This window comes from Streptomyces phaeochromogenes (assembly GCF_001418655.1).
GTDB classification, from domain to species: domain Bacteria; phylum Actinomycetota; class Actinomycetes; order Streptomycetales; family Streptomycetaceae; genus Streptomyces; species Streptomyces phaeochromogenes.
In genome coordinates this window covers 1-47,893 of the sequence record NZ_LIQZ01000025.1, presented here as the reverse complement: position 1 = coordinate 47,893, position 47,893 = coordinate 1, and the positions used below count along the sequence as shown (strand labels likewise).

At 69.2% G+C, this 47,893-nt stretch carries 42 protein-coding genes and 1 pseudogene; 10 read left to right on the top strand and 33 right to left on the bottom strand.

What is annotated here, in order from left to right; translation table 11 throughout:
• The first annotated feature begins 244 nt into the window (after positions 1–244).
• A complete protein-coding gene (gene fahA / locus AOK17_RS04290; protein WP_055610928.1) occupies positions 245–1,528 on the top strand; it encodes a fumarylacetoacetase in 1,284 nt (427 codons plus the stop codon).
• Positions 1,529–1,957: 429 nt separating this feature from the next.
• Here fahA and recQ read toward each other — a convergent pair whose 3' ends face one another.
• The 15 genes from recQ to AOK17_RS04215 form a co-directional block, all read right to left on the bottom strand.
• Complete coding sequence (gene recQ, locus AOK17_RS04285; RefSeq protein ID WP_055610933.1) at positions 1,958–4,054, bottom strand: DNA helicase RecQ; 2,097 nt, start codon at positions 4,052–4,054, stop codon at positions 1,958–1,960.
• A 201-nt stretch (positions 4,055–4,255) separates the two neighbouring features.
• Positions 4,256–5,905 (bottom strand): NADH-quinone oxidoreductase subunit NuoN, encoded by a 1,650-nt coding sequence (nuoN, locus tag AOK17_RS04280; protein ID WP_055610927.1) that lies wholly within the window; start codon positions 5,903–5,905, stop codon positions 4,256–4,258.
• On the bottom strand, positions 5,902–7,473 hold the full coding sequence (locus tag AOK17_RS04275) for an NADH-quinone oxidoreductase subunit M (RefSeq protein WP_055610926.1): 1,572 nt from the start codon (positions 7,471–7,473) through the stop codon (positions 5,902–5,904). The genes nuoN and AOK17_RS04275 overlap by 4 nt, the downstream gene beginning before the upstream one ends.
• A 5-nt stretch (positions 7,474–7,478) precedes the next feature.
• The gene (gene nuoL, locus AOK17_RS04270; RefSeq protein WP_055610925.1) at positions 7,479–9,374 is read right to left on the bottom strand and encodes an NADH-quinone oxidoreductase subunit L; all 1,896 of its coding nucleotides are present in this window, start codon (positions 9,372–9,374) and stop codon (positions 7,479–7,481) included.
• A gap of 14 nt (positions 9,375–9,388) precedes the next feature.
• A complete protein-coding gene (gene nuoK / locus AOK17_RS04265; RefSeq protein WP_003974374.1) occupies positions 9,389–9,688 on the bottom strand; it encodes an NADH-quinone oxidoreductase subunit NuoK in 300 nt (99 codons plus the stop codon).
• On the bottom strand, positions 9,685–10,527 hold the full coding sequence (locus AOK17_RS04260; RefSeq protein ID WP_055610924.1) for an NADH-quinone oxidoreductase subunit J: 843 nt from the start codon (positions 10,525–10,527) through the stop codon (positions 9,685–9,687). Before AOK17_RS04260 ends, nuoK begins: the two co-directional genes overlap by 4 nt.
• A complete protein-coding gene (gene nuoI / locus AOK17_RS04255; protein WP_055610923.1) occupies positions 10,524–11,126 on the bottom strand; it encodes an NADH-quinone oxidoreductase subunit NuoI in 603 nt (200 codons plus the stop codon). Before nuoI ends, AOK17_RS04260 begins: the two co-directional genes overlap by 4 nt.
• On the bottom strand, positions 11,119–12,507 hold the full coding sequence (gene nuoH, locus AOK17_RS04250) for an NADH-quinone oxidoreductase subunit NuoH (RefSeq protein WP_055610922.1): 1,389 nt from the start codon (positions 12,505–12,507) through the stop codon (positions 11,119–11,121). The genes nuoI and nuoH overlap by 8 nt, the downstream gene beginning before the upstream one ends.
• Entirely contained in the window at positions 12,504–15,008 is a 2,505-nt protein-coding gene (locus AOK17_RS04245; RefSeq protein WP_055610921.1) for an NADH-quinone oxidoreductase subunit G, read from the bottom strand. The genes nuoH and AOK17_RS04245 overlap by 4 nt, the downstream gene beginning before the upstream one ends.
• Positions 15,005–16,387 carry an NADH-quinone oxidoreductase subunit NuoF gene (gene nuoF, locus AOK17_RS04240; protein WP_055610920.1) on the bottom strand — a complete coding sequence of 461 codons (1,383 nt, stop codon included), beginning with the start codon at positions 16,385–16,387 and terminating at the stop codon, positions 15,005–15,007. Before nuoF ends, AOK17_RS04245 begins: the two co-directional genes overlap by 4 nt.
• Positions 16,387–17,211, bottom strand: coding sequence for an NADH-quinone oxidoreductase subunit NuoE (nuoE, locus tag AOK17_RS04235; RefSeq protein ID WP_055610932.1), 825 nt, complete (start codon positions 17,209–17,211; stop codon positions 16,387–16,389). Before nuoE ends, nuoF begins: the two co-directional genes overlap by 1 nt.
• A 29-nt stretch (positions 17,212–17,240) precedes the next feature.
• Positions 17,241–18,572: an NADH-quinone oxidoreductase subunit D gene (locus tag AOK17_RS04230; RefSeq protein WP_055610919.1), complete on the bottom strand. Its 1,332-nt coding sequence runs from the start codon at positions 18,570–18,572 to the stop codon at positions 17,241–17,243.
• A complete protein-coding gene (locus tag AOK17_RS04225) occupies positions 18,569–19,309 on the bottom strand; it encodes an NADH-quinone oxidoreductase subunit C (protein WP_055610918.1) in 741 nt (246 codons plus the stop codon). Before AOK17_RS04225 ends, AOK17_RS04230 begins: the two co-directional genes overlap by 4 nt.
• Positions 19,306–19,860, bottom strand: a complete 555-nt coding sequence (locus tag AOK17_RS04220; RefSeq protein ID WP_018528252.1) for a NuoB/complex I 20 kDa subunit family protein — start codon at positions 19,858–19,860, stop codon at positions 19,306–19,308. Before AOK17_RS04220 ends, AOK17_RS04225 begins: the two co-directional genes overlap by 4 nt.
• A gap of 66 nt (positions 19,861–19,926) precedes the next feature.
• Positions 19,927–20,286, bottom strand: a complete 360-nt coding sequence (locus AOK17_RS04215) for an NADH-quinone oxidoreductase subunit A (RefSeq protein WP_033319564.1) — start codon at positions 20,284–20,286, stop codon at positions 19,927–19,929.
• Positions 20,287–21,063: 777 nt separating this feature from the next.
• Here AOK17_RS04215 and AOK17_RS04210 point away from each other — a divergent pair.
• Positions 21,064–21,894 carry a C40 family peptidase gene (locus AOK17_RS04210; RefSeq protein WP_063997158.1) on the top strand — a complete coding sequence of 277 codons (831 nt, stop codon included), beginning with the start codon at positions 21,064–21,066 and terminating at the stop codon, positions 21,892–21,894.
• 122 nt (positions 21,895–22,016) lie between these two features.
• Here AOK17_RS04210 and AOK17_RS04205 read toward each other — a convergent pair whose 3' ends face one another.
• Complete coding sequence (locus AOK17_RS04205; protein WP_055610916.1) at positions 22,017–23,321, bottom strand: geranylgeranyl reductase family protein; 1,305 nt, start codon at positions 23,319–23,321, stop codon at positions 22,017–22,019.
• A 129-nt stretch (positions 23,322–23,450) separates the two neighbouring features.
• Between AOK17_RS04205 and AOK17_RS04200 the strand changes: the two genes are divergently transcribed.
• Together AOK17_RS04200 and AOK17_RS04195 are read left to right on the top strand one after the other, a co-directional pair.
• Positions 23,451–23,957: a GNAT family N-acetyltransferase gene (locus AOK17_RS04200; RefSeq protein ID WP_055610915.1), complete on the top strand. Its 507-nt coding sequence runs from the start codon at positions 23,451–23,453 to the stop codon at positions 23,955–23,957.
• Between the two features lie 146 nt (positions 23,958–24,103).
• Positions 24,104–24,442, top strand: a complete 339-nt coding sequence (locus tag AOK17_RS04195) for a PASTA domain-containing protein (RefSeq protein WP_079052786.1) — start codon at positions 24,104–24,106, stop codon at positions 24,440–24,442.
• Between the two features lie 99 nt (positions 24,443–24,541).
• Here AOK17_RS04195 and AOK17_RS04190 read toward each other — a convergent pair whose 3' ends face one another.
• From AOK17_RS04190 to AOK17_RS04175, 4 genes are all read right to left on the bottom strand, one after another.
• Complete coding sequence (locus AOK17_RS04190) at positions 24,542–25,240, bottom strand: demethylmenaquinone methyltransferase (protein WP_055610913.1); 699 nt, start codon at positions 25,238–25,240, stop codon at positions 24,542–24,544.
• A gap of 112 nt (positions 25,241–25,352) precedes the next feature.
• Entirely contained in the window at positions 25,353–26,750 is a 1,398-nt protein-coding gene (locus tag AOK17_RS04185; protein ID WP_055610912.1) for an acyltransferase family protein, read from the bottom strand.
• Positions 26,750–29,137: a bifunctional polysaccharide deacetylase/glycosyltransferase family 2 protein gene (locus AOK17_RS04180; protein ID WP_055610911.1), complete on the bottom strand. Its 2,388-nt coding sequence runs from the start codon at positions 29,135–29,137 to the stop codon at positions 26,750–26,752. Before AOK17_RS04180 ends, AOK17_RS04185 begins: the two co-directional genes overlap by 1 nt.
• A gap of 19 nt (positions 29,138–29,156) precedes the next feature.
• Positions 29,157–29,627, bottom strand: a complete 471-nt coding sequence (locus tag AOK17_RS04175; RefSeq protein ID WP_079052785.1) for a hypothetical protein — start codon at positions 29,625–29,627, stop codon at positions 29,157–29,159.
• Between the two features lie 176 nt (positions 29,628–29,803).
• Between AOK17_RS04175 and AOK17_RS04170 the strand changes: the two genes are divergently transcribed.
• A complete protein-coding gene (locus AOK17_RS04170) occupies positions 29,804–30,859 on the top strand; it encodes a chitinase (protein ID WP_055610909.1) in 1,056 nt (351 codons plus the stop codon).
• Positions 30,860–31,023: 164 nt separating this feature from the next.
• Here AOK17_RS04170 and AOK17_RS04165 read toward each other — a convergent pair whose 3' ends face one another.
• The 4 genes from AOK17_RS04165 to AOK17_RS04150 form a co-directional block, all read right to left on the bottom strand.
• Positions 31,024–31,473, bottom strand: coding sequence for an imidazolonepropionase-like domain-containing protein (locus AOK17_RS04165; RefSeq protein ID WP_055610908.1), 450 nt, complete (start codon positions 31,471–31,473; stop codon positions 31,024–31,026).
• A gap of 29 nt (positions 31,474–31,502) precedes the next feature.
• The gene (gene mqnC, locus AOK17_RS04160) at positions 31,503–32,702 is read right to left on the bottom strand and encodes a cyclic dehypoxanthinyl futalosine synthase (RefSeq protein WP_055610907.1); all 1,200 of its coding nucleotides are present in this window, start codon (positions 32,700–32,702) and stop codon (positions 31,503–31,505) included.
• A gap of 95 nt (positions 32,703–32,797) precedes the next feature.
• Entirely contained in the window at positions 32,798–33,526 is a 729-nt protein-coding gene (locus AOK17_RS04155; RefSeq protein WP_055610906.1) for a prepilin peptidase, read from the bottom strand.
• A gap of 69 nt (positions 33,527–33,595) precedes the next feature.
• Positions 33,596–36,613, bottom strand: a complete 3,018-nt coding sequence (locus AOK17_RS04150) for a bacterial transcriptional activator domain-containing protein (protein ID WP_055610905.1) — start codon at positions 36,611–36,613, stop codon at positions 33,596–33,598.
• Between the two features lie 320 nt (positions 36,614–36,933).
• Between AOK17_RS04150 and AOK17_RS04145 the strand changes: the two genes are divergently transcribed.
• The 4 genes from AOK17_RS04145 to AOK17_RS04130 all read left to right on the top strand — a co-directional run bounded on the left by AOK17_RS04145 (position 36,934) and on the right by AOK17_RS04130 (position 40,204).
• Positions 36,934–37,584: a hypothetical protein gene (locus tag AOK17_RS04145; RefSeq protein ID WP_055610904.1), complete on the top strand. Its 651-nt coding sequence runs from the start codon at positions 36,934–36,936 to the stop codon at positions 37,582–37,584.
• The gene (locus AOK17_RS04140) at positions 37,581–38,633 is read left to right on the top strand and encodes a hypothetical protein (RefSeq protein ID WP_055610931.1); all 1,053 of its coding nucleotides are present in this window, start codon (positions 37,581–37,583) and stop codon (positions 38,631–38,633) included. The genes AOK17_RS04145 and AOK17_RS04140 overlap by 4 nt, the downstream gene beginning before the upstream one ends.
• Before the next feature lie 92 nt (positions 38,634–38,725).
• Complete coding sequence (locus AOK17_RS04135) at positions 38,726–39,745, top strand: DUF8094 domain-containing protein (RefSeq protein WP_055610903.1); 1,020 nt, start codon at positions 38,726–38,728, stop codon at positions 39,743–39,745.
• A 123-nt stretch (positions 39,746–39,868) separates the two neighbouring features.
• Positions 39,869–40,204, top strand: coding sequence for a hypothetical protein (locus AOK17_RS04130; protein WP_055610902.1), 336 nt, complete (start codon positions 39,869–39,871; stop codon positions 40,202–40,204).
• A 70-nt stretch (positions 40,205–40,274) separates the two neighbouring features.
• Here AOK17_RS04130 and AOK17_RS04125 read toward each other — a convergent pair whose 3' ends face one another.
• From AOK17_RS04125 to AOK17_RS04085, 9 genes are all read right to left on the bottom strand, one after another.
• Positions 40,275–40,742, bottom strand: a complete 468-nt coding sequence (locus AOK17_RS04125; RefSeq protein WP_388359795.1) for a pilus assembly protein TadG-related protein — start codon at positions 40,740–40,742, stop codon at positions 40,275–40,277.
• Positions 40,739–41,227 (bottom strand): TadE/TadG family type IV pilus assembly protein, encoded by a 489-nt coding sequence (locus tag AOK17_RS04120; RefSeq protein ID WP_245697003.1) that lies wholly within the window; start codon positions 41,225–41,227, stop codon positions 40,739–40,741. The genes AOK17_RS04125 and AOK17_RS04120 overlap by 4 nt, the downstream gene beginning before the upstream one ends.
• Positions 41,227–41,607, bottom strand: a complete 381-nt coding sequence (locus tag AOK17_RS04115; RefSeq protein WP_245697004.1) for a TadE family protein — start codon at positions 41,605–41,607, stop codon at positions 41,227–41,229. The genes AOK17_RS04120 and AOK17_RS04115 overlap by 1 nt, the downstream gene beginning before the upstream one ends.
• A 131-nt stretch (positions 41,608–41,738) precedes the next feature.
• Positions 41,739–41,990, bottom strand: coding sequence for a hypothetical protein (locus AOK17_RS04110; RefSeq protein WP_055610899.1), 252 nt, complete (start codon positions 41,988–41,990; stop codon positions 41,739–41,741).
• A 105-nt stretch (positions 41,991–42,095) separates the two neighbouring features.
• Positions 42,096–43,025, bottom strand: a complete 930-nt coding sequence (locus AOK17_RS04105) for a type II secretion system F family protein (protein ID WP_055610898.1) — start codon at positions 43,023–43,025, stop codon at positions 42,096–42,098.
• Positions 43,022–43,975: a type II secretion system F family protein gene (locus AOK17_RS04100; protein ID WP_055610929.1), complete on the bottom strand. Its 954-nt coding sequence runs from the start codon at positions 43,973–43,975 to the stop codon at positions 43,022–43,024. The genes AOK17_RS04105 and AOK17_RS04100 overlap by 4 nt, the downstream gene beginning before the upstream one ends.
• 31 nt (positions 43,976–44,006) lie before the next feature.
• Positions 44,007–45,320 carry a TadA family conjugal transfer-associated ATPase gene (locus tag AOK17_RS04095; RefSeq protein ID WP_055610897.1) on the bottom strand — a complete coding sequence of 438 codons (1,314 nt, stop codon included), beginning with the start codon at positions 45,318–45,320 and terminating at the stop codon, positions 44,007–44,009.
• The gene (locus AOK17_RS04090; RefSeq protein WP_055610896.1) at positions 45,317–46,171 is read right to left on the bottom strand and encodes a hypothetical protein; all 855 of its coding nucleotides are present in this window, start codon (positions 46,169–46,171) and stop codon (positions 45,317–45,319) included. Before AOK17_RS04090 ends, AOK17_RS04095 begins: the two co-directional genes overlap by 4 nt.
• 23 nt (positions 46,172–46,194) lie before the next feature.
• Complete coding sequence (locus AOK17_RS04085) at positions 46,195–46,914, bottom strand: hypothetical protein (RefSeq protein WP_055610895.1); 720 nt, start codon at positions 46,912–46,914, stop codon at positions 46,195–46,197.
• Between the two features lie 484 nt (positions 46,915–47,398).
• On the opposite strand from AOK17_RS04085, the pseudogene AOK17_RS04080 reads away from it, so the two are divergent.
• Positions 47,399–47,893: pseudogene (locus AOK17_RS04080) on the top strand (hypothetical protein); the annotation flags it as partial.

Sequence of the window (47,893 nt, the reverse complement as noted above, 5' to 3'; positions counted from 1 at the left end):
CGGAACATCCCGGTCCGCGCCGAACGGCACGCCTGTGAAACGTCTGGCCACGGGTCCCCCCACGTGTCCCCCTCTACCGGACCCGGACCCACCCCGTCCGCGTCCCCCGAAAGGACGCTAAGCCGGAATCAACTACTCCGACCCCGCCCTTAATCGGACATTGCGAACTCTTTAGACACTGCCCAAGAGCGGCAACTCCCCCGTAACGTGTGCTGCACCCACACGGAAAGCGAGGCAGCACCCGATGCCCCCCTTCGATGTCACCGAGGGCGATCCCTTCGGCCCGCACAATCTTCCGTACGGCGTGTTCTCCCTTGGCGGGCCCGACAGCGGATCCAACAGCGCCTCCGACGGCGGCTCCGGCAGCGGCTCCGGCAGCGGCTCCGGCCGGCGGAGCGTGGGCGTTCGGCTGGGCGACCATGTGCTGGACGCGGGGGCCGCAGCCGTGGAACTCGGCTCCCCGTACGCCGCGCTGCTCGCCCGTCCCTCGCTGAACCCACTGCTCGCGGCCGGCCGCACGGCGTGGTCCGACGTGCGGCGCGCGATCACTGCGTGGGTGACGGTGCCGGCCCACCGCGAGACGATCGCACCCCTGCTGCACCCGCTCTCCGAGGTGACGCTCCACCTCCCCTTCGAGGTCGCCGACTACGTCGACTTCTACGCCTCCGAGAACCACGCCCGTAACGTCGGCCAGATCTTCCGCCCCGACGCCGAGGACTCCCTCACCCCCAACTGGAAGCATCTGCCGATCGGTTACCACGGCAGGTCGGGCACCGTCGTGGTCTCCGGGACCGAGGTCGTACGCCCCTCGGGCCAGCGCAAGTCCCCGGCCGACCCGGCGCCGGTCTTCGGGCCGTCCGTCAAGCTGGACATCGAGGCGGAGGTCGGCTTCGTGGTCGGCACGCCCTCCGCGATGGGCACGGCCGTCCCGCTGAGCGACTTCCGCGACCACGTCTTCGGGCTCTGCCTCCTCAACGACTGGTCCGCCCGCGACCTTCAGGCCTGGGAGTACGTCCCCCTCGGCCCGTTCCTCGGCAAGTCCTTCGCCACCTCGGTGTCGGCCTGGATCACACCGCTCGACGCCCTGGACGACGCCCGGGTCGCGCCCCCGACACGTACGCATCCGCTGCTGCCGTATCTGGACGACACCGACGACGCCTCGGAGGACCCCGGCGGCTATGACCTGCGCATCTCCGTCGCCGTCAACGGCCATGTCGTCTCCGAGCCTCCCTTCTCGACGATGTACTGGACGGCCGCCCAGCAGCTGGCCCACATGACGGTGAACGGCGCGTCGCTGCGCACGGGCGATCTGTACGGGTCGGGCACCGTGAGCGGAGCCTCGGACGACCAGCGGGGCTCGCTCCTGGAGCTGACCTGGAACGGGCGCGACACCCTCGAACTGCCGGACGGCAAGCGGACGTTCCTGGAGGACGGCGACGTCGTAACCCTGACCGCATGGGCACCGGGACCGGACGGAACCCGGGTGGGCCTGGGCGAGGTGACGGGACGGATCACGCCGGGCGCGTAGCCGCCACCCACCGACCGGCCACCCGTCGACCGGCCGCCCGCCGTCACCGGTCCGTCGCACGTCCACCCGCCGCCCAGGCTGCCGTCGGCCGTCCGCCGCCTGGGCAGCTGGTTGCCTGGGCAGCTGGTTGCCGGGACGGCCAGTGACCTGGGTGGCTAGTGGCCTGGGCGGCTGACCGACTGGCTGGATGGTTGGCTGCGTGGGGGCCGGACGGCGAGGGCAGCCCGCAGCCGCCCCGGCCGCCCTCGCCACGACCACGACGGACGCGGACGGGCAGGCGGACACGGACGTCAGGGCGTACGCCTCACGCACGCTCTGACGTGTGCGGCCAGGCCCTGGGCGGTGCAGAAGCGCACATCGCACCGCCCGGCAGGCCGAACCGGACCGAGCCCGGCCGAAACCGAACCCGGCCGGTAGCCGGCCCTGGACCTACATCCAGTCCTCGGGCTCCGGCTCCGGCCCCTCGTCCATGTCGGGCCAGTAGAACCCGGGGTCCCCGTCGCTCCGAGGCGCCGGAACCGCCCCCTCGCCCCTTCCCGAACCCCCCGCTCGCCCAGAGCCAGAGCCCGAACCGGAACCGGAGCCCGAACCAGAGCCGGAGCCCGAGCCGGAGTCAGAGCCGGAGTCAGAGCCGGAAGGCCGCTCCAGGGAAGCAAGCACCCCGATCACACCCTCCCCGTACGTCACAAGCTTCTTCTCGCCGATCCCGCTGATCCCGCCCAGCTCCGAGACGGAGCCGGGCCACACCGTGGCGATCTCCCGCAGCGTGGCGTCGTGGAAGATGACGTACGCCGGGACGCCCTGCTCCTTGGCCTGACCGGCACGCCAGGCGCGCAGGGCCTCGAAGGCGGGGAGCAGCGCCGGAGAAAGCTCGGCCGCCGCGGCTGCCGCCTTGGCCTTGCGCTCGCTCCGGCCGGAGCCGGACGAGGAGGACGAGGAACGGGAAGCCACCGGCTTCGGCGGCTCCTTGCGCAGCGGCACCTCCCGCTCGCGCCGCAGCACGGTCCCGCTCGCCTCGGTCAGCACCAGCGTGCCGTACTCACCCTCGACCGCGAGGAGCCCCTGGGCCAGCAACTGCCGGACGACACCGCGCCATTCGCCCTCGGCCAGCTCCTCACCGATGCCGAACACGGACAGCTGGTCGTGGTCGAACTGGATGACCTTGGCGCTCCTGCGCCCGAGCAGGATGTCGACGATCTGGATCGCCCCGAACTTCTGCCCCCGCTCACGCTGCAGCCGCACCACGGTGGACAGCACCTTCTGGGCCGCGACCGTGCCGTCCCAGGTCTCGGGCGGGAGCAGGCATGTGTCGCAGTTCCCGCAGGCCGGGGCCCCCGGGTCCTGGCCGAAGTAGGCGAGCAGCTGACCGCGCCGGCACTGGGCCGTCTCGCACAGCGCGAGCATCGCGTCGAGATGGGAGGCCGCCCGGCGCCGGAACGCCTCGTCGCCCTCGCTCGACTGGATCATCTTGCGCTGTTGTATGACGTCGTTCAGGCCGTAGGCCATCCATGCCGTGGACGGCAGTCCGTCGCGGCCGGCGCGGCCCGTCTCCTGGTAGTAGCCCTCGACCGACTTCGGCAGGTCGAGGTGGGCGACGAACCGGACGTCCGGCTTGTCGATGCCCATGCCGAAGGCGATGGTCGCGCACACCACCAGGCCGTCCTCGCGCAGGAACCGCGACTGGTGGGCGGCGCGCGTTCCGGAGTCCAGACCCGCGTGGTACGGCACCGCCGCGACGCCGTTGCGGGCGAGGAACTCGGCCGTCTTCTCGACCGAGTTGCGCGACAGGCAGTACACGATGCCCGCGTCGCCCGCGTGCTCCTCCTTCAGGAAGGACAGGAGCTGCTTCTTCGGGTCGGCCTTCGGCACGATCCGGTACTGGATGTTGGGCCGGTCGAAGCTCGCCACGAAGTGACGGGCGTCCGGCATGCCCAGGCGCTGGGTGATCTCCTTGTGCGTGGCGTGCGTGGCCGTCGCGGTCAGCGCGATCCGCGGTACGTCGGGCCAGCGCTCGCCGAGCAGGGAGAGCGACAGATAGTCGGGGCGGAAGTCGTGGCCCCACTGCGATACGCAGTGCGCCTCGTCGATCGCGAAGACGGAGATCTTGCCGCGCTTGAGGAGGTCGAGCGTGGACTCCAGACGCAGCCGCTCCGGCGCGAGGTAGATCACGTCGAGCTCGCCCGCGAGGAACTCGGCCTCGACGGTGCGCCGCTCGGAGAAGTCCTGCGTGGAGTTCATGAACCCGGCGCGCACGCCGAGCGCCCGCAGCGCGTCCACCTGGTCCTGCATCAGTGCGATGAGGGGTGAGACCACCACGCCCGTGCCCGGTCTGACCAGGGCCGGAATCTGGTAGCAGAGCGACTTTCCGCCGCCCGTGGGCATGAGGACGACCGCGTCCCCTCCGCTCACCACATGCTCGATGACGGCTTCCTGCTCGCCTCGGAAGGCCTCGTAACCGAAGACCCGGTGGAGCGTGCCGAGCGCTTCGCTCTCCGCCACCTCTGTCATCACACCCGTCCCGCCCATCGTCCCGTCCCCCGTACGTCGTGCCTCGACCACTGCCTCCACGATAGGGGTCCGCACCGACAGCCTCAGAGTTATCCACAGGCTGCGCCGAAGGTTCTGCCGAATACGTCCGTCATGCGTCCGTCATACGTCGGTCGCCCCGCACCCGAAAACACTTCGGGCCCCGGCTCCCAAAGGAACCGGGGCCCGAAGAACACCAGGTCAGCGAACGAAGACGCCCGCCTGGCCAGCCAGGTCGAGGAAGTACTGCGGCGCCACACCCAGTACCAGCGTGACCGCCACACCCACCCCGATCGCCGTCATCGTGAGCGGCGACGGCACGGCGACCGTCGGTCCCTCCGGACGCGGCTCGCTGAAGAACATCAGCACGATCACGCGGATGTAGAAGAACGCCGCGATGGCCGACGAGATCACACCGACCACGACCAGCGCGCCCGCGCCGCCCTCCGCCGCCGCCTTGAACACGGCGAACTTCCCGGCGAAGCCGGAGGTCAGCGGGATGCCCGCGAAGGCCAGCAGGAAGACCGCGAACACGGCCGCCACCAGCGGTGACCTGCGTCCGAGACCGGCCCACTTGGACAGGTGCGTGGCCTCGCCGCCCGCGTCCCGCACGAGAGTGACCACCGCGAACGCGCCGATCGTCACGAACGAGTACGCGCCCAGGTAGAAGAGCACCGACGAGACGCCGTCCGGCGTGGTCGCGATGACACCCGCGAGGATGAATCCCGCGTGCGCGATCGACGAGTACGCGAGGAGCCGCTTGATGTCGGTCTGGGTGATCGCGACGATCGCGCCGCCCAGCATGGTGACGACCGCGACGCCCATCATCACCGGCCGCCAGTCCCAGCGCAGGCCCGGCAGCACGACGTACAGCAGCCGCAGCAGCGCGCCGAAGGCGGCCACCTTGGTCGCGGCGGCCATGAAGCCGGTGACCGGGGTCGGCGCGCCCTGGTAGACGTCCGGGGTCCACATGTGGAACGGCACGGCGCCGACCTTGAAGAGCAGGCCCATGACGACCATCGCGGCGCCGATGAGCAGCAGCGCGTCGTTGCCCATGGTGTCGGCGAGTGCCGGGTTCACCGTCCCGATGGTGCCGTCGACGACCTGCGCGATCGTCGCGTACGACACCGAACCGGCGTAGCCGTACAGCAGGGCGATGCCGAAGAGGGTGAACGCGGAGGCGAAGGCGCCGAGCAGGAAGTACTTGACCGCGGCCTCCTGCGACATGATCCGCTTGCGGCGGGCCACGGCACAGAGCAGGTAGAGCGGCAGCGAGAAGACTTCCAGGGCGATGAACAGCGTCAGCAGGTCGTTCGCCGACGGGAAGACGAGCATGCCGCCGATCGCGAAGAGCAGCAGCGGGAACACCTCGGTGGTGGTGAACCCGGCCTTGACCGCGGCCTGTTCGCTGTCGCTGCCCGGCACGGACGCGGCCTGCGCGGCGAAGGAGTCGACGCGGTTTCCGTGCGCCACCGGGTCGAGACGCCGCTCGGCGAACGTGAACACGCCGAGCACACCGGCCAGCAGGATCGTGCCCTGCAGGAACAGCGCGGGCCCGTCGACCGCGATGGCGCCCATCGCGGCGATACCGGCCTTCGTGGTGCCGTATCCGCCCGCCGCGAGTCCCACGACCGCGGCGAAGGCCGCGGCGAGGGCGACGACGGACACGAACAACTGGACGTAGTAGCGGGACTTCCGGGGCACGAATGCCTCGACCAGGATCCCGATGATCGCCGCACCGATGACGATCAGGGTGGGCGACAGTTGCCCGTATTCGATCTTCGGCGCGTCGATCTTGTCGATCGGGTCGGCCGCCATTGTCCACAGGCTGTGGACGGCTGTAGCGCTCACGGGGCCGCCTCCACCTCGGGCTGGGGGTCCTTCTTCTGTACGTCGGACATGGTCTGCTTGACCGCCGGGTTGACGATGTCGGTGATCGGCTTCGGGTAGACGCCGAGGAAGATCAGCAGGGCGATCAGCGGGGTGACCACCACGAGTTCCCGCACCCGGAGGTCGGGCATCGCGGAGACCTCGGGCTTCACCGGGCCGGTCATCGTCCGCTGATAGAGCACGAGCGTGTAGAGCGCGGCGAGGACGATGCCGAAGGTGGCGATGATCCCGATGGCCGGGTAGCGCGTGAACGTGCCGACCAGGACCAGGAACTCACTCACGAACGGCGCGAGCCCCGGCAGGGACAGCGTCGCGAGACTGCCGATCAGGAAGGTGCCGGCGAGCACCGGCGCGACTTTCTGCACCCCTCCGTAGTCGGCGATCAGACGCGAGCCGCGCCGCGAGATCAGGAAGCCGGCCACCAGCATCAGTGCGGCGGTCGAGATCCCGTGGTTGACCATGTAGAGCGTCGCGCCCGACTGGCCCTGGCTCGTCATGGCGAAGATGCCCATGATGATGAACCCGAAGTGGGAGATCGACGCGTACGCCACCAGCCGCTTGATGTCGCGCTGGCCGACCGCGAGCAGCGCCCCGTAGATGATGCTGATCAGGGCGAGTACGAGGATGACCGGCGTCGCCCACTTCGAGGCCTCCGGGAAGAGCTGGAGGCAGAAGCGGAGCATCGCGAAGGTGCCGACCTTGTCGACCACCGCCGTGATCAGGACGGCGACCGGGGCGGTGGCCTCCCCCATCGCGTTGGGCAGCCAGGTGTGCAGCGGCCACAGGGGCGCCTTCACCGCGAAGGCGAAGAAGAAGCCCAGGAACAGCCATCGCTCGGTGTTGGTCGCCATGTCCAGCGTGCCGTTGGCCCGGGCCTCGGCGATCGCCTGGAGCGAGAAGTTTCCCGCCACTACGTAGAGACCGATCACGGCGGCCAGCATGATCAGGCCGCCGACCAGGTTGTAGAGGAGGAACTTCACCGCGGCGTACGAACGCTGGGCCGCCGCGTGCTCGTCCGAGCCCGCGTGGGCACGGTCTCCGAAGCCGCCGATGAGGAAGTACATCGGGATAAGCATGGCTTCGAAGAAGATGTAGAAGAGGAAGACGTCGGTGGCCTCGAAGGAGATGATCACCATCGCCTCGACGGCGAGGATCAGGGCGAAGAAACCCTGGGTCGGCCGCCAGCGGCTGCTGTTGGTCTCCAGCGGGTCGGCGTCGTGCCAGCCCGCGAGGATCACGAACGGGATCAGCAGCGCGGTCAGCGCGAGGAGCGCCACCCCGATGCCGTCCACGCCCAGTTCGTACCGCACCCCGAAGTCCGCGATCCAGGCGTGCGATTCGGTGAGCTGGTACCGGTCGCCGTCCGGGTCGAAGCGGATCAGGACGACCAGGGCGAGTACCAGGGTGGCGAGCGAGACGGTCAGCGCCAGCCACTTGGCGGCGGTGCGGCGCGCGGCCGGCACGGCGGCCGTGGCGATGGCCCCGATCGCCGGGAGCACCGCCGTCGCTGTCAGCAGAGGAAAGGACATCGGTATCAGACCGCCCTCATCAACAGGGTCGCGGCGATGAGGATCGCAGCACCGCCGAACATGGAGACCGCGTACGACCGCGCATAGCCGTTCTGCAGCTTGCGGAGCCGTCCGGAGAGGCCGCCCATCGAGGCCGCCGTGCCGTTGACGACCCCGTCGACCAGGGTGTGGTCGACGTACACGAGGGAGCGCGTGAGGTGCTCTCCGCCGCGTACGAGGACGACGTGGTTGAAGTCGTCCTGGAGGAGGTCGCGCCGGGCGGCCCGGGTGAGCACGGAGCCGCGCGGGGCGACCACCGGGACGGGACGGCGCCCGTACTGGACGTAGGCGAGAGCGACGCCGATGACGAGCACGACCATGGTGGCGAGCGTGACCGTCGTCGCGCTGACCGGCGGGTGGCCGTGCGCGTGCTCGGTGACGGGCTCCAGCCAGTGCACGAAGCGGTCGCCGATGCTGAAGAACCCGCCCGCGAAGACCGATCCGAAGGCCAGCACGATCATCGGGATCGTCATGGACCTGGGGGACTCGTGCGGGTGCGGCTCGTGGCCGTTCTCGTCGGGCTGCCAGCGCTTCTCTCCGAAGAAGGTCATCAGCATCACGCGCGTCATGTAGTACGCGGTGATGGCCGCGCCGAGCAGGGCCACGCTGCCGAGGATCCAGCCCTCGGTGCCGCCCTTGGCGAAGGCCGCCTCGATGATCTTGTCCTTGGAGAAGAAGCCGGACAGGCCCGGGAAGCCGATGATGGCCAGGTAACCGAGACCGAACGTCACGAAGGTGACCGGCATGTACTTCCTGAGGCCGCCGTACTTCCTCATGTCGACCTCGTCGTTCATGCCGTGCATGACCGAACCGGCGCCGAGGAAGAGCCCGGCCTTGAAGAAGCCGTGCGTCACCAGGTGCATGATCGCGAAGACGTAGCCGATGGGGCCGAGGCCCGCCGCGAGGATCATGTAGCCGATCTGCGACATCGTCGAACCGGCGAGCGCCTTCTTGATGTCGTCCTTGGCGCAACCGACGATCGCACCGAAGAGGAGCGTGACCGCTCCGACCACGGTGGTCACGAGCTGGGCATCCGGCGCCGCGTTGAAGATGTCGGCGGAGCGGACGATCAGGTACACGCCCGCGGTCACCATGGTCGCGGCGTGGATGAGGGCCGAGACCGGGGTCGGGCCCTCCATCGCGTCCCCGAGCCAGGACTGCAGCGGCACCTGGGCGGACTTGCCGCAGGCGGCGAGCAGCAGCATCAGGGCGATGGCGGTCAGCTTGCCCTCGCCGGTCTCACCGGTGGCCTCCAGGACCGGCCCGAAGGCGAAGGTCCCGAAGGTGGTGAACATCAGCATGATCGCGATCGACAGGCCCATGTCGCCGACGCGGTTGACCAGGAAGGCCTTCTTCGCGGCGGTGGCGGCGCTGGGCTTGTGCTGCCAGAAGCCGATCAGGAGGTACGAGGCGAGGCCGACGCCCTCCCAGCCGACGTACAGCAGCAGGTAGTTGTCCGCGAGGACGAGCAGCAGCATCGCCGCGAGGAACAGGTTCAGATAGCCGAAGAAGCGGCGGCGCCGCTCGTCGTGCTCCATGTACCCGATCGAGTACAGGTGGATCAGCGAGCCGACGCCCGTGATCAGCAGCACGAACGTCATCGACAACTGGTCGAGCTGGAAGGCCACGTCAGCCTGGAAGCCCTCTACGGGGATCCAGCTGAACAGGTGCTGGGCCATGGCCCGGTGTTCGGCGTCCTTCCCCAGCATGTCGGCGAAGAGGATCGCGCCGATCACGAAGGAGACGGACGCGAGAGCCGTACCGATCAGGTGGCCGACGGCGTCCAGTCGCCGGCCGCCGCACAGCAGTACGGCCGCTCCGAGCAGAGGCGCCGCCACAAGCAGCGCAATCAGGTTCTCCACGATTCAGCGACCCCTTACAGCTTCATCAGGCTGGCGTCGTCGACCGAGGCCGAGTGGCGGGAACGGAACAGCGACACGATGATCGCGAGCCCGACCACGACCTCCGCGGCGGCGACGACCATCGTGAAGAAGGCGATGATCTGGCCGTCGAGATTGCCGTGCATCCGGGAGAAGGCGACGAACGCGAGGTTGCAGGCGTTGAGCATCAGCTCGATGCACATGAACACCACGATCGCGTTACGCCTGATCAGGACGCCGGTGGCGCCGATCGTGAACAACAGGGCGGCGAGGTAGAGGTAGTTGACGGGGTTCACTTCGCGGCCTCCTCTTCCCGCTCTTCGCGGCCGAGCCGCTCCTCGGAGCGCTGCTCCAGCGCCTTGAGGTCCTTGATCGCCTCGTTCGACACGTCACGGATCTGGCCGCGGTCACGCAGTGTCTTGATGACCGTGAGCTCGGACGGGGTGCCGTCCGGCAGGAGGCCGGCGATGTCCACCGCGTTGTGCCGGGCGTAGACGCCGGGGGCGGGCAGGGGCGGGAGTTGCTTGTTCGCCCGCACGCGCTCCTCGGCCAGTTCGCGCTGGGTCTTGGCCCGTTCGGTGCGCTCGCGGTGGGTGAGCACCATGGCGCCGACGGCGGCCGTGATGAGCAGGGCGCCGGTGATCTCGAAGGCGAAGACGTACTTCGTGAAGATCAGGGCCGCCAGACCCTCCACGTTGCCACCGGAGTTGGCCTGGGCCAGGCCGTTGAACTCCGACAGCGACGCGTTGCCGATGCCCGCGCAGAGCAGGATCCCGAAGCCGAGGCCGCACAGGAGGGCCAGCCAGCGCTGGCCCTTGATGGTCTCCTTCAGGGAGTCGGCCGCGGTGACACCGACGAGCATGACCACGAAGAGGAACAGCATCATGATCGCGCCGGTGTAGACGACGACCTGGACGATGCCCAGGAAGTAGGCGCCGTTGGCGAGGTAGAACACCGCCAGGATGATCATGGTCCCGGCGAGGCAGAGCGCGCTGTGCACGGCCTTCTTCATGAAGACGGTGCACAGGGCGCCGATCACGGCGACGGTGCCGAGGATCCAGAACTGGAAGGCCTCGCCGGTGGACGTCGAGTAGGCCGCGAGGGAGGTGGAGTGGGCGGCGAGTTGCGCGCTCATGCGTCCGCCCCCTCTTCCTCGGGCTTCTCTCCCTTGGAGACGGCCACCTGGGGCACCGTGCCGGGGGCGGCCTCCGTGACCAGGCCCCGGTAGTAGTCGCCCTCGTCCATGCCCGGGAAGATCGAGTGCGGTGACTCGACCATGCCCTCCTCAAGACCGGCGAGCAGCTGCTCCTTGGTGTAGATGAGGTTGGCGCGGCTGCTGTCGGCCAGCTCGAACTCGTTGGTCATCGTCAGCGCGCGCGTGGGGCACGCCTCGATGCACAGGCCGCACAGGATGCAGCGGGCGTAGTTGATCTGGTAGACGCGGCCGTACCGCTCGCCCGGGGAGTAGCGCTCCTCCTCGGTGTTCTCCGCGCCCTCCACATAGATGGCGTCCGCGGGACAGGCCCAGGCACACAGCTCGCAGCCGATGCACTTCTCCAGGCCGTCCGGATGGCGGTTGAGCTGGTGCCGGCCGTGGAACCGCGGGGCGGTGGTCTTCTGCTGTTCCGGATACTGCTCGGTCAGCCGCTTCTTGAACATGGCCTTGAAGGTCACGCCGAAGCCTGCGACGGGATTCTGGAAACCGGGTTTGGTCTCCTTCTGCTCATCAGCCATCGGACGCCTCCTTTCCGTCACGAGGTCCATCGGTTCCGTCACTGTCAGTATTCACGCCACCACTGACAATCAACTCCCGCTCCCGGCGCGGGCGTCGCCGGGGCACCGGCGGCAGCTCCTGTCCGGGCAGCGGCGGTACGGGGAATCCGCCCGCCATCGGGTCGAAGGCAACGGGTTCTTCCGGCGTCTCCTGGGCGTCCTTCCGGTCGCGGTACATGTCGGCGATGAAGGACAGCAACAGCAGGACAAGGACCGCGCCCGCCACGTACAGGGCGATGTCGGCGAAGTCGTAGTTCTCGTTCCGCAGGGTCCGTACGGTCGCGACGCACATCAGCCAGACCACGGAGACCGGAATGAGGACCTTCCAGCCGAGCTTCATCAGCTGGTCGTAGCGGACGCGGGGCAGCGTGCCGCGCAGCCAGATGAAGAAGAACAGCAGCAGCTGCACCTTGATGACGAACCAGAGCATCGGCCACCAGCCGTGGTTCGCGCCCTCCCAGAAGGTGCTGACCGGCCAGGGAGCCCGCCAGCCGCCCAGGAAGAGCGTCACGGAGACCGCCGAGACGGTCACCATGTTCACGTACTCGGCGAGCATGAACAGCGCGAACTTGATGGACGAGTACTCGGTGTTGAAGCCGCCGACCAGGTCGCCCTCGGACTCCGGCATGTCGAAGGGGGCGCGGTTGGTCTCGCCGACCATCGTCACGATGTAGATCAGGAACGACACCGGCAGCAGGATGATGTACCAGCGGTCCTGCTGCTGGGCGACGATCTCCGAGGTCGACATCGAGCCGGAGTACAGGAACACCGACGCGAACGCGGCGCCCATGGCGATCTCGTACGAGATCATCTGCGCGCAGGAGCGCAGGCCGCCGAGGAGCGGATACGTCGACCCGGAGGACCAGCCCGCGAGCACGATCCCGTAGATGCCCACCGAGGCGACCGCGAGGATGTAGAGCATCGCGATCGGGAGGTCGGTGAGCTGCATCGTGGTGCGCTGGCCGAAGATCGAGATCTGGTTGTCGGCCGGCCCGAAGGGGATCACGGCGATCGCCATGAAGGCCGGGATCGCGGCCACGATGGGCGCCAGGATGTAGACGACCTTGTCGGCGCGCTTGACGATCAGGTCTTCCTTGAGCATCAGCTTGATGCCGTCGGCGAGCGACTGGAGCATGCCCCAGGGGCCGTGCCGGTTGGGGCCGATGCGCAGCTGCATCCAGGCGACGACCTTGCGCTCCCACACGATGGAGAACAGCACGGTGATCATCAGGAAGGCGAAGCAGAAGACCGCCTTGATGACGACGAGCCACCAGGGGTCGCGGCCGAACATGGAGAGGTCCTCCGCGGCCAGGTACACGGGCGCGGCGAGGTTTCCGGTCATGCCTCCACCTCCTTGGGGGTCTCGGCGGCGAGCGTCGCCGGGCCGATGCGGACGAGTGCGCCGGGCAGCGCGCCCGTGTCCGAGGCGACGCCTCCCCCGGCGGAGTTCAGCGGGAGCCAGACCACGCGGTCGGGCATCTCCGTGATCTGCAGCGGAAGTTCGACCACTCCGGAGGGGCCGGTCACGGCGAGCAGGTCGCCGTTCTTGACGCCCGCCTCGGCGGCCGTGGCGGCCGACACGCGCGCGTGTGCGGCATGCCGCGTCCCGGCGAGTGCCTCGTCGCCCTCCTGGAGACGGCCCTGGTCGAGCAGCAACCGGTGCCCGGCGAGCACGGCCTCCCCCGCGGCAGGCCGCGGCAGCACGGCCGCGGTCTCCACGGGTTCGGTGGCCCGCGCCCCGTCCCAGGTGCCGAGCGAGTCCAGCTCCACGCGCGCGGTGCGCAGGTCCGGCAGCCCCAGGTGTACGTCCATGGCGTCGGCCAGCATCTGCAGGACGCGCCCGTCGGTGGGCGACACCCGGCGGGTCATCTGCTCGGGCTTGAGCGCGGACTCGAAGAGGCGTACGCGGCCTTCCCAGTTGAGGAAGGTGCCCGCCTTCTCGGCGACCGCGGCCACCGGGAAGACGACGTCCGCGAGCCCGGTGACCTCACTGGGGCGCAGTTCGAGCGACACCAGGAAGCCCACCGCGGAAAGTGCTTCACGCGCGCGTGCCGGATCGGGAAGGTCGGCGACCTCCACGCCCGCGACGACGAGTGCGGAGAGCTCCCCGGTGGCGGCGGCCTCGACGATCTGTCCGGTGTCGCGGCCGTGGCGGTGCGGCAGCGAGGCGATTCCCCAGGCCAGCGTGACCTCGTCCCGCGCGCGCGGGTCGGTGGCCGGGCGTCCGCCGGGCAGCAGCGAGGGCAGCGCCCCCGCCTCGATCGCGCCGCGCTCCCCGGCCCGGCGCGGGATCCACACCAGCTGGGCGCCGGTCGCGGTGGAGGCCCGGACGGCGGCGGTGAGGCCGCCGGCCACGGCGGCCAGCCGCTCGCCGACGACGATCACGGCGCCCTCGGTGCGCAGCGCCTCGGCGGCCTTCGCCCCGTCGCCCTCCAGGCCGGCCCCGGAGGCGAGCGCGTCCAGCCACTCGGTCTCGGTGCCGGGGGCGGCCGGCAGCAGCGTGCCGCCCGCCTTGTCCAGGCCGCGGGTGGCGTGAGTGGCCAGTGAGAAGGTCTTCTGCCCGTGTCCCCGCCAGGCCTTGCGCAGCCTCAGGAAGACACCGGGCGCCTCCTCCTCGGACTCGAATCCGGCGAGCAGGACGGCGGGGGCCTTCTCCAGTGCGGTGTACGTGACGCCCGTACCGTCGAGGTCCCGTCCGCGTCCGGCGACCCGGGCGGCCAGGAAGTCGGCCTCCTCGCCGCTGTGCACGCGCGCGCGGAAGTCGATGTCGTTCGTGTCGAGGGCCACGCGCGCGAACTTGCTGTACGCGTAGGCGTCCTCGACGGTCAGCCGGCCGCCGGTCAGGACACCGGCCCGGGAGCGGGCGGCAAGCAGCCCCTGTGCCGCGGCCTCCAGGGCCTCCGGCCAGGAAGCGGGCTCCAGCTCACCGGACTCGCCGCGTACCAGGGGCGTCTGCAGCCGGTCCCGCTGCTGGGCGTACCGGAAGCCGAACCGCCCCTTGTCGCAGAGCCACTCCTCGTTGACCTCGGGGTCCGGGGAGGCGAGGCGCCGCATGACCTTGCCGCGCCGGTGGTCGGTGCGGGTCGCGCAGCCGCCGGAGCAGTGCTCGCACACCGAGTGCGACGAGACGAGGTCGAACGGCCGGGAGCGGAAGCGGTACGCCGCCGAGGTCAGCGCGCCGACCGGGCAGATCTGGATCGTGTTCCCGGAGAAGTACGACTCGAAGGGGTCGCCCTCACCGGTGCCGACCTGCTGGAGCGCGCCCCGCTCGATCAGCTCGATCATCGGGTCGCCCGCGATCTGGTTGGAGAACCGGGTGCAGCGGGCGCACAGCACACACCGCTCGCGGTCCAGCAGCACCTGGGCGGAGATCGGGACGGGCTTCTCGTACGTGCGCTTCTTGCCCTCGAAGCGGGACTCGGAGTAGCCGTGCGACATGGCCTGGTTCTGCAGGGGGCACTCGCCGCCCTTGTCGCAGACCGGGCAGTCCAGCGGGTGGTTGATGAGCAGGAGCTCCATCACACCCTTCTGGGCCTTCTCGGCGACAGGAGAGGTGAGGTGGGTCTTGACGACCATCCCGTCCGTGCAGGTGATCGTGCAGGACGCCATGGGCTTGCGCTGGCCCTCGACCTCGACGATGCACTGACGGCAGGCGCCGGCCGGGTCGAGGAGCGGATGGTCGCAGAAGCGGGGGATCTCGATGCCGAGCTGTTCGGCCGCGCGGATGACCAGGGTGCCCTTGGGCACGCTGATCTCGACGCCGTCGATGGTCAGCGAGACGAGATCCTCCGGCGGAACCGCAGCCTCCCCGCCTCCGGAGGGAGCGCTCGTGGTTACCGTCATGCGTTCACCTCCGTGTGCTTTTCCTTGTCGGCCCAGGCCGTCGACTTGGCGGGGTCGAAGGGGCAGCCCCGGCCGTTGATGTGCTCCTCGTACTCCGCGCGGAAGTACTTGAGCGAGGAGAAGATCGGCGAGGCGGCACCGTCGCCGAGGGCGCAGAAGGACTTGCCGTTGATGTTGTCGGCGATGTCGTTCAGCTTGTCGAGGTCGGACATGACGCCCTTGCCGGCCTCGATGTCGCGCAGCAACTGCACGAGCCAGTACGTCCCTTCGCGGCAGGGCGTGCACTTGCCGCAGGACTCGTGGGCGTAGAACTCGGTCCACCGCGTGACGGCACGGACGACACAGGTCGTCTCGTCGAAGCACTGGAGTGCTTTTGTGCCGAGCATGGAACCCGCGGCGCCCACTCCTTCGTAGTCAAGAGGGACGTCGAGGTGCTCGTCGGTGAACATCGGGGTCGAGGAGCCGCCCGGCGTCCAGAACTTGAGGCGGTGTCCCTTCCGGATGCCGCCGCTCATGTCGAGGAGCTGACGGAGTGTGATGCCGAGCGGGGCCTCGTACTGGCCGGGGCTGGTGACATGGCCGCTGAGGGAGTAGAGCGTGAAGCCCGGGGACTTCTCGCTTCCCATCGACCGGAACCATTCTTTGCCCTTGTGGAGAATCGCGGGAACCGACGCGATGGACTCGACGTTGTTCACAACAGTCGGACAGGCATAGAGGCCCGCGACGGCAGGGAAAGGGGGACGAAGTCGCGGCTGTCCACGGCGGCCTTCGAGCGAGTCGAGCAGCGCGGTCTCCTCACCGCAGATGTACGCGCCCGCGCCCGCGTGCACGGTGAGCTGGAGATCCAGTCCGCTGCCCAGGATGTTCTCGCCGAGGTAGCCCGCCGCATAGGCCTCGCGGACGGCCTCGTGCAACCGCCTGAGCACGGGGACGACTTCACCGCGAAGATAAATGAAGGCATGCGACGACCGGATCGCATAACAGGCGATGACAATGCCCTCAATGAGGCTGTGCGGGTTCGCGAAGAGAAGCGGGATGTCCTTACAAGTGCCCGGCTCTGATTCGTCGGCGTTGACAACTAGATAGTGAGGCTTTCCATCACCCTGGGGAATGAACTGCCACTTCATTCCGGTGGGGAATCCCGCGCCGCCACGGCCGCGCAGACCGGAGTCCTTCACATACGCGATGAGGTCGTCCGGCGACATCGCGAGCGCCTTGCGCAGGCCCTCGTACCCGTCGTGCCTCCGGTACACGTCCAGCGACCAGGACTTGTCCTCGTCCCAGAAGGCGGACAGCACCGGTGAGAGCAGCTTCTCGGGGCTCGTTTCTCCGCCGGTCTCCGGCTGGGAGGTGCCCCCGTATTGAGTGGACAAGGTCATCACTCCCCCTCCTCGGCAGCGGGCCCGGCCGGGTGGGACGGGTCGGAGGCCGACGTGTCCTGCGGTGCGTCGTGCGAACTGAGGTGCTCGGACGGGGACGGGTCGTGCGGCGGCTCGTCCTGGGGAGCGCCGGACCCTCGCGGATGCACCACGCGCGCGGGGCCCGTCTCCCCCTTGGCCAGCCGGAGGCCGATCAGCGAGGCGGGGCCCGCGCCGCCGCTCGCCTCTACCGCGCCCTCACGCTCGTCGGGGAAGCCCGCCAGGATGCGGGCGGTGTCCTTGAACGTGCACAGGGGGGCACCGCGCGTCGGCTCGACCTGTGTTCCCGCGCGCAGGTCGTCGACGAGGCGCTTCGCGCTCGCCACGGTCTGGTTGTCGAAGAACTCCCAGTTGACCATCACGACCGGCGCGAAGTCACAGGCCGCGTTGCACTCGATGTGCTCCAGGGTGACCTTGCCGTCACCGGTGGTCTCGCCGTTGCCGACACCGAGGTGGTCCTGCAGGGACTCGAAGATCGCGTCGCCGCCCATGACCGCGCACAGGGTGTTGGTGCAGACGCCCACCTGGTAGTCACCGCTCGGCTTGCGCCGGTACATCGAGTAGAAGGTCGCGACGGCGGTGACCTCGGCCGTGGTCAGGTCGAGCATCTCCGCGCAGAACCGCTGTCCGGTGCGCGTGACATGGCCCTCCTCCGACTGCACGAGATGCAGCAACGGCAGGAGGGCGGACCGGGAGTCCGGGTAGCGGGCGATGATCTCGCGCGCGTCCGCCTCCAGCCTGGCTCGAACGTCGTCCGGGTAGTCGGGCGCGGGCAGTTGGGGCATGCCCAGGCTGACGCCCTCGGGGGTCGTGGTCACCGGTCGACGCCTCCCATCACGGGGTCGATGGACGCGACGGCGACGATGACGTCGGCGATCTGGCCGCCCTCGCACATCGCCGCCATGGCCTGCAGATTGGTGAAGGACGGGTCCCGGTAGTGGACCCGGTAGGGGCGGGTGCCTCCGTCGGACACGGCGTGCACCCCGAGTTCGCCCTTGGGCGACTCGACGGCCGCGTACGCCTGTCCCGGCGGCACGCGGAACCCCTCGGTCACCAGCTTGAAGTGGTGGATCAGGGCCTCCATGGAGGTGCCCATGATCTGCTTGATGTGGTCGAGCGAGTTGCCGAGTCCGTCGGGGCCGAGCGCGAGCTGGGCGGGCCAGGCGATCTTCTTGTCGGTGACCATGACCGGGCCGGGCTGCAGCCGGTCCAGGCACTGCTCGACGATCCGCAGCGACTGGCGCATCTCTTCGAGACGGATCAGGAAGCGCCCGTACGCGTCGCAGGTGTCGGTGGTCGGGACGTCGAAGTCGTACGTCTCGTAGCCGCAGTACGGCTGCGCCTTGCGCAGGTCGTGCGGCAGGCCGGCCGAGCGGAGGACCGGGCCCGTGGCGCCGAGGGCCATGCAGCCGGCCAGGTCGAGATGGCCGATGCCCTGCATACGGGCCTTGAAGATGGGGTTCCCGGTGGCGAGCTTGTCGTACTCGGGAAGGTTCTTCTGCATCTTCTTCACGAACTCGCGGATCTGGTCCACCGCGCCGGGCGGCAGGTCCTGGGCGAGGCCGCCGGGCCGGATGTACGCGTGGTTCATGCGCAGGCCGGTGATCAGCTCGTAGATGTCGAGGATGAGCTCACGGTCACGGAAGCCGTAGATCATGATCGTGGTGGCGCCGAGCTCCATGCCGCCGGTGGCGATGCACACCAGGTGCGAGGAGAGCCGGTTCAGCTCCATCAGGAGCACCCGGATGATCGTGGCGCGGTCCGGGATCTGGTCCTCGATGCCGAGGAGCTTCTCGACGGCCAGGCAGTACGCGGTCTCGTTGAAGAACGACGTCAGGTAGTCCATGCGCGTCACGAAGGTCGTGCCCTGTGTCCACGTACGGAATTCGAGGTTCTTCTCGATGCCGGTGTGCAGATAGCCGATGCCGCAGCGGGCCTCGGTGACCGTCTCGCCGTCGATCTCCAGGATGAGCCGGAGCACACCGTGCGTGGACGGGTGCTGGGGGCCCATGTTGACGACGATGCGCTCGTCGTCGGCCTTGGCCGCGGTCTGGACGACCTCGTCCCAGTCGCCGCCGGTGACCGTGTAGACGGTGCCCTCGGTGGTCTCGCGCGCCGAGGCGGCAGATGCGTGCGACGTGCTCATGAGTACGACCTCCGCTGGTCCGGAGCCGGGATCTGGGCGCCCTTGTACTCGACGGGGATGCCGCCGAGGGGATAGTCCTTGCGCTGCGGAAAGCCCTGCCAGTCGTCCGGCATCATGATCCGCGTGAGTGCCGGGTGGCCCTCGAAGACGATGCCGAAGAAGTCGTACGTCTCGCGCTCGTGCCAGTCGTTCGTCGGATAGACCGTGACGAGGGACGGGATGCGCGGTTCGCTGTCCGGGGCGCTGACCTCCAGGCGGATCAGCCGGTTGTGGGTGATCGAGCGCAGGTGGTAGACGGCGTGCAGCTCGCGGCCCTTGTCCTGCGGGTAGTGGACTCCGCTCACTCCGGTGCAGAGCTCGAAGCGCAGGGCCGGGTCGTCGCGCAGGGTCTGGGCGACCTGGAGCAGGTGCTCGCGGTCGATGTGGAAGGTCATCTCGTCGCGGTCGACGATCGTCTTCTCGATCGCGTTCTCGGGGACGAGACCCTGTTCCTCCAGGGCGCCTTCGAGCTCGTCGGCGACCTCGTCGAACCAGCCGCCGTACGGGCGGGAGGCCGGTCCCGGCAGCCGGACCGAGCGGACCAGGCCGCCGTAGCCGGAGGTGTCCCCGCCGTTGTTGGCGCCGAACATGCCGCGCTGGACGCGGATCTCCTCGCCGCCGTCGCCGCGCTGGCCCGGGAGGTTGGAGGCGCCGAGGTCCTTCTCGGGGTTCACCCCGTTGCCGTTCGCGTCGCTCACCGCAGCAGGCCCTTCATCTCGATGGTGGGGAGCGCCTTGAGCGCCGCTTCCTCCGCCTCGCGGGCCGCCTCCTCGGCGTTCACGCCGAGCTTCGAGGACTGGATCTTCTGGTGGAGCTTGAGAATCGCGTCCATCAGCATCTCGGGCCGGGGCGGACAGCCGGGCAGATAGATGTCGACAGGAACGATGTGGTCGACGCCCTGCACGATCGCGTAGTTGTTGAACATGCCGCCCGACGAGGCGCAAACCCCCATGGAGATCACCCACTTGGGGTTCGGCATCTGGTCGTAGACCTGCCTCAGGACCGGCGCCATCTTCTGGCTGACGCGTCCGGCGACGATCATCAGGTCGGCCTGGCGCGGCGAGCCGCGGAAGACCTCCATGCCGAAGCGCGCCAGGTCGTAGCGGCCCGCGCCCGTCGTCATCATCTCGATGGCGCAGCAGGCGAGGCCGAACGTGGCGGGGAAGACGGACGACTTGCGCACCCATCCCGCGGCCTGCTCGACGGTGGTCAGCAGGAAGCCGCTCGGCAGCTTTTCTTCGAGTCCCATGCTCAGTGGCTCCTCTGTCCCCTATACGGGGCTCAGTCCCTTGCGGGGGTCAGTCCCATGCGGGTTTCAGTCCCATTCCAGGCCGCCTCGCCGCCACACGTACGCGTACGCGACGAAGACGGTGAGCACGAAGAGCAGCATCTCCACGAGCCCGAAAACCCCGAGTGCGTCGAACGTGACGGCCCAGGGATAGAGGAAGACGATCTCGATATCGAAAATGATGAAGAGCATCGCCGTCAGGTAGTACTTGATGGGGAACCGCCCGCCGCCTGCCGGCGTGGGGGTCGGCTCGATACCGCACTCGTAGGCTTCGAGCTTGGCCCGGTTGTATCGCTTTGGACCGATAAGCGTGGCCATGACCACGGAGAAGATCGCAAAGCCTGCTCCGAGGGCTCCCAGTACGAGGATGGGCGCATACGCGTTCACCGCTCCTCGCTCCTCTCAGTCGGCATTGACTGCTGGCGGTTGCATCAGGCGTCGCTCCCTGCCTCGCACGCCCCATGAACCTCATGAGGTCCACGAGCTCCGTGCGGCTCCACGAAGATCGCGTACATGTGAAGCAGGTCACAAGCCCAACTGCCCCGCATCTTATGCCTGTGGGTCTGTGATCTGCGACACGGGGTACGACAACGTCTTTGTGATCTCCACCACCCAGCGAAGGATCATGAAGTCGGATGAGTGCCGATCTTCGTACGAGAAGCGTCCGAGTGATCACCAGAGGTGACATTTTCGCCCGTCGTCGCTGGTCCGGGCTTCGGCGCACTATCAAGGCCGCGAGATCCAAGGCAAATTGGTGTTGGACATCGGTGCTTGATAGAGGAACTCGTTCACACTTCGGGGGGAGTTGGAGTGCCCGGTGTGGACGACCCGGCCGCGTGCGTCGCGCGTGCATCCGTTCACGAGCGGAACGGGTCGCCGGCCCGACCTCCACGGCTCCCCCGTCTCACGCGCGCGACACCGCCACAGGGGCAGCCGTTCCGTGACCTGCGTCACATTGGTAACGGCCGGGAAACAACCGGGCTTGGCCAACCGCTCCAACGAGTGGTAGGTCGCGGGCAATTCGGGCGTAACGCTGAAAGGCCGTGATCACAGGCTTCGCGGGCAGTGTCCGCAATGCCCGTTACGGCGTCAATAAGGAACGCCACGCCCGGGATTCGGACGGCCCATTGAACAACTGTGGCGCACCACACGTTTCTTGAAGGTATGGAGGAGCCCCTGATACCGGTTGTCCCTATGTCCCACACCGCTCACATACGCAGCCACCGGAAACCCCGGCCTCGCAGCAGCTCGGCGCTCGCGATGCGCGCCGGAGTTGCCGGTGGCGTCCTCAGCACCCTGGCAGTGGCCGGTGCGGCCGGATCGGCGAACGCTGCCGAGCCGGTGACCCAGACCATCGAGCTGCCCACGCTCACGGCCGACATGACCGCCCAGGTCGCCGAGTCCGCGGAGGTCACCCAGCAGGCCGCGGCCGACTACCAGCTGCGCGCCGAGCGCGACGCCGCCGCCGCCAAGGCCGCCAAGCAGGCCAAGGCCGACCTCGCCGACGCCAAGAAGAAGGCGGAGGCCAAGCAGAAGGCCGAGGACGCCCGCAAGGCCGCCGCCGAGCGCGCCAACCGGTCCTCCGCGCGGACCACGCTCACCTCGACGTCGGCCGACAGTGACGTCCCCGCCCCCGCGAGCGGCAACGTCGGCACGGTCATCAACTTCCTCAAGGCGCAGCTCGGCGACGCCTACGTCATGGGCGCCACCGGCCCCAACGCGTGGGACTGCTCCAGCCTGGTACAGGCCGCGTTCAAGCAGGTCGGCGTGGACCTGCCGCGCGTCTCCCAGGACCAGTCCGTGTCCGGCACCCCGGTCTCGCTGTCCAACATCCAGGTCGGCGACATCCTGTACTGGGGTGGCGCGGGCTCGGCGTACCACACGGGTGTCTACATCGGTGGCGGCCAGTACCTGGACGCCGCGAACCCCTCGAAGGGTGTCGTCATCCAGGACCTGTCGGGCTACCCGGCGAGCGGCGCGGTACGCGTCCTCTGACCTCGGTCACGCCTTCCCGGCCCCTGACCGGGCTTCTCCGGGCCCCGGCCACGCACATTGAAGGGCCGCTCCCCCACCACGGGGAGCGGCCCTCAGCCGTGCCTCAGCGGCCCCACCCGTAGCTAGGCCTTCGGGGCCACCTTGGAGAGGCCGTTGATGATGCGGTCCATCGCGTCGCCGCCCGTCGGGTCGGTCAGGTTGGCCAGCATCTTCAGCGTGAACTTCATCAGAATGGGGTGCGTGAGACCCCGCTGCGTGGCGATCTTCATGACCTTCGGGTTGCCGATGAGCTTCACGAAGGCGCGGCCCAGCGTGTAGTAGCCGCCGTAGGTGTCCTTGAGGACCTTCGGGTAGCGCTGGAGGGCGAGTTCGCGCTGGGCGGGGGTCGCGCGGGCGTGCGCCTGGACGATGACGTCGGCGGCGATCTGGCCGGACTCCATGGCGTACGCGATGCCCTCGCCGTTGAAGGGGTTCACCATGCCGCCCGCGTCACCGACGAGCAACAGGCCCTTCGTGTAGTGGGGCTGGCGGTTGAAGGCCATCGGGAGAGCCGCGCCCCGGATCGGGATCGTCATGTTCTCCGGGGTGTAGCCCCAGTCCTCCGGCATCGAGGCACACCAGGCCTTGAGGACCTCGCGCCAGTCCAGCTCCTTGAAGGAGGACGTGGTGTTGAGGACGCCCAGGCCCACGTTCGACGTGCCGTCGCCCATGCCGAAGATCCAGCCGTAGCCGGGCAGCAGCCGGTCCTCGCCCGGGCCGCGCTTGTCCCACAGTTCCAGCCACGACTCCAGATAGTCGTCGTCGTGGCGCGGGGACGTGAAGTACGTACGGACCGCGACGCCCATCGGACGGTCCTCGCGGCGGTGCAGGCCCATCGCCAGCGACAGCCGGGTCGAGTTGCCGTCGGCGGCGACCACGAGGGGCGCGTGGAAGGTGACCTCGCGCTTCTCCTTGGAGTCGGCGTCGCCGAGCTTCGCGTGCACGCCGGTGATCCGGCCCGTGCGGTCGTCGATGATCGGGGCACCGACATTGCAGCGCTCGTGCAGCCGCGCGCCCGCCTTCTGCGCCTGCCGGGCCAGCTGCTCGTCGAAGTCGTCCCGCTTCCGTACGAGTCCGTAGTCGGGGTAGGCGGCGAGATCCGGCCAGTCCAGCTGGAGGCGGACGCCTCCGCCGATGATGCGGAGCCCCTTGTTCCGGAGCCAGCCCGCCTCCTCCGAGATGTCGATTCCCATGGAGACGAGCTGTTTGGTGGCGCGCGGTGTCAGCCCGTCACCGCACACCTTCTCCCGCGGGAACGCGGTCTTTTCGAGGAGCAGGACGTCCAGTCCGGCCTTGGCCAAGTAGTAGGCGGTGGTGGAACCGGCTGGCCCGGCCCCGACGACGATCACATCGGCGGTGTGTTCGGAGAGGGGCTGGGACTCGGTCACGACGGGTTCTCCCCAAGTCTCGAAGGCGCTAGGTCTCGAAGTGCGAAGTCTCGAAATCCGCGTGCTGAGGGGCACGGGACATGGGCAGTCTATGCAGCGGTACTGATCACCTGGCTGAAGGGCTGCCCCGTGAACCGAGCTCTCCCCGTGGTACACCTGCGCGTCCCGACCGACGAGGACGCGTTCGCCTGGCACCGGGTCTTCGCCGACCCGGACGTGATGGAGTTCCACGGCGGAAAGCCGGCCGAGCTGTCCTTCTACGAGGAGCTGACCGCCCGGCAGCGCCGGCACGACGCCGAGTACGGATTCTGCTTCTGGACCATGCTCGACGAGGAGGGCCAGGTCATCGGCTTCACCGGCGCCCAGCCGTGGCCGCGCGAGTGGGGGCCGAAGGGCGAGATCGAGATCGGCTGGCGGCTCGGGCGCAAGCACTGGGGCAAGGGGTACGTCACCGCGGCCGCGCGGATCACCCTGGAGAGGGTGCGCGCGACGGGCGTGCCCAGCGTGGTCGCCATGGTGAACTCCCGCAACGAGCGCTCGATCGCGGTGACCAGACGCCTCGGCATGGAACTCGCCGAGACGTTCACGACGAAGACGTCGGACCAGCTGGGGCACTGCTACCGACTGGCTCTCTGACGGTTTCCGGCCAGGCTCCCGCCGCGTTCCGGTCCGGGTCCCGCCCGGATTCCGGGGGCTGCCGGGGCCGTTCGGCCGGGCTTTCCGACACCTTCCGGCACGGCTCGGCAGGGCTTACCCTGCCGGTACCGCTGGGGGTGACGTCTGTGCGCATAACACCCAAGACACCCGAAGTGCGCGTACCGCGGCTCGTCGGTCTGATGGCCGTGGACGCGCGCGAGACGGCCGAGGCGCGTGGGGTGCTGCTCGCCGCGCCCGACCGGCCCGACTTCCATCTGACCGTCGTCGATTACGTCGTACGCCAGTATCCGTTGCCGGGGTCCGAGGTGGCTCGCGGTGCGGTCGTCACTGTGTGGTTCGACTTCGGCGAGGGGGAAGGCGGTGGCGGGGCGGGCGTGCGGGAGCCTCGACGGGGTGGGCCACCGGCCGGAGGGTTGTACCGGGAGCTCGATGAGCCGGGGGATCCGTTTGCCGTGCTGCGGTAGGTGGTGTCGGGCGAAGGACTGCGCAGTTCCCCGCGCCCCTGAAGGCTCCCCGTGCCCTGAAAGCCAAAAGACCGCGCAGTTCCCCGCGCCCCTAATAGATCACGGGGCTTGCTTGTAGCCCCTGTGCAGGGCCACCACTCCGCCCGTCAGGTTGCGCCAGGCCACCTTCGACCAACCCGCCTTGGTGAGACGTTCGGCGAGGGCCGGCTGGTTGGGCCAGTCGCGGATGGACTCGGCGAGGTAGACGTACGCGTCGGGGTTGGAGGAGACCGCGCGGGCCACCGGCGGGAGGGCGCGCATCAGGTACTCGGTGTAGACCGTGCGGAAGGGCGCCCAGGTCGGGTGCGAGAACTCGCAGATGACGACGCGTCCGCCAGGCTTGGTCACCCGGTACAGCTCGCGCAGCGCGGTGTCCGTGTCCTGCACGTTCCGCAGGCCGAAGGAGATCGTCACCGCGTCGAAGGTGTCGTCCTTGAACGGCAGCTTCGTGGCGTCGCCCGCGGTGAGCGGCAGCCAGGGGTGGTTCTTCTTCCCGACCTTCAGCATCCCGAGGGAGAAGTCGCACGGCACGACGTACGCACCCGTGCGCGCGAACGGCAGCGAGGAGGTGGCGGTGCCTGCCGCGAGGTCGAGGATCTTCTGCGCGGGCCGCGCGTCGACCGCCTTCGCGACCTCCTTGCGCCACACCCGGTCCTGGCCGAGCGACAGGACATCGTTCGTCAGGTCGTAGCGTTCCGCCACGTCGTCGAACATCGAGGCGACTTCGTGCGGCTGCTTGTTCAGGGATGCGCGGGTCACGCCCCCATTGTGGCAGTACGGGCCGGGTGACTCTCCAGCACCCGGCCCGTACGCCGGTCAAAACGCCGCCGTGAGACCCGTGGGAAAGGGACTCAGGGCAGCAGCGGGCCCGTCAGGGCAGCAGCCTCGGCTTCTTCTTCGCCGCCACGTCCTCCACCCAGCCGCAGAGCAGGATGAACACGGCGATGAGGATCCAGCCGATGCCGAACATGAACCACTGGCTCTCCAGCGGCAGATACGTCTCGAAGGCCGGCACGTTCCAGAACTGGTCGATCAGCGGGACGGCCAGGATCAGCGCGATCTCGTGCCAGAGGTAGAGGGTCACGGCACGCGCGTTGAAGATCGTCACGATCCGGTCGAGGCGCTTGAAGCGGGCCAGCCCCGCGAAGTCGATCCGGAAGTGCGCCTTCGCGTACATCAGGAGTGTCACGAACCCCGCCGACCAGAAGGCCTGCGCGAGCGGGATGTCGTCGAGGTCGTACGAACCCGTCTCGGCCTGGTGCGTGAAGGCGTACCAGCCGCCGTAGCCGATCGCGGCGAGCGAGAGGACGACAACGGCGAACGGCTTGAGCCGTTGCAGGACGCCGTCGCGGTGCGCGAAGCCGAGGATCCAGCAGAAGAGGAAGGTGGCCAGGTCGGTGAGCGCGCTCCCGAAGCGGTCGTCCGGCGGCTCCCACAGGAAGTGGACGACCAGGATCGGGGCGAGGGAGAGAACGAGCACCGCGACCGGGGCCAGCCGGAACACCCTCAGGAGAAGGGGCGAGAGCAGCACGAACCAGAGGTACGTCCGCAGGTACCAGAGGATCTCCCAGGCCTGCTCGCCCCACGCGTTGCCCGGCGGATCGCCGAGCGGCACGATCCAGTAGACGATCTGCCAGCCGGGCATCCAGTCGTGGATCAGCATCGCGGTCACGACGAAGAAGCCCCAGAACCAGAAGGGCGGCAGCAGCCGGCGGATCCGGCTCCTGATCACCTTGAGGGCGGGCCGCTCCAGCGACTTCGCCATCAGCGTGCCGGCCAGCGCGAACATGATCCCCATGGAGGGGAAGACCATCCCCGCCCAGGCCCAGCCGAAGGTGTGGTACGTGACGACGCGGACCAGGGCGACCGCGCGCAGGGTGTCGAAGTAGCGGTCGCGGCCTGCGGGCTTCGGCGGTGCGTCCGGGGCCGGGGCCGGTTCGGGCTCCGACTCCCGGCCGCGAAGCCCGGCCTCGGTGGTGGCCGCGAACTCCGGTTCCACCGGCGGCAGTTGTGCCGTGTCGCCCGACAGCTGTCCCGGCACCTGCTCCGGCGCGGGGTACGCCGAGTAGTCCGCAGGCGGGTACTCCGGTACGTACTCGGGCGCGTACCCCTGCTGGTCGTGGCCGTCGTACTGCTGGGGATACGGCCGGCCACCGTACTGCGGCTGCCCGTACGGCTGTTGCTGCCGGCCGGACCCGTAGCCGTCCCCATACCCATAGCCCGGCGGTTGTTCCGGCGGGTAGCCCGGCTGGTCCGTCCCCCAACTCATCAGCTGACCCCCGCCGGTGTGCCGACCTCGCCCGTGCGCTTCAGCTTCTGCCAGCGCAGACGGCCGCCGGTGAGGGCGGTGATGCAGGAGTGGATGAGGACGAGGTACATCATCTGCCGGTACGCGAGCTGCTGCAGCGGCATCATCAGCAGGTAACGGTACTTCTCCCGGTCGAGCCGGAACGCGTAGGCCGCGCAGACGAGTTGGATGCCCAGGACGGCCAGCCAGGCGAGCAGGGCGGCCTTGAAGTCGATGAAGATCATCGAGTAGGCGGTGAACACGTCGATGAGCGGGGCGAAGACCGGCGTGATGATCTGGAAGATGACGACCAGTGGCATGCCGACCCGGCCGAAGCGGCCCGAAGGACCCTTGTCCGTAAGGGACTTGCGGTGCTTCCACAGCGCCTGCATCGTCCCGTACGACCAGCGGTAGCGCTGTGACCACAGCTGCTTGAGCGAGGCGGGCGCCTCCGTCCAGGCCCTGGCGTGCTCCTGGTAGACGACCCGCCAGCCGCCGCGGTGCATCGCGATGGTGATGTCGGTGTCCTCGGCGAGGGTGTCCTCGCTCATGCCGCCGACCTCCAGGACGGCGTCCCGGCGGAACGCGCCGATCGCGCCCGGGATCGTGGGCATGCAGCGCAGCAGGTCGTACATGCGGCGGTCGAGGTTGAAGCCCATCACGTACTCGATGTGCTGCCAGGCGCCGATGATCGTGTTGCGGTTGCCGACCTTGGCGTTGCCCGCGACCGCGCCGACCTCCGGGTCCGCGAAGGGCTGGACGAGCTGGTGCACGGCGTCCGGCTCGAAGACGGTGTCACCGTCCATCATCACGACGATGTCGTAACTGGCGCTGCGGACCCCGTTGTTGAGGGCGGCCGGCTTGCCCGCGTTCTCCTGGCGGATGACCCGGACGTTCGTCATGCCGAAGGACCGTGCCGCATCGCGCGCGATCTGGGACGTGTCGTCCGTCGAGCCGTCGTCCACCACGATGATCTCGATCGGATGGGTGCTCTTCGCCAGCGACTCAAGGGTGTTGGCTATGCACTCCTTCTCGTTGTACGCGGGCACGATCACGCTGACGGGCTGTGTGACCGTCGGCCCCCAGCTGAACCGGCGTTTGTTGCGCTGCCGGTAGTGCCTGCGGGCGAGGATCAGCATCATCCCGAAGCGGCCCATGACGGCGACGCCGACAACGGCGAGCCCGACCGCGAGCCCCGGTACGGTCCACTCGGCGACGGCGACGGCCGCGACGAGGGCCTTGCCTTCGTAGAGGGTGGTGCCGGTGGCGGTGCGGTGGGCGGCCTGGAGACTGTTGACTCCTCCGGCTTCACCCGACTGCCCCAACTGACCGTTCTGCCCCGGCTGTTGGCCCTGTTGGGCACCGGGGGCCTGACCGCCCGCCTGCTCGCTCTGCTCACTCTGCCCGCCCTGCTCGCTGCCGGGCTGCTGACTGTTCTGGGCGTTCTGGCCGGCCTGGGCGTTCTGGCCGCTCTGGGCGTCCTGGCCGTTCCCCTGCCGGATCGCGCCGCTGATGGTGGTGAAGGTGTAGCCCTTCGCCTTCATCTTCTTGATGTACGTCCCGAGCGCCTTGACCGTCTGCGAACGCTCGCCGCCCGCGTCGTGGAAGAGGACCGAGGCGCCCTTGCTCTTCGACGGCGTGGCCCACTTGATGATCTTCGAGACGCCCGGCCGCTTCCAGTCGTCGCTGTCGGTGTCGACGAAGACGCTGGTGTAGCCCTCCTCGCCGAGCTTCTTGTAGACGGGCCAGCTGTAGTTGTCGATGGCGTCCGCCTCGGAGGAGTACGGGGCACGGAACAGCGTGGTCGTGATGCCGGCCGCGCCCGCGAGCGCGAGCTGCGTCTGGTCCATCTCGCGGGCGATCCGGTCGTCGCTCTGGTACGAGAGGTCGACGTGCGTGAAGGTGTGGATGCCGATCTCGTTGCCCTGGTTCACCAGGTCCTTCACGATGCTCGGATAGCGCGACACCATCGAGCCGACCACGAAGAACGTGCCCGGAACGTCGTTCGCCTCAAGGATCTTGAGGATCTGCGGGGTCCAGGTGGGGTTGGGGCCGTCGTCGAAGGTGAGCGCGATGGTCTTCTCGGGAACGGACTGGCTCTGGGCCTCGCCGCCCCTGAAGGAGAGGATCGGCCCGCCGTCGAGGACCTTGTCGGGGACCTTGCTGGAGCTGGCGTTGCTGCGTACGCGCTCGTCGCCGCCGACCTCGGCGCGCAGATAGCCGTCGAGCAGCATCACGCTGGTGAGTGCGAGAAGGAGCAGCAGGGCGAGGATGACACGCGGTTTCTGCAGCGCCGCGGCCTTGCCCGCGGCCCGTGTCATCCGGGACGGGGCGCGCCTGCGGCCGCGCGAGGGCGTCGTAGTAGCCATGAGTGTGAGTGCGTTCCGGTCAGTTGGCGGCCACGGCCGCCGAGGCGGACGCGGACGGAGCGGAGACGGAGGCGGGGTCCGCGGATGCCGACGGGGCTGCGGTGGGCACGGCTCCGGCCGGCGGGGCGCCGGTGGCGACGCCCGTGGGCGGGACGCCGGTGGGCTGCGCGGGCGGGCTGCCGGTTCCGCCCTGCGGCTGGACACCGCCGCCGGGCCGGGAGTTCTGGTTGCCCGGGCCGCCGCCCCCGAAGGGCAGCAGCGAGGACGGGGAGAGTGAGGGGCCCCAGCCCATGAACGCCATGCCGAGCACGACCGCGTACCCGATGCAGACGACGCCCAGGAGGAGACCGATCCGGCGCAGCAGCTTCGCTCTGCGCCCGGAGTTGTCAACGAACACGGGACCGTCTTCGGACCCGTTGGACCCGTTGCCGCGTTTGCGGCGGCGGCCACGCCCAGCGGCGCGGGATTCGATGGCAGGCTCGGAATGCATTCCCCGGATATTAGGCAGCCTTTATGTGTCCGAAACTCTGATTTCCTTGTGAGTGCGCCATGAGAAATGCCTGATCCTGTCGTTTCCCTGAGAGAGTTCCGCTCGGCTTCGTGGACCGCGGTCGCCTGTGAGACGTTTTCGGTCCACGACGTGAACCAGAGAGCGGTGCATACGCAATGCGGAGTTTCCTCAAGCCGACTGCAGGGTTCGTCTGTCTGGCCGCCCTGACCTGCGCCGGGTGCTCCTCGGAACCGGACTCGGAGTCGTCGTCATCGTCGTCCTCACAGCCGTCGGCGGCGGGGGCGGCCTCGCGGTCGCCATCGGCCTCGGCCTCCGCCCCGGCGGAGTCGGCCGCCACCACGTACGCCCCGTACGTCAGCGCCACCACCGCCTCCGACAACGACTCGGCCGGCTCCCCGGCCACGTACAACCTCGCCTTCGTCATCGCGGGCGGCAGCAGCTGCACACCGAAGTGGAACGGCACGACGGCCATCGGTGACTCGGCGGTCAAGTCCCGTATATCGGCGCTCACGGAGTCCGGTGGCGCCGTGCGCGTCTCCTTCGGCGGCGCCTCCGGCAAGGAGCTCGCCTCGACGTGCGACAGCGCCTCCGAGCTGGCCGAGGCGTACGGGGCCGCGCTCGACGCCGCCGGGGCGACGGAGGCCGACTTCGACATCGAGGGCAAGCAGTTGACCGACTCCGACTCGGTCGCGCTGCGCTCCGAGGCGATCGCCCTGCTCCAGAAGGAGCGCTCCGACCTCGCGGTCACCTTCACCCTGCCCGTGATGCCGTCCGGGCTCGACAACGACAGCCTGGCGCTGCTGGAGTCCGCCAACGACAACGGCGTCCAGGTCTCCACGGTCAACATCATGACCATGAACTACGGCAGTTCATACGACGAGGACATGGGCGACTACGCGGAGACGTCGGCCAAGGCCGCCCACGACCAACTGGAGGACGTCTTCGGGCTGTCGGACGACGGGGCCTGGAAGGGGCTCGCCCTCACCTCGATGATCGGCGTCAACGACGTGGACAACGAGACGTTCTCCCTCTCCGACGCGGCACAGGTTCGCTCGTTCGCGGAGGAGAAGGGGGTTGCGTGGGTGTCGATGTGGTCGACGTTCCGGGACCAGCCGTGTGAAGGGGACGATGCGGATTCCGATGACGCGGCGACGAATTGCAGTGGCGTCGAGCAGGAGGCGGGAGATTTCGCCGAGGCGTTCACCGGGTGAGTAGGGTCACTTTTCCAGTGCGGGTGGGTAGGGGTTGCCCGCGCAGTTCCCCGCGCCCCTAAATGCGGCACCCTGCTTTTAAGGGGCGCGGGGAACTGCGCGGGCAACCACGACAAACCCGCACCCGAAACCCAGCCAACCAGCGGAGCTACGAAGCTACGGAGCTACCGACGCCGATGCACAAGCCGCCCCGCGCACACGGTCGCGATACACGTGCCGTCCGAGGCGAACACGGCAAGGTCGGCCCGCCCCACCTCCCGAATCGTCGGCGGCGCGGCACTCGGCAGCACGACGACATCCGTCCGCCCGGCGGCGGCCCGTAGTTCGGGTGAGTCGGCGTACTCCTCCAGCACGACCACCGCGCCCAGCTTCAGCACCGCGTGAATCCGCTCGCGCGGTGTCGGGGCGTCCGGGAGCGGCCCCCGGTGGACCAGGGCGGGCCCGAGCACTCCGGGCCACCGCCGGACGCGTGCGTCGGGAAACCGCTCGCGAATCTCCGCGAACGTCCCCACGGCCCCCACCCGGTCCCGTCCCACGACGACCGCGCCGTCCTTGATCGGCTCTCCGCCGTCCCAGACGACGCGTACCTCGTCGGCAGCGTGGATGGTCTCCAACTGGTCCTGGTCCTGGTCCTCGTAAGGGCTCAGTTGGAGGCGAGGAGCTTGAGCTCCGGGTGAGCCGTGCCGCCCGCGATCGCCGTGGAGGAGATGTGGGACATGACCCGCTCGTCGACCGGGTCGTTCGCCGGGTCGTCGTGGACGACGAGGTGCTCGTACGTCGTGGCCCGCTGGGCCGGGACGCGGCCGGCCTTGCGGATCAGGTCGATGATCTCCATGCGGTTGGAGCGGTGCTTGGCGCCGGCGGACGACACCACGTTCTCCTCCAGCATGATCGAGCCGAGGTCGTCCGCGCCGTAGTGCAGCGACAGCTGGCCGACCTCCTTGCCGGTCGTCAGCCAACTGCCCTGGATGTGGGCGATGTTGTCCATGAAGAGCCTCGCGATGGCGATCATCCGCAGGTACTCGAAGAGCGTGGCCTGCGTACGGCCCTTGAGGTGGTTGTTCTCGGGCTGGTACGTGTACGGGATGAAGGCTCGGAAGCCGCCCGTCCGGTCCTGTACGTCACGGATCATCCGCAGGTGCTCGATGCGCTCGGCGTTGGTCTCGCCGGTGCCCATGAGCATGGTCGACGTGGACTCGACGCCCAGGTTGTGCGCGGCCTCCATGATCTCCAGCCAGCGCTCGCCGCTCTCCTTGAGCGGGGCGATGGCCTTGCGGGGCCGCGCGGGCAGCAGCTCGGCACCGGCACCGGCGAAGGAGTCGAGCCCGGCGGCGTGAATGCGCTGGATCGCCTCCTCGGCGGAGACCTTGGAGATACGGGCCATGTGCTCGACCTCGCTCGCCCCCAGGCTGTGGATGACGAGCTGCGGGTACGCGGCCTTGATCGCGGCGAAGTGCTCCTCGTAGTACTCGACGCCGAAGTCCGGGTGGTGCCCGCCCTGGAACATGATCTGCGTCCCGCCGAGCTCGACGGTCTCCGCGCAGCGGCGCAGGATGTCGTCGAGGTCGCGCGTCCAGCCCTTGGCGGTGTCCTTGGGCGGCGCGTAGAAGGCGCAGAACTTGCACGCCGTGACGCAGACGTTCGTGTAGTTGATGTTGCGCTCGATGATGTACGTCGCGATGTGCTCCGTACCGGCGTACCGACGACGGCGTACGGCGTCGGCGGCGGACCCCAGCGCGTGCAGCGGGGCGTCGCGGTAGAGGTCGAGCGCCTCTTCCGGGGTGATCCGCCCACCCTCGGCGGCACGGTCGAGGACGGACTGAAGGTCGGCCTTCTCGGTCACCGGAGCGGTCCCTTTCATAGGGGTGTGGACGGACTGATCCAGCGTACGCCAGGCCGGGTGATCACCCGACGTCAGGCCGTGTGGTCCCCCGGACGTCAGGCCGCGTACGCCCCGATGAGGAGGCCCACGAAGGCACCCGCGATCAGGAAGGGCCCGAACGGCATGGAGGTCTTGCGCCCGGCCCTGCGGACCACGACGAGGCTCAGCCCGTACAGCCCGCCGAACAGGAACCCGGCGAAGGTGCCGAGCATCAGGACTCCCCAGCCGTACCAGCCGAGGACGGCCCCGAGCCCCAGCGCCAGCTTCACATCGCCGAAGCCCATGCCGTTGGGGTTGATGAGGAACAGCACGAAGTAGCCGCCGCCGAGGGCGAGGGACCCGTACAGCGCGGTCAGCCAGTCCCCGGCGTTCTCGGGCGCGGCGGCTGCTCCCGCGAGCAGGACCAGCGCGGCCCCCGCGAGCGACAGCGTCAGCACGTCCGGCAGCCGCTGCACGGTGAAGTCCACGATGGCGAGCAGCACCCCGAGGGGCGCGACCAACAGCCAGACACCCAGCTCGGGCCGGGTCCCGGTCGCCAGGGCCAGCAACCCGCAGACGAGAGCGGTGGCGAGGGTGATGAGGGGGGTGCTGGGGCCGTACGCCCGCCGCCCTGAGCACTCCGGGCAACGGGCCGGGCCGACCCAGCCGCCGATGAGATGGCCCTCGGGGCAGCGGGTCTGCCAGGGCTCGTCGGGGGCGACGGAGAAGCGATAGGCGGGGCGAGGGATGAACACGCCGATGGCGCCGCCCCAGAGGGCGGCACCAAGAGTCAGCAGGAGATCCACAGCACGCTCCCCACCGCTGCCGTTACTGCTGTGCCCACAGCGCCGGTCGCCCTGCCAACCAACCCCCACTCACCCGACGGCAGCAACACCACTCCGCCAAGCAGGAAGCAGTTCGTCCAGCAGGGCCTCGGTCCGCGGCGGCAGGCCGCGTGCCCCGGAACGCGAGACCAAATCCGCGGCGAGGCTCTTCAGACGGTCGCTGTCGCCCGTCGCGTGCGTGGCCCGCAGCAACTCGTTCCACAACCGCTCATCCCCCGGCGCGGAGCCGAGCGCCGCGTTCAACGCCTCGATCGCCTTCTCCGCCCGGTCCTTCTCCAGATGGAACGCGGACAGCGCGAGCCCGATGTCCGCGACGAGCAACGGCAGTTGGGCGTCGATGATCTCGTGGGTCAGCCACCCGTACCGCCCGGCCGACCGCTCGGCCAGCAACGGCCCCCGCACCAGCACCAGCGCGTCGGTCAGCAGACGCCCGCGTACGGCACGGCTGTTGGCGCCCCGCCCCTGCGTGGCCTCGTGGTACAGCGACCGCAGCACATCCAGGTCGGACACGACGGACTTGGCGAGCTTGAGCCGCCCGGTCGAGTCGGTGCCGAGCCGCGGCGTACCGTCCGGGTCGTTGCCGAGCCAGGCGCGCAGCCGCTCGACGAGCGCGTCCCGCACGTCGTCGGTGACACCGCGCGGCCAGAGCGCGGAGGACAGCACCCGCGGATGCACACCCTCGCGGTGCAGAAGCAGCAGCGCCAACGCCTCGTGCAGCAACGGGCTGCGCTCACCGTCCGGCGTTTCGAGGCCGATGATCTCGTACGGGCCGACGAGCCGCGCGTACACCGCGGGACGCCCCTGCTCGCTGATGTCGACAAGGAACGGCGGGGTGGTGGTGGGGCGGTCGTCGTCGCGCTCGGGATCGGCGTCGGTGAACAGCTCGACGACGGCCCGCTGCTGGGACACCGGCAGGAGCTGCGCGTCGAGTTCGAGGCCGAGGAGCGGCGCGAGGAGCTTGCCCTCGCTGGTGATCTCCATCTCCCAGGCGGCACCGGGCAGATCGCCCGACTGCGTGCCGACGAGGTATCCGATGCCCAACCTGCTTGCGTCGGCGGCCAGTTCGGCGAGCGTGACGGCGTCCTCGGCGGACGGCTCGGCGGCGAGCAGCACGAGGTGCGGGGCCCAACGGGTGTGCTGGGCAGGGCCCGTACGGCCGGTCAGGACCGAGTCGTGACCCGCGGCACCCAGCGCGCCGCGCCGCTGCCGCGTCTCCGCCTCCATGGTCTCCACGAGCGCCTCGATGTCGTCGAGGTGACGGAGCCGGTTGGGCGCGAGGGGAGTGAGGTCCTCGCCGAAACCGACGAGGGTGATCGTCATGCGGTCGGACCAGCCGTTGGTCGCCAACTCGGCGGCCACGGAGGCGAATACGCCCGCCCGGTCCTGCTCGCGGCCGCTCAGCGAGACGATGCCGGGCACGGCCTCCAGGTTGAGCAGCAGCCGCGAGTCGTCCATCGTGCCGAGACTGACGAGGCCGGGGTAGGGAGCGGCCGTGTCGACGTCCTCGTACCGCTCGGCGTCCGCCCGCGCGAGCATCCAGAACGTCTGGTCCTGCCCGAGCTGCCAGGGCGCCGGCGGCTTCCCGGCGGGCTGGGCGAGCTGGAGGTGCAGGTCGCCGTTGCCGCTCATCCAGGCCGCGTAGACGGTCGGCAGCGGCCGGGACTCACCCGCGAGCGAGGCGGCGAGCCCGCGCAGGGACAGGTCGAGAAGGCGTACGCCCTCGGGGTCGGCCCCCACCAGCAGCGCGTCCTGCGCGTCGGCGGCGGCGCCGGTGGGCGTCGGCGGTTCCATGCCGCGCCGCCCGCCGACGGCACCGAGGGCGGACTGCCACAGAGCCTGCCGGCGACGCCGGCCGAGGGCGCCGAGGAGTCCGGCGGCGAGGAGGGGCGCGCCGAGCAGCGCCTGCGGCAGCCCGAACCCGCCGTCCTCCCCGGCGGGGGCGGCGTGCTCCTGCCCTTGCTGTCCTTGCTGCCCGTCCTGACCCTGCTGTCCGGGCTGACCCTGCTGGTGCCCCTTGTCGGGTGCGGGCCGCTGCTCGGGAAGACTGATGTGGGCGGTGTCGCGGTCGAGGGACCCGGACCCAGACCCGCCGCCCTGCTGGCCGCCGGCGCCTTCGGCACCGCCGGTCCGGGCGTAGTCGGAGATCTGCTGCTGGACTTCCTCCGAGACCTTCGGGGCCTCGTCGGGCATCTCCACCAGCTCGCCGCCGCGGGCGTCGCCGGGCATCTCCATGATCCAGCCGGGCCGGATGAGGCTGGCCTCGGAAAGCTTCGAACCGTCGGGCTGCGTACGGTCCTTGTTGAGCTGGTAGATCTCCTTGTACCGCCGCCCGTCGCCCAGGTGGCGCTCGGCGACCTCCCAGAGGGAGTCGTGGTGACGGCCCTCGGGCGGCTGGATCCGGTAGAACTTCGTGTCGTCGTCGGAGGCGTGGGCGCCGGTCCCGCTCTCGGCGTGCGCGGCGGCGGAGGCCGCCTGCTCGGCCAGGGCGGCGGCCGTCGAGGCCGCCTGCTCCTGCTGCTGGCCGAGGAGGCCGCCCGGCGTCTGCTGCGCAGCCGCGGCGGCCGGCCGCTGGTTCCCGTCCAGCTGCTGCCCGAGCTGCGACAGCCCCGGCGTGAAGCTCGCCGCGGTCGCGCCGACGAGCAGCAGGGCCGCGACGAGCTGCCGCGCGAGCAGCTGGCTCGGGCCTGCGCCGGGCACGCGGTTCGGCAGCCCGACGCCCGACAGGGCGGCCTTCACCTCGACGAGCACGCACGCGGTGAACTGGGCCCAGGCGAACCAGACGACGACGGTCAGCGTATTGATGAACGTATCGACGCTGATCTCTTTCTGGAGCCAGTCCAGACTCGGCGAACCGCTCGGCAGCGGCCACCCGATCTGCGAGGCCAGCGCCCCGGGCACCCCGATCAGCAGCACGAGCAGGGCCACGAAGGCAAGGAACGCCTTCAGAAAGTCCCCGACCGTACGGCGCCGCCGAGGCAGGGGCTGCGGCGTCCGATTCCTCGGACCCGGCGAGCTTCCCGTCGAGTTGGAAGTGGTACGTCGCGCCATGGCGGGTGTCCTGGTGTCGTGTGTGGAGGGAGGGAGAGCGGGGGTGTGCTGAGCCTACTTAGATCTTATTGAGGGTGTCGAAGGGCGGGGAGAGGCAGAGTCCTTGCGCCCGACCGATTCCTCACCGGCCGCCCCCTATGCCCGCGATTTCCATTGGGGCGTCCGCCGTCCCCCGCCTGGGCTCCGAGCACTTCGCAACTGTCACGTCACAGATCTCACGATCCCCACACAATCCCCCAGCACCGCCCCGAGGCCCTCTACGTGCCACTGATAGCTTCGTTCTCTGTTGCACACATGCCTTATACAGGGGGAGTACACCCGTGGCCCGCCGCACCGTGACCACCGCTGCCGCGCTCGCCGCCTCCGCGGCGCTGCTTCTCACCGCTTGCGGCGGGAGCGACGACAAGTCGTCCGACGACATCAAGGGGGCGGACAAGGGGTCGAGCAGTCCGTCGGCCTCGGCGTCCGCATCAGCGTCGGCCGCTGTGGACCGCCCGAAGATCACGCTCCCGAAGAACTTCCAGTTGACCTTCGAGGACTGGACGAGCAGCGATCCGGAGACCCAGGCGCTCCTCACAGACGCCAAGGAACAGCTCCGCGCGGGATACGCGGCGATCATCGCCAACGAGCCCGACGGCGGTGACGCTCTCGCCTTCTACGACACCAAGCCCGGACTGTCCCAGGACCGACAGTGGATCAAGACCTACACCGGCAAGAACCTCACGGTGTTCGGCAAGCTGCCCGCGTTCGACCCCAAGGTCTCCTTCGCCACCAACAAGAAGGCGGCGTCTCTCTCTTATTGCACCGATGAGAGCAAGGCGTACTCGAAGAACCGCAAGACCGGCGAGGTCGCGGGAAATCCGGCCGGCACGGATCCCCGCATTTCCTACAACGTCAGCCTCGCCAAGAGCACGCAGGGCGTCTGGCAGAACCTGTCGACCCGCTCGGAGAGGGGTGCTTGCTCGCGATGACGTCTCTTCGTGGATGGTCGTCTCTGGCAGCTGCGTCACTCACTTCGGTGCTTCTCGCATCCACGTCAGCGCACGCCGTCGGGGACGGCGGAGTCAACGGGGCGGCCGACAAGGACCGGAACATCTCCGCCGCGGCCAACCAGTCGCGGATCGAGATCACCCAGGTGAGCGGCCCCACCGGCGGAAAGCAGGGCGCGCTCTCGTCGACGAACGTGAGCTGGAAGCCACCGCCCTGCTGGTACGAGCCCGTCTTCACGCCAGCCCAGCTGAAGGACTTCGCGGAAAACGACGGCAAGGGTGACGTCAGCCTTCGCCAGGGCTGGATCGGACCGCGCCTGTGGACCGAGCACTTCAAGGACGAGAAGGACGCTCGCAACTACTTCAGCACGCCGGCGACCGCGAAGGGCTACAAGGACTACAACCTCGGCAAGGACGGCTACTTCTGGCGCGGAGTCGCGCCGGACGTCAACGACGTCGACGACACGTCGAAGTGCGGCCAACTCATGTTCTGGCAGGACGCTGGCGAGATCCCCGACGTGCCGGACGCCCCCACTCCGAAGACCCTCGCCGACTACGCGTACGACAAGGTCAAGGTCCCCGAGACCGAGGTCGAGTTGAAGCCGGCGGCCGAGTCCACGGTGAACCTCCCGACTTGGGTCTGGCTGGACAAGGGGACCTTTCAGGAGGTCAAGGTCCGCGCCGAGTTGCCCGGTACCAACCTCTGGGCGGAGACGACGGCAAAGCCGGTCGCCCTGCATCTCGAACCCGGTACCGAGGACGCCGAGACCTACCCCGCCTCCGGCGAGTGCGAGATCAACGAAGACGGCTCGATCGGCACCCCGTACAAGAAGGGCGACGCCGAGCAGACGCCTCCCTGCGGCATCACGTACCTGCGTGCCAGCAGCGGAGAGCCCTACGCGCTCAAGGCCTCCGTCACCTGGCAGATCAGCTGGGAGGGCACCGGCGGTGCGGGCGGCGACCTGCCCGACGGCACCTTCGAGACCACGCAGGACATGAACGTCCAGGAAATCCAGTCGATCAACCGCTGACGGGCGGCAGCCCCTTCGCGGCAGTCGTTCCCGTTCTCCGAACTCCCACAGCTTCTCCGAGCCCCCACAACAGAAGAAGAGACGCGCACACCATGGCATCCCCCCACCCCGCACGCGCCGCACGCACGACCGGTATCGCTCTGCTGATGCTCGGTCTTACCTCCACCGTCGCTCTCACCGGGTGCGGCGGCACCACGGACGAGGGCGACGGGAAGGCCGGCACGAAGGACTCGGCCTCCGCCGCCCCCAAGGGCGCCGTGACCCGCCAGCAGGCGGCGAAGATCGTCGACAACTACGCGGCTGTCAACGGCAAGGCGAACGCGACGCGGAACGCCAAGCTGCTGGCGACGGTCGAAGGCGGCCAGGTCCACGAGCAGAGCAAGGCGGACTACAAGACCTTCAGCACCTGGACGAAGGCGGACCGGAGCGACTACGAGAAGCCCTTCTCCTACCAGGACCGTACGTACTACATCCCTGCCGGTGAGGACTGGTTCGCCGTCAAGGCCACCGCCAGTGGATCGAAGATCCCCGCCCTCCTGGTCTTCGACAAGGACGGCGGCGCCTGGAAGTTGACGTCCGCGATCTACTCCGACGCACCGATCCCGGCGATCGACACCGGCAACCACGGTCTCGCCACCGCCGTGGCGCCCTCCACCCGTGTCGGAGCCCTGGCCCCGAACGACGTGAGCGCGGCGTTCGAGGACCTGTACGAGACCGGTGGGAAGAAGGCCGGCGCCGCGATCTCCCACACCACGGACCCGGCCAAGGACGCCCTCAAGCTCTACAAGGAGCGCGACACGTTCGATCTGGCCAAGTGGGCGACCAAGAAGTTCTTCGCCAAGGACCCGGCGTACGGGACGACTTACGCGCTGCGGCTCGCCGACGGCGGCGTGCTCGCGGTCGTCCCGACCGCCCACACCCAGGAAACGCTCCTCAAGCAGCAGTACATGGGCAGCTTCGAGATCAACCCGAACAAGGAGGAGTCCGTCTACAACCCGGCCAAGCGCGCCATCGTCACCGACACCTTCCAGGGCATGACGCTCGCCACCCTGCCGAAGTCGGGCAAGCCTTCGGTGATCGCGTACGAGTACCGGATGACGGACTCGAAGTAGCCGGGGAGACCGGTGGGGCAATATCGGTACGGTGACAGGGGTACCGTCCGCTTCATATAGTCACAACTTGCGCAGACAGCAGTCACGAGCCGCCGAGGCACGGACACCACAGGGGGAACGCACATGGGCAAGCCCGACCTCGCGCTGCCGCTCAGTGAGCTGGAGGACTACGGCACCCGGCTGCGTGACATCAAGTCGCGGATGAACCACACCAAGAAGCTCTTCGAGTCCTACAAGGACGACATCGGCGACGGTGGCGTCTACGACAAGCTGGAGGACTTCGAGTCCAACTGGGAGGACGGCCGCGAGGACATCAACCAGGCGCTCGACGCGCTGGCCCAGATGTCCGATGCGATCGTCCGGGAGTTCAAGAAGCTGGACGACGACCTGGCCAAGCAGGTCTCCGAGGGCGTGAAGTCCGACGGCAAGGGTGGCCAGGAGGGCGGCGGCGGCAAGTAGGCCGTCCCGCCCGTGGCCCCGTCCGCGTGGGTGAGCGCCCGAGCCTCAGCCGGCCTCGCCACCCACGCCGTCAGCCGACCTCGTTCTCCGCAACCGCCCGCCCCCGGACCGTCACATCCCCGCCGTAGAACATCCCCGTGAAGACCGGCGCGTACGTGAGCTGGACCTCCACCTCGACCTCGTCGGCGTTCGCGGCGACGCAGTGGGTGGCGGCGATGTCCGCGCCGGTCATGCCCATCTCCTGGGCGAAGGCCTTGACCCGGGCGCCGCAGTTCTCGAAGAGGATGGGGGCGGGGCCGCCCTCGTTCTCGTAGAGGGCCTCGCGGTCGATGTCCTGGGCCGCGTACCGGGCGGCCTGTTCGGCGATGTCGGCGGCACGTTCCCGCTTGGAGATCGACAGGCCGCCGTCGATGACGAAGGCCGACAGGGACAGGAAGACCAGGGCGAAGATGATGACCGCTCCGGCGCCGGAACCCCGGTCGTCGAGGCGCGTGCGGCGGGCGGCGACCCAGTCGCGTACGGCGGGCGGGATGTTCACGCGGCCCTCCGCAGGGGGTCGATCGGCGAACTGAAGCTCGCGGTGAGCGTCGTGGGGACGTCGAGGCCGAGCATCGCCAGGCCCCGCACCTCACAGCTCACCTCGACCGTGAAGATGCTGTCGGGCTCGAAGCCCGCGCTCGTCTGGTTGACGGTCACGGGACCCGAGCAGACGTCGCCGAGGTCCGCGGCGGCTGCCTTGCGGGCCTCGGAGATGGCGATGGCGTGGTTCTTCTGGATCGAGCCGGCCCGGGCCGCGTCCCGCGCGGCGCCGTCGATCGCACCTCGCCCGTCCACGAGCTGCCCGAAGGCCACGAGGACCAGGATGAAGAGGATCATCACCGGGGCCAGGATGACCACTTCGATGGTGGACAGCCCCCGGTCGCGGGCGCCCACAGCGGCGACAGCACGAGCCCGCTGCCGTACAAAGCCCCGTACGGCCGAACGCGGCCTGCGCCCGGCAGGAAGCGCACGCATCGCCCGCATCAGTTGCCCTCCTCCTGCACGAACCGCTCCACCGGTCCCGAGGACTGCGCGTGCACCGTCATGTCCAGCCCCGGAAACACCGCCGGCACCTTCGCCGTGATCTCCACGCCCACCGTGTTCTGCTCCGGCTGGAGCATCTCCACGGTCGGGGAGAGCACCAACTGCGGCCCCAGCTGCGCGATGTAGCTGTCGACGACGTCCCGTGCCTCGCCCCGCCACGCGCCCGGCTGTTCGTCGGCCGTCGCGCGGGCCTTGCGGGCGCCGGCCTGGGCCGCCGCCTGGGCGACGTGGTCGGCGAAGAAGTACAGCGCGAACTGCACGGTGGCGAAGATCATGAAGAAGAGCACGGGCGTGAGCAGCACGAACTCGATCGCGGTCATGCCGGAGTCGCCGCGGGTGGAGGCGGCCTCCACCCGGCGGCGTACCCAGCGTCGTACGCTCACCAGTTACCCCGTATGAGAGACATGAGAGATATGAGGGATGTGAGAGAGAAGAGAGTCGGAGAGCGGAATCAGCAGGTGCTGCCCGCGTCCGCGCCCTTGATGCAGTCGCCGACCTTGTTGGCGCCGTCGCTCAGCGCGGCGTTGATGATCGCGGCGACCACTCCGACGATCGCCACGACGACCGCCGAGATGATGACCCACTCCACCGCGGACGCACCACGGTCGAGCTCGCCGGAGCGGGCACGCTGCACCCGCCCCTGGAGGAAGGTGATCAGGAAGTCCACCCCCGGGATCCCGGTGCTGAAGTTCCGTCCGTTCATGGTGAGTTGTCCTCTCAAGACAGTTCTCGAGTCATTTCAGAGCAGTTCAGGGATGCAGTTGTCGGTACTCGGAGCAGTTCGGGGATGCAGTTGTCGGTACCGAAGTCAGACCTGGAACACGCGCATCGCCGCCGGGAAGATCAGGAAGACGAGGAAGCCCGCGCAGAGCAGCAGCTGCGCGACGAGCATCGACTGCGACTTCTCGCCCGCGCTGCCCTCGATCTCGGCGAGTTCGCGGTGCCGCATCGTCTCGGCGCGGGAGGCGAGCGACTCGCGCACCTTCGCGCCGTCGTCCGCGACCAGCGCCAACGAGGCCGACAGGTCCTTCAGTTCCTCCACCCCCAGGTCCTCGCCCAGCGAACCGAGCGCCTGCCACTGGCTGATGCCGGTGATCCGGGCATCCGCGAGCGCATTACGGATGCGCTGCGTGGCCCAGCCGTCGGAGACCTCGGCGGCGGCCATCAGGGCCTCCGGGAGACCCCGGCCGCCCGCGAGGCTCATCGACACGAGGTCCAGATACGCGCCGATCACCCGCCGCAGGTCCCGCCGCTTCTCCGCCGCGTCCCTGCGTACTTCCAGGTCCGGCAGGAAGAAGAAGATGGTCGCGAACATCAGCGCGAGCCAGACCGGGATGACGGGGCTGCTGCCGAAGCCGAGCGTCCAGACCACGGCGAACATGAACGGGCCGAAGAACAGCCCGGCCGCCGCCAGCAGCACCTTCGTCGCGAGGAAGTTCTCCCAACTCCGGTCCAGCACGGCCAGGTCGGCCCGCAGCGACCGCAGCTCCCAGCCCTGCTGCATGTAGAACTCGGAGACGCGCGCGCCGACTCCGGTCCGTACGCTCCCGAGCCGCCCCTTGTCGGCGGTGGTGCGGTGCGAGGACTCGTACGCCGCTCCCCGCGCCCGCATCGCGTCGATGCGCGCGACCTGCGAGACCGCGCTTCGCTTGGACGGCATCATGGCGCGGACGAGGGCGTAGATGCCCAGGCCCAGGACGGCGCCGACCACGACGGGCATGGTCAGGGTCGAGTTCATCGGCGTACCCCCTCCTCCGGCAGCGACTGGGGCTGAGACGGCGTGGGCGACGACGTACGGGGACGCACGAACTGGACCGACGCCTCGTCCCGTACGAGGAAGCGTTCCGGCGTCTCGATGGTCGAGAGCTTGCGCAGCCATACGAAGCCGAGCGCGAACAGGCCGCAGACACAGGCGAGTACGAGCTGGCCGACCGCCGTGCCGTACGGCTCGACGAACTCGCGGTTGAAGATCGACAGGCCGAGGACGAACGCGACCGACACCGCGACGACGATCTGTACGGAGCGACGGGTCGAGGCGCGCTGCGCCATGACCCGCTGCCGCATGTCGACCTCTTCGCGCGCCGACTTGGCGAGTGCGCCCAGGACCTGCCGCAGACCCGGGCCGCGCAGCCGCGCGTTGAGGATCAGGGCGGCCACGATGATGTCGGCGGACGCGTCGTCGATCTCGTCGGCGAGCTGCTGCAGGGCTTCCGGCAGCGGCGTACGGGAGCGGAGGCGGTCGACGAGGGCGTCGAGGTGCGGGCGCAGGACCGGTGCCGCGGCGCGTGCGGAGGCGGGAATGGCCTGCTCCAGGCCGACCGCGCCCGCGATGGTGTCGCGCAGCGACTCGGTCCAGGAGGCGAGGGCCTCCACGCGGCGCATGGCGGACTTCTCCTCGGAGGCGCCGCCGAAGAGCTTGTCCCAGAAGAAGACGAGGACGGCGGTCGCGATTCCGGCGACGGCCCACCGCGTGAGCAGCAGGACGACGATGCCGGCGCCGGCCGCGATCGAACCGCGCTGACCGGCGAACCGTACGAGCTCGGAGGCCCGTTCGCTCGCCTTCTGCTTTTCGTGTTCGGGCTTGGCGGGCAGTCCGCGGACCGCGACGGCGAACAGCGCGAGGCCGCCGCCGACGGCGATGCCGCACGCGAGCGCGTACAGGACGGTGGTCGAGAACAACCCACCCATGGAGCCGAGTCCGTCGAGGTTCATGGTCAGCTCACCCCCAGTTCCCGCCGCCGGGCAGGCGATAGCCGTGCTGGATCAGGTCTTCGAGGCAGGCGAGGGGCGCGTGCGGCACGATCCGGCCGTCCGCCGCCTCGGCGAACACCTCACTGGACAGGACACGTCCGTCGACGCCGTTGACCTCGCGGATGGAGGTGACCATGCGCTGAAGTCGCCCGCCCGTCTGGTAGTTGTTGCGCCGCTGAACGAAGACGACGAAGTTCACCGCGCCCGCGACGAGCATCTGGCTGGCCTCGATGGGCAGCCGCTCGGTGGCCTGGAGCGCGTACGTGGAAATACGGTTGAAGACCTCGCTGGAGCTGTTGGCGTGGATCGTGGACAGCGAGCCGTCGTTGCCCTGGGACATCGCGTTCAGCATGGTCACGATCTCGTCGCCGAGGACCTCACCGACGATGACGCGCGAGGGGTTCATACGCAGCGACCGCCGGACCAGCTCCGCCATCGAAATGGTGCCCTGGCCCTCGGAGTTGGGCAGCCGCTCCTCGAACGCCACGACGTTCGGGTGCAGATCGGCGAACTGGTCGAGGCCGAGCTCCAGGGCGCGCTCGACGGTGATGAGGCGCTCGTGCGGCGGGATCTCGTTCGCCAGGGCCCTCAGGAGGGTGGTCTTACCGGCGTTGGTCGCGCCCGCGATCATGATGTTCTTGCGCGCCCGCACGGCACAGGCGAGGAAGTGCCCGATGTCGGGGGTGAGCGTGCCGTTGCCGACGAGGTCGGACATGAAGACCTTGCCCATGCGCGCGCGACGGATGGAGAGCGCCGGGCGCCGGGTCACGTCCATGACGGCGGAGAGCCGGGACCCGTCGGGCAGCCGCAGGTCGAGCTGCGGGTTGGCGGAGTCGAAGGGCCGGGAGGAGAGTCCGGAGTACGCGCCGAGGATCTGGATGAGCTCGATGAGCTCCTCGTCGGTCTCGGCGACGGGATCGCCCTTGGTCTCCTCGCCGTTGGCGTAGCCGACGAAGACCTGGTCGTACCCGTTGATGTCGATGTTCTCGACCTCGGGGTTGTCCAGCAGCGGCTGCAGACGCCCCACTCCGAAGAGCGCGGCGTGCACGGCGGCGGCGTACTGCTCCTCGGTCTCGGCGTCCAGCGGCGTACGCCCGGAGTTGATCTCCGTACGGGCGTACTCCTCCAGTATCTGGGCTATCACCGCGCGGGCGTAGTGCCGCTCGTCCTCGTTGGACATCGGCGTGACGCCGGAGACCTGGTCGAGACGGCGCTGCTCGGCGATACGGTCACCGGCCTCCTGCCGGAACCGCTTGACCAGCTGGTGGTCGACCGCTGTCATCGGCCGGCTCCGGCGGTGGGCTGACCGCTGGGACCGCCGGCCGCCGGTACGGCCCAGGCCGCGCCGAACTGCTGGTAGAGGTCCGAGGTCACCTTGCGCGCCGAGCGGATGAGCAGCGACTTGTCGAGCCGTCCGCGCTTGCGGCCGGCCAACTGGTCGGCGCCTGCCGGGTCTTCGGCGATCGTGCCGACGACGCGGGCGCCGGTCTGCGCGGCCACCAGCATGTCGTTGACCTGGTGGACGAGCTTGCCGGACTCGCTCGGGTCGGTGATGAGGACGACCCCGATGAGGGGCGTGCCGAGGGCGGCGGCACCGCGCGCTCCGCCGTGCAGCTTGGCGCTGAGGGCGGCGGCCCGGTCGCGTACGCGCGCGATGGCCTCCGGCTCGGTGCGGGAGATGAGAAGTACGAGGGCGGCCTGCGAGAACATCTCGACGGCCGGGGTGTCCCCGCTGATCCGCCCGCAGTCCGCGATGACGTCGGCGGGCGCGTGCGGGGAGTCGGCGAGCTGTGCGAAGGCCCGGCCGAGCGTGGGCCACAGCCCCGCGAGCCCGGCCGCCTGCTCGGCGTTCCCGAGCCCGACGAGCACTTCGAGCCCACCGCTCAACGGCTGTACGTGGTCCCAGAGTTGATCCGGTACGAGGCCACGGCGGGCGGTGGCGGCGATGGAGAGCATGCCGGTGTTCGGGTTCAGCGGCCCGCCGTGCGCGGCGGCACTGCGGTACACGAGGTCGCCGCCGGCCGGGTCGGTCTCGGCGAGCAGCACCCTGCGGGGCCAGACGGCGGCGAGGGCGACGGCCGCCGTGGTGACGCCGGGGGAACCTTTGTCGGCGGCGAGGGCGATGAGGGCCATGGTGTGTGTGACTCTCTTCGCCGCTAGTTGCCGGGGACCTTGACGAGGGCGACCTGGTTCGCCGCGGCGGCGCGGGCCAGCGCGGCGGCATCGCTCTCGTCGACGGTCACCGTGTAGCGCTTGTTGGTGCTGCTGATGGTGGTGTCGCTCTTGGTCGAGGGCACGGTGGTGATGCGCGCGTCGGAGACGATCGGAGTGCTGCCGTTGCCCGCGGCACCGGTGCCCGTCTCGTCGTCCGAGTTCGAGGAGCTGGTGTTGCCGACCTGGTAGGCGGCCACGAGGTCGCCCACCTCGATGCCCTCGGGGTACTGCCCCTCCTTGAGGGAGAGACCGACGATGGCCTTGCCGGCCGGGAGAGCGCTCTTGGGGCCGAACATCTCACCGATGACGAGGGTGCCCCCGTAGATGGTGGACTTGGCCTTGAGCTTCTTCAGCGTCTCGACCTGGCTCCACTTGACGTAGTTGACCCCGGAGTCACCCGCGACCAGCACCGACTCCACGTTGTCGCCGACGGACTGGCCGGCCTGGATGTCGGCCGTCACCTTGACGACCTCGACGCGGTCGCCGGCGCGCAGCACCAGCATGGTCGCCCCGAGCGCACCCACGAGGATCAGCAGGACCGCGAGCGCGGCCAACGCCGGTTTGCGCTCGCGAGGCGGCGAGGGAAGGCGCTCCCCCATCGTCGGCTGAACCGGCGCAGCAGAACGGTTGTTGCCCGCCCCCGTACGCTCCTGGATCTTCACGCAACCGCTCCCCGTACACCCAAGAAGGTTTCGTCATTCAGGACACTTGGAACACTTCACCCTCACCGGGCGTACCGCCCGACCTGGTCGAATAGCCACGGCCGGAACGAGTGTCAAGTCATCGCACCGTATCAGCAGCGCATAAGCCCCTCAAGGCGCGCCCATGGCCTCGGATCCCACACGCCCCGACGTTATCCACGCGCAACGCGGGCCGTTCGGTTCCCGCTTGCGGAAGGCCCTGCATACGGGGCCGCCACTGTGCACCAGCGAATCATCCGCCCCTGCTCCGACGGCCGTTCGTCACGCTCCGTCCATCAGGTCTGCACTACTCGCTCACGGGGGTGGGGCGGGGGCGGGGCGGGGCCGTGGAAGGATCACCAGCGATCTTCGGCCGCGCTCCGGCGGCGAGGACGACGCCGGTACGGGTTCGCTTCGGGTTCGGTACGGGTTCAGGACGGGTTTCGGACGGGTGGAGTTGGTTGCGGTGACGGGGCTTCTGCCCGTGAGTGGTGCGGCGCTGTCCGCGGATGCCCGGCTCCTCTCCTCGATACGCGACGTCGGCGCACGCCGGGGCGTCGACGTCGACTACACGGACGACGCGGCGACGACGGAGATGCTCGCGCGGCACCGGCGCACGCTGAGTGCCGCCGAGCACGGTCCCCTGATGTGGCTGGGCTCCCTGGCACTGGTCGCGGCCATCGTGTGGCCGTTCCTCGGCCACACGGTCCCGGCCTTCGAAGGCCGGGACCGTGTGGCCGTGACGTCCCTCGTCGTCGTACGGCGCCGCTGGAAAAGGGAGTTGCTCCACCCGAGACTGGCGGGCTACCGCGAGGTCCTGGGCCTGGCGCGTGCACACGGGGTGCCGGTGACACACGTACCGGGCTGGCTGGTGGGCCGGTCGATGAGCGGCGACAGGGAGACGGTGCCGATTCCCGCGTATGCGGAGGTGGAGCCGTTGCCTGCGGGGTCGGGGTCGGGG

What these genes read in the sequence shown, in the direction of transcription:
- fahA (WP_055610928.1), top strand. Translation starts at nt 245, where the DNA reads ATGCCCCCCTTCGATGTCACCGAGGGCGATCCCTTCGGCCCGCACAAT.
- recQ (WP_055610933.1), bottom strand. Translation starts at nt 4,054, where the DNA reads ATGGGCGGGACGGGTGTGATGACAGAGGTGGCGGAGAGCGAAGCGCTC.
- AOK17_RS04275 (WP_055610926.1), bottom strand. Translation starts at nt 7,473, where the DNA reads ATGTCCTTTCCTCTGCTGACAGCGACGGCGGTGCTCCCGGCGATCGGG.
- AOK17_RS04260 (WP_055610924.1), bottom strand. Translation starts at nt 10,527, where the DNA reads ATGAGCGCGCAACTCGCCGCCCACTCCACCTCCCTCGCGGCCTACTCG.
- nuoI (WP_055610923.1), bottom strand. Translation starts at nt 11,126, where the DNA reads ATGGCTGATGAGCAGAAGGAGACCAAACCCGGTTTCCAGAATCCCGTC.
- nuoH (WP_055610922.1), bottom strand. Translation starts at nt 12,507, where the DNA reads ATGACCGGAAACCTCGCCGCGCCCGTGTACCTGGCCGCGGAGGACCTC.
- AOK17_RS04245 (WP_055610921.1), bottom strand. Translation starts at nt 15,008, where the DNA reads ATGACGGTAACCACGAGCGCTCCCTCCGGAGGCGGGGAGGCTGCGGTT.
- nuoF (WP_055610920.1), bottom strand. Translation starts at nt 16,387, where the DNA reads ATGACCTTGTCCACTCAATACGGGGGCACCTCCCAGCCGGAGACCGGC.
- nuoE (WP_055610932.1), bottom strand. Translation starts at nt 17,211, where the DNA reads ATGCCCCAACTGCCCGCGCCCGACTACCCGGACGACGTTCGAGCCAGG.
- AOK17_RS04230 (WP_055610919.1), bottom strand. Translation starts at nt 18,572, where the DNA reads ATGAGCACGTCGCACGCATCTGCCGCCTCGGCGCGCGAGACCACCGAG.
- AOK17_RS04220 (WP_018528252.1), bottom strand. Translation starts at nt 19,860, where the DNA reads ATGGGACTCGAAGAAAAGCTGCCGAGCGGCTTCCTGCTGACCACCGTC.
- AOK17_RS04210 (WP_063997158.1), top strand. Translation starts at nt 21,064, where the DNA reads ATGGAGGAGCCCCTGATACCGGTTGTCCCTATGTCCCACACCGCTCAC.
- AOK17_RS04185 (WP_055610912.1), bottom strand. Translation starts at nt 26,750, where the DNA reads ATGAGTTGGGGGACGGACCAGCCGGGCTACCCGCCGGAACAACCGCCG.
- AOK17_RS04180 (WP_055610911.1), bottom strand. Translation starts at nt 29,137, where the DNA reads ATGGCTACTACGACGCCCTCGCGCGGCCGCAGGCGCGCCCCGTCCCGG.
- AOK17_RS04175 (WP_079052785.1), bottom strand. Translation starts at nt 29,627, where the DNA reads ATGCATTCCGAGCCTGCCATCGAATCCCGCGCCGCTGGGCGTGGCCGC.
- AOK17_RS04170 (WP_055610909.1), top strand. Translation starts at nt 29,804, where the DNA reads ATGCGGAGTTTCCTCAAGCCGACTGCAGGGTTCGTCTGTCTGGCCGCC.
- AOK17_RS04150 (WP_055610905.1), bottom strand. Translation starts at nt 36,613, where the DNA reads ATGGCGCGACGTACCACTTCCAACTCGACGGGAAGCTCGCCGGGTCCG.
- AOK17_RS04140 (WP_055610931.1), top strand. Translation starts at nt 37,581, where the DNA reads ATGACGTCTCTTCGTGGATGGTCGTCTCTGGCAGCTGCGTCACTCACT.
- AOK17_RS04135 (WP_055610903.1), top strand. Translation starts at nt 38,726, where the DNA reads ATGGCATCCCCCCACCCCGCACGCGCCGCACGCACGACCGGTATCGCT.
- AOK17_RS04130 (WP_055610902.1), top strand. Translation starts at nt 39,869, where the DNA reads ATGGGCAAGCCCGACCTCGCGCTGCCGCTCAGTGAGCTGGAGGACTAC.
- AOK17_RS04120 (WP_245697003.1), bottom strand. Translation starts at nt 41,227, where the DNA reads ATGCGGGCGATGCGTGCGCTTCCTGCCGGGCGCAGGCCGCGTTCGGCC.
- AOK17_RS04115 (WP_245697004.1), bottom strand. Translation starts at nt 41,607, where the DNA reads ATGACCGCGATCGAGTTCGTGCTGCTCACGCCCGTGCTCTTCTTCATG.
- AOK17_RS04110 (WP_055610899.1), bottom strand. Translation starts at nt 41,990, where the DNA reads ATGAACGGACGGAACTTCAGCACCGGGATCCCGGGGGTGGACTTCCTG.
- AOK17_RS04105 (WP_055610898.1), bottom strand. Translation starts at nt 43,025, where the DNA reads ATGAACTCGACCCTGACCATGCCCGTCGTGGTCGGCGCCGTCCTGGGC.
- AOK17_RS04100 (WP_055610929.1), bottom strand. Translation starts at nt 43,975, where the DNA reads ATGGGTGGGTTGTTCTCGACCACCGTCCTGTACGCGCTCGCGTGCGGC.
- AOK17_RS04095 (WP_055610897.1), bottom strand. Translation starts at nt 45,320, where the DNA reads ATGACAGCGGTCGACCACCAGCTGGTCAAGCGGTTCCGGCAGGAGGCC.
- AOK17_RS04090 (WP_055610896.1), bottom strand. Translation starts at nt 46,171, where the DNA reads ATGGCCCTCATCGCCCTCGCCGCCGACAAAGGTTCCCCCGGCGTCACC.